This window comes from Rhizobium sp. WYCCWR 11128, assembly GCF_013416305.1.
GTDB classification, from domain to species: Bacteria; Pseudomonadota; Alphaproteobacteria; order Rhizobiales; family Rhizobiaceae; genus Rhizobium; species Rhizobium indicum.
Genome location: NZ_JACCEZ010000010.1, coordinates 1 through 57,671 on the forward strand (window position 1 = coordinate 1; position 57,671 = coordinate 57,671).

The 57,671-nt window shown below is 61.8% G+C and carries 48 protein-coding genes, 1 tRNA gene and 2 pseudogenes; 20 read left to right on the forward strand and 31 right to left on the reverse strand.

Annotation, left to right across the window (positions count from 1 at the left end; translation table 11 throughout):
* The 5 genes from HX898_RS25325 to HX898_RS25345 all read right to left on the reverse strand — a co-directional run.
* Positions 1–1,514: circularly permuted type 2 ATP-grasp protein (locus HX898_RS25325; protein WP_180196133.1), on the reverse strand; the 1,514-nt coding region annotated here is incomplete at its 3' end.
* A gap of 40 nt (positions 1,515–1,554) precedes the next feature.
* Positions 1,555–4,881, reverse strand: coding sequence for a transglutaminase family protein (locus HX898_RS25330; protein WP_180196134.1), 3,327 nt, complete (start codon positions 4,879–4,881; stop codon positions 1,555–1,557).
* Between the two features lie 103 nt (positions 4,882–4,984).
* Positions 4,985–6,367, reverse strand: coding sequence for a sensor histidine kinase (locus HX898_RS25335; RefSeq protein WP_138333343.1), 1,383 nt, complete (start codon positions 6,365–6,367; stop codon positions 4,985–4,987).
* The gene (locus tag HX898_RS25340) at positions 6,364–7,041 is read right to left on the reverse strand and encodes a response regulator transcription factor (protein ID WP_003542898.1); all 678 of its coding nucleotides are present in this window, start codon (positions 7,039–7,041) and stop codon (positions 6,364–6,366) included. Before HX898_RS25340 ends, HX898_RS25335 begins: the two co-directional genes overlap by 4 nt.
* A 197-nt stretch (positions 7,042–7,238) precedes the next feature.
* A complete protein-coding gene (locus HX898_RS25345) occupies positions 7,239–9,107 on the reverse strand; it encodes an adenylate/guanylate cyclase domain-containing protein (RefSeq protein WP_138333345.1) in 1,869 nt (622 codons plus the stop codon).
* 433 nt (positions 9,108–9,540) lie between these two features.
* Between HX898_RS25345 and HX898_RS25350 the strand changes: the two genes are divergently transcribed.
* Entirely contained in the window at positions 9,541–10,407 is an 867-nt protein-coding gene (locus HX898_RS25350) for an ornithine carbamoyltransferase (RefSeq protein ID WP_180196135.1), read from the forward strand.
* A 123-nt stretch (positions 10,408–10,530) separates the two neighbouring features.
* Here HX898_RS25350 and HX898_RS25355 read toward each other — a convergent pair.
* Positions 10,531–10,909: pseudogene (locus tag HX898_RS25355) on the reverse strand (transposase); the annotation flags it as partial.
* A gap of 171 nt (positions 10,910–11,080) precedes the next feature.
* Here HX898_RS25355 and HX898_RS25360 point away from each other — a divergent pair.
* From HX898_RS25360 to HX898_RS25385, 7 genes and pseudogenes are all read left to right on the forward strand, one after another.
* Positions 11,081–11,566 carry a hypothetical protein gene (locus HX898_RS25360; RefSeq protein ID WP_020487030.1) on the forward strand — a complete coding sequence of 162 codons (486 nt, stop codon included), beginning with the start codon at positions 11,081–11,083 and terminating at the stop codon, positions 11,564–11,566.
* Positions 11,567–11,787: 221 nt separating this feature from the next.
* Positions 11,788–11,955 (forward strand): annotated as a pseudogene (locus HX898_RS33350) (ornithine carbamoyltransferase); the annotation flags it as partial.
* Positions 11,956–12,018: 63 nt separating this feature from the next.
* The gene (locus HX898_RS25365) at positions 12,019–13,065 is read left to right on the forward strand and encodes an ABC transporter substrate-binding protein (RefSeq protein WP_029871889.1); all 1,047 of its coding nucleotides are present in this window, start codon (positions 12,019–12,021) and stop codon (positions 13,063–13,065) included.
* A 382-nt stretch (positions 13,066–13,447) separates the two neighbouring features.
* Complete coding sequence (locus HX898_RS25370; protein ID WP_011653512.1) at positions 13,448–14,392, forward strand: tripartite tricarboxylate transporter substrate binding protein; 945 nt, start codon at positions 13,448–13,450, stop codon at positions 14,390–14,392.
* Positions 14,389–14,880 (forward strand): tripartite tricarboxylate transporter TctB family protein, encoded by a 492-nt coding sequence (locus HX898_RS25375; protein WP_138333351.1) that lies wholly within the window; start codon positions 14,389–14,391, stop codon positions 14,878–14,880. Before HX898_RS25370 ends, HX898_RS25375 begins: the two co-directional genes overlap by 4 nt.
* Positions 14,881–14,968: 88 nt before the next feature.
* Complete coding sequence (locus HX898_RS25380) at positions 14,969–16,486, forward strand: tripartite tricarboxylate transporter permease (RefSeq protein WP_011653510.1); 1,518 nt, start codon at positions 14,969–14,971, stop codon at positions 16,484–16,486.
* A gap of 157 nt (positions 16,487–16,643) precedes the next feature.
* Entirely contained in the window at positions 16,644–16,814 is a 171-nt protein-coding gene (locus HX898_RS25385) for a hypothetical protein (protein ID WP_003542890.1), read from the forward strand.
* A gap of 99 nt (positions 16,815–16,913) precedes the next feature.
* On the opposite strand, the gene HX898_RS25390 is transcribed toward HX898_RS25385, so the two are convergent.
* Entirely contained in the window at positions 16,914–18,005 is a 1,092-nt protein-coding gene (locus HX898_RS25390; protein WP_180196137.1) for a DUF475 domain-containing protein, read from the reverse strand.
* 354 nt (positions 18,006–18,359) lie between these two features.
* Here HX898_RS25390 and HX898_RS25395 point away from each other — a divergent pair, with 354 nt between their 5' ends.
* Entirely contained in the window at positions 18,360–18,590 is a 231-nt protein-coding gene (locus HX898_RS25395) for a hypothetical protein (RefSeq protein WP_011653508.1), read from the forward strand.
* Between the two features lie 57 nt (positions 18,591–18,647).
* Positions 18,648–18,824: a hypothetical protein gene (locus HX898_RS25400; RefSeq protein ID WP_171600653.1), complete on the forward strand. Its 177-nt coding sequence runs from the start codon at positions 18,648–18,650 to the stop codon at positions 18,822–18,824.
* Positions 18,825–18,884: 60 nt separating this feature from the next.
* Here the strand turns inward: HX898_RS25400 and HX898_RS25405 are convergent, their stop codons facing one another.
* Positions 18,885–19,397, reverse strand: coding sequence for an MgtC/SapB family protein (locus HX898_RS25405; RefSeq protein ID WP_180196138.1), 513 nt, complete (start codon positions 19,395–19,397; stop codon positions 18,885–18,887).
* Between the two features lie 231 nt (positions 19,398–19,628).
* On the opposite strand from HX898_RS25405, the gene HX898_RS25410 reads away from it, so the two are divergent.
* A complete protein-coding gene (locus HX898_RS25410; protein WP_138333353.1) occupies positions 19,629–20,342 on the forward strand; it encodes a hypothetical protein in 714 nt (237 codons plus the stop codon).
* A gap of 6 nt (positions 20,343–20,348) precedes the next feature.
* Here HX898_RS25410 and HX898_RS25415 read toward each other — a convergent pair whose 3' ends face one another.
* The 5 genes from HX898_RS25415 to cpdR1 all read right to left on the reverse strand — a co-directional run bounded on the left by HX898_RS25415 (position 20,349) and on the right by cpdR1 (position 23,813).
* The gene (locus tag HX898_RS25415; RefSeq protein WP_171600721.1) at positions 20,349–20,861 is read right to left on the reverse strand and encodes a hypothetical protein; all 513 of its coding nucleotides are present in this window, start codon (positions 20,859–20,861) and stop codon (positions 20,349–20,351) included.
* Positions 20,862–21,296: 435 nt separating this feature from the next.
* The gene (locus HX898_RS25420; protein WP_180196139.1) at positions 21,297–22,340 is read right to left on the reverse strand and encodes a porin; all 1,044 of its coding nucleotides are present in this window, start codon (positions 22,338–22,340) and stop codon (positions 21,297–21,299) included.
* 571 nt (positions 22,341–22,911) lie between these two features.
* Positions 22,912–23,106, reverse strand: a complete 195-nt coding sequence (locus HX898_RS33565) for a hypothetical protein (RefSeq protein WP_138333355.1) — start codon at positions 23,104–23,106, stop codon at positions 22,912–22,914.
* 185 nt (positions 23,107–23,291) lie between these two features.
* Positions 23,292–23,366: transfer RNA gene (locus HX898_RS25425), tRNA-Val, on the reverse strand.
* 84 nt (positions 23,367–23,450) lie between these two features.
* Entirely contained in the window at positions 23,451–23,813 is a 363-nt protein-coding gene (gene cpdR1, locus HX898_RS25430) for a response regulator CpdR1 (protein ID WP_003542883.1), read from the reverse strand.
* A 187-nt stretch (positions 23,814–24,000) separates the two neighbouring features.
* On the opposite strand from cpdR1, the gene HX898_RS25435 reads away from it, so the two are divergent.
* A complete protein-coding gene (locus HX898_RS25435) occupies positions 24,001–24,882 on the forward strand; it encodes an N-formylglutamate amidohydrolase (RefSeq protein ID WP_131713414.1) in 882 nt (293 codons plus the stop codon).
* Positions 24,883–25,157: 275 nt separating this feature from the next.
* Complete coding sequence (gene hisN, locus HX898_RS25440) at positions 25,158–25,931, forward strand: histidinol-phosphatase (RefSeq protein ID WP_138333357.1); 774 nt, start codon at positions 25,158–25,160, stop codon at positions 25,929–25,931.
* A 65-nt stretch (positions 25,932–25,996) separates the two neighbouring features.
* Here hisN and HX898_RS25445 read toward each other — a convergent pair whose 3' ends face one another.
* The gene (locus tag HX898_RS25445; protein ID WP_138390559.1) at positions 25,997–26,971 is read right to left on the reverse strand and encodes an alpha/beta hydrolase; all 975 of its coding nucleotides are present in this window, start codon (positions 26,969–26,971) and stop codon (positions 25,997–25,999) included.
* A gap of 404 nt (positions 26,972–27,375) precedes the next feature.
* Between HX898_RS25445 and HX898_RS25450 the strand changes: the two genes are divergently transcribed.
* The gene (locus tag HX898_RS25450) at positions 27,376–27,846 is read left to right on the forward strand and encodes an Hsp20 family protein (protein ID WP_018072811.1); all 471 of its coding nucleotides are present in this window, start codon (positions 27,376–27,378) and stop codon (positions 27,844–27,846) included.
* Positions 27,847–27,905: 59 nt separating this feature from the next.
* Here the strand turns inward: HX898_RS25450 and HX898_RS25455 are convergent, their stop codons facing one another.
* Complete coding sequence (locus HX898_RS25455; RefSeq protein ID WP_180196140.1) at positions 27,906–28,955, reverse strand: bile acid:sodium symporter family protein; 1,050 nt, start codon at positions 28,953–28,955, stop codon at positions 27,906–27,908.
* Between the two features lie 45 nt (positions 28,956–29,000).
* On the opposite strand from HX898_RS25455, the gene HX898_RS25460 reads away from it, so the two are divergent.
* Entirely contained in the window at positions 29,001–29,855 is an 855-nt protein-coding gene (locus tag HX898_RS25460; RefSeq protein WP_138390557.1) for a LysR family transcriptional regulator, read from the forward strand.
* A 55-nt stretch (positions 29,856–29,910) separates the two neighbouring features.
* Here HX898_RS25460 and HX898_RS25465 read toward each other — a convergent pair whose 3' ends face one another.
* A complete protein-coding gene (locus tag HX898_RS25465; RefSeq protein WP_138390556.1) occupies positions 29,911–30,963 on the reverse strand; it encodes a low specificity L-threonine aldolase in 1,053 nt (350 codons plus the stop codon).
* A gap of 538 nt (positions 30,964–31,501) precedes the next feature.
* Between HX898_RS25465 and gltB the strand changes: the two genes are divergently transcribed.
* The 3 genes from gltB to HX898_RS25480 all read left to right on the forward strand — a co-directional run bounded on the left by gltB (position 31,502) and on the right by HX898_RS25480 (position 38,806).
* A complete protein-coding gene (gene gltB / locus HX898_RS25470) occupies positions 31,502–36,226 on the forward strand; it encodes a glutamate synthase large subunit (RefSeq protein WP_180196141.1) in 4,725 nt (1,574 codons plus the stop codon).
* 226 nt (positions 36,227–36,452) lie between these two features.
* Complete coding sequence (locus HX898_RS25475) at positions 36,453–37,907, forward strand: glutamate synthase subunit beta (RefSeq protein ID WP_180196142.1); 1,455 nt, start codon at positions 36,453–36,455, stop codon at positions 37,905–37,907.
* A gap of 266 nt (positions 37,908–38,173) precedes the next feature.
* Positions 38,174–38,806 (forward strand): hypothetical protein, encoded by a 633-nt coding sequence (locus HX898_RS25480; protein WP_180196143.1) that lies wholly within the window; start codon positions 38,174–38,176, stop codon positions 38,804–38,806.
* Between the two features lie 34 nt (positions 38,807–38,840).
* Here the strand turns inward: HX898_RS25480 and HX898_RS25485 are convergent, their stop codons facing one another.
* Together HX898_RS25485 and HX898_RS25490 are read right to left on the reverse strand one after the other, a co-directional pair.
* Positions 38,841–40,082, reverse strand: a complete 1,242-nt coding sequence (locus HX898_RS25485; protein WP_180196144.1) for a DUF459 domain-containing protein — start codon at positions 40,080–40,082, stop codon at positions 38,841–38,843.
* A 159-nt stretch (positions 40,083–40,241) separates the two neighbouring features.
* Positions 40,242–41,465, reverse strand: a complete 1,224-nt coding sequence (locus HX898_RS25490) for a lytic murein transglycosylase (RefSeq protein WP_138333364.1) — start codon at positions 41,463–41,465, stop codon at positions 40,242–40,244.
* 204 nt (positions 41,466–41,669) lie between these two features.
* Between HX898_RS25490 and galU the strand changes: the two genes are divergently transcribed.
* Complete coding sequence (gene galU / locus HX898_RS25495) at positions 41,670–42,557, forward strand: UTP--glucose-1-phosphate uridylyltransferase GalU (protein ID WP_063475331.1); 888 nt, start codon at positions 41,670–41,672, stop codon at positions 42,555–42,557.
* 175 nt (positions 42,558–42,732) lie between these two features.
* On the opposite strand, the gene HX898_RS25500 is transcribed toward galU, so the two are convergent.
* On the reverse strand, positions 42,733–44,274 hold the full coding sequence (locus HX898_RS25500; RefSeq protein ID WP_180196145.1) for an outer membrane beta-barrel protein: 1,542 nt from the start codon (positions 44,272–44,274) through the stop codon (positions 42,733–42,735).
* Between the two features lie 143 nt (positions 44,275–44,417).
* Here HX898_RS25500 and HX898_RS25505 point away from each other — a divergent pair, with 143 nt between their 5' ends.
* The gene (locus tag HX898_RS25505; protein WP_180196146.1) at positions 44,418–45,413 is read left to right on the forward strand and encodes a KpsF/GutQ family sugar-phosphate isomerase; all 996 of its coding nucleotides are present in this window, start codon (positions 44,418–44,420) and stop codon (positions 45,411–45,413) included.
* A gap of 28 nt (positions 45,414–45,441) precedes the next feature.
* Here the strand turns inward: HX898_RS25505 and HX898_RS25510 are convergent, their stop codons facing one another.
* The 12 genes from HX898_RS25510 to HX898_RS25565 all read right to left on the reverse strand — a co-directional run bounded on the left by HX898_RS25510 (position 45,442) and on the right by HX898_RS25565 (position 57,648).
* Positions 45,442–45,897, reverse strand: a complete 456-nt coding sequence (locus HX898_RS25510; protein WP_003542867.1) for an NfeD family protein — start codon at positions 45,895–45,897, stop codon at positions 45,442–45,444.
* Positions 45,898–45,900: 3 nt separating this feature from the next.
* Positions 45,901–46,941, reverse strand: a complete 1,041-nt coding sequence (locus HX898_RS25515) for an SPFH domain-containing protein (RefSeq protein WP_011653489.1) — start codon at positions 46,939–46,941, stop codon at positions 45,901–45,903.
* Positions 46,942–47,119: 178 nt separating this feature from the next.
* Complete coding sequence (hemH, locus tag HX898_RS25520) at positions 47,120–48,154, reverse strand: ferrochelatase (protein WP_180196147.1); 1,035 nt, start codon at positions 48,152–48,154, stop codon at positions 47,120–47,122.
* Positions 48,155–48,279: 125 nt separating this feature from the next.
* Positions 48,280–50,274, reverse strand: coding sequence for a bifunctional UDP-sugar hydrolase/5'-nucleotidase (locus HX898_RS25525; protein WP_180196148.1), 1,995 nt, complete (start codon positions 50,272–50,274; stop codon positions 48,280–48,282).
* Positions 50,275–50,448: 174 nt separating this feature from the next.
* Positions 50,449–50,769 carry a hypothetical protein gene (locus tag HX898_RS25530; protein ID WP_180196149.1) on the reverse strand — a complete coding sequence of 107 codons (321 nt, stop codon included), beginning with the start codon at positions 50,767–50,769 and terminating at the stop codon, positions 50,449–50,451.
* Positions 50,770–50,796: 27 nt separating this feature from the next.
* Positions 50,797–51,165 carry an outer membrane lipoprotein Omp10 gene (omp10, locus tag HX898_RS25535; RefSeq protein ID WP_012758937.1) on the reverse strand — a complete coding sequence of 123 codons (369 nt, stop codon included), beginning with the start codon at positions 51,163–51,165 and terminating at the stop codon, positions 50,797–50,799.
* Positions 51,166–51,336: 171 nt separating this feature from the next.
* On the reverse strand, positions 51,337–52,788 hold the full coding sequence (locus tag HX898_RS25540; protein WP_180196150.1) for a homospermidine synthase: 1,452 nt from the start codon (positions 52,786–52,788) through the stop codon (positions 51,337–51,339).
* A 197-nt stretch (positions 52,789–52,985) separates the two neighbouring features.
* Entirely contained in the window at positions 52,986–53,351 is a 366-nt protein-coding gene (locus tag HX898_RS25545; protein ID WP_180196151.1) for a DUF4440 domain-containing protein, read from the reverse strand.
* 17 nt (positions 53,352–53,368) lie between these two features.
* Complete coding sequence (locus HX898_RS25550; protein WP_171600646.1) at positions 53,369–53,653, reverse strand: YciI family protein; 285 nt, start codon at positions 53,651–53,653, stop codon at positions 53,369–53,371.
* Positions 53,654–53,655: 2 nt separating this feature from the next.
* Complete coding sequence (locus HX898_RS25555; RefSeq protein WP_180196152.1) at positions 53,656–54,285, reverse strand: aminotransferase class IV family protein; 630 nt, start codon at positions 54,283–54,285, stop codon at positions 53,656–53,658.
* The gene (locus tag HX898_RS25560) at positions 54,282–55,436 is read right to left on the reverse strand and encodes an aminodeoxychorismate synthase component I (RefSeq protein WP_180196153.1); all 1,155 of its coding nucleotides are present in this window, start codon (positions 55,434–55,436) and stop codon (positions 54,282–54,284) included. The genes HX898_RS25555 and HX898_RS25560 overlap by 4 nt, the downstream gene beginning before the upstream one ends.
* A 358-nt stretch (positions 55,437–55,794) precedes the next feature.
* Positions 55,795–57,648 (reverse strand): M3 family oligoendopeptidase, encoded by a 1,854-nt coding sequence (locus HX898_RS25565; RefSeq protein WP_180196154.1) that lies wholly within the window; start codon positions 57,646–57,648, stop codon positions 55,795–55,797.
* Between the last annotated feature and the right edge of the window lie 23 nt (positions 57,649–57,671).

A 57,671-nucleotide genomic window follows, 5' to 3' on the forward strand; every position in this document is an offset into this window, starting at 1 on the left:
CTGACCGGCTTGTCGCTGACGATCCAGACGTCGGCGGCCGCTCCGCCCGACTGCATGGCGATCGCCGCGACATCGGCGCCGGAGCCGATGCGGGCAAAACCTCCGGGCATGATCTGCCAGCCGTCTGCCGTGCGGGCAGCGAAAACGCGCAGTGACATCGGCCGCGGCACGAGCTTGCCGTCCACCCAGGCGGGCGTCGTCGACAGCGTGACGACCTCCTGGCCGACCAGTTTCGGGCCGTCCGAACTCAGCCAGTCGGTGATGGAATCCTTGGCGGCCGCACGCAGCGACGAGCCGAGTACGGACTCGCCGTTGTCGTCGAAGAAGGGTGCCCGGGAATAGGCCGGGCCGATCACCATCTTCTCGATGTTCTTTGCGACGTGCTCGCGCTCTTCCTTCTGACCGCACCACCAGGTGGCGATCGACGGCAGTTGCAGATCCTCCCCCAGCAGACGGTGGCAGATGGTCGGCATGAAGGCCAGAAGCGCCCGGGTTTCGAGAACGCCGGTGCCGAGCGCATTGACGATGGTGACGCTTTCGGCGCGCAGCGCTTCCACCAGGCCGGGCGTGCCGATATGCGAATTCTGGTTCAGCTCCAGCGGGTCGGCAAAGGCCGAATCGAGACGGCGCCAGAGCACGCCGATCGGCTTCAGGCCGGCGACGGTGCGCACCATGACGCGGCCCTTGACGACGGTCAGGTCCTCGCCCTCGAGCAGCATGAGACCGAGATAGCGGGCGATATAGGCGTGCTCGTAGTAGGTCTCGTTGGCGGGGCCTGGTGTCAGCACGGCGATGCGGTCGTCGCCCGAATGTTTCATGCCCTGAAGTGCGTCACGGAAAGCGCCAAAGAAGGAGGCGAGGCGGTGGACCGGGGTTTCGGCGTAGATATCCGAGAAGGCCCGGGTCGTCGCGACGCGGCTTTCCAGCGCGAAACCGGCGCCTGACGGTGCCTGCGTCCTGTCGGCCAGCACCCACCAGTTGCCGTCAGGTCCGCGGCCGATCTCGAAGGCGCAGAAATGCAGATAATGGCCGGAGCCCGGCCGGATGCCGGCGAGCGGGCGCTGGAATTCGGGATTGGCGGCCATCAGCGCCGGCGGCAGGACCCCTTCCTCCACCAGCCGGTTGTCGCCGTAGATATCGGCAACGATCGCCTCCAGCAGGTCGGCGCGCTGGACGAGGCCTGCCGACAGCGTCTTCCATTCGCGCTCGTCGATCAGCACCGGGATATGCGAAATCGGCCAGGCGCGTTCGCCGGTGCCCTTGCTGCCATAGGCGCGGTAGAAGACGCCGGCATCGCGCAGGTAGCGGTCGGCGCGGGCAAAACGCTCAGTGAGATCCTTTTCCGGCATTGCGCTCAGATGCGAGAGAAAACGCTGCCAGACCGGGCGGACCGCGCCTTTGTTGTCGACCATCTCGTCAGCGGTGCCAGGAAGCGGTGCATAGTCGAAGGCCGCGCCCTTGCCGATGCGGTCCTCTGCCTCTCCCCTGCGCTCCGCTGCCGGCCTCTTACCCATCAAAACTGAAACCCTAACCCCCCGGCCCTAACCTTTGGCCTTAAATTCCGGCGGGCCGCCGCAGATCCAGCGTCAGCGGGAATTCCGGCGAACCCGTCTCGACGCGCGGAATGTATCCGCCCGCCGTATGCCCCCACGGCTCGAAGCGGGTGAGTCGTCTTGCTTCCGCCTCGTTACCGTTGACCGGGAAAGTGTCATAGGTCCGGCCACCCGGATGGGCAACATGATAGATGCAGCCGCCGATCGAACGCTTCGACCATGTATCATAAATGTCGAAAGTCAAAGGCGTGTTGATCGGCAGGACGGGATGCAGACCGGAGGACGGTTGCCACGCCTTGTAACGGACGCCGGCGACCGACACGCCAGCGGTGCCGGTCGGCGTCAGCGGCAGGGTGCGGCCATTGCAGGTGACGGTGTAACGCGCGGTATTGCTGGTTTCGAGCCGCACCTGAAGGCGCTCGACGGAGCTGTCGACGTAGCGGGCGGTGCCGCCCGGCGCGCCTTCCTCGCCCATCACATGCCATGGCTCCAGCGCCTGGCGCAGTTCCAGCTTCGAGCCCTCATATTCGACTTCGCCGCAGAAGGGGAAGCGGAATTCGAGCTGGGCCTTGAACCATTCCGGGCTGACGTCGAAGCCGTTTTGGCGAAGGTCGGCGAGCACGTCGAGGAAGTCGGCCCAGACGAAATGCGGCAGCATGAAGCGGTCGTGCAGGGTCGTGCCCCAGCGGACGAATTTGCCGTCGACGGGGTTGACCCAGAAGCGGGCGATCAGCGCGCGCACCAGCAATTGCTGGGCAAGCGACATGCGCGCGTTCGGCGGCATCTCGAAGCCGCGGAACTCGATGAGGCCGAGCCGTCCGGTCGGACCGTCCGGCGAGAACAGCTTGTCGATGCAGATCTCGGCGCGGTGGGTGTTGCCGGTGACATCGGTCAAAAGGTTGCGGAACAGGCGATCGACAAGCCAAGGCAGCGGCTGCTGGCCGCGGCCGGGGGCTCCGATCTGCGCCATGGCGATCTCCAGCTCATAGAGGCTGTCGTGGCGAGCCTCGTCGATGCGTGGCGCTTGGCTGGTCGGGCCGATGAACATGCCGGAGAAGAGGTAGGAGAGCGAGGGATGGCGCTGCCAGTGGAGGATAACGCTCTTCAAGAGGTCGGGACGGCGCAGGAAGGGGCTGTTGTTCGGATTGGCCGCGCCTACGACGACATGGTTGCCGCCGCCGGTGCCGGTATGGCGACCGTCGATCATGAACTTGTCGGCGCCAAGCCGGGTGGCGCGCGCCTCCTCGTAGATCGCCGTTGTGATGTCGACGCAGTCCTTCCAGTTCGAGGCCGGATGAATGTTGACCTCGATGACACCGGGATCCGGGGCGACGCGGATGACGTTGATGCGCTCGTCCTGCGGCGGCGGGTAACCTTCGATATGGACGGGAAGCTTGAGCTCGGCAGCGGCGTTTTCGGCTGCGGCGATCAGCTCGAGATAATCCTCGATGCGCTCGACCGGCGGCATGAAGACGCAGAGCCTGCCGTCGCGCGGCTCGACCGACATCGCGGTGCGCACGGCGCCGCGAAGTTCGCCGAGCGTCTGTTCGATCCGGCCGCGATTGCTCTCGTCGGCATGGAAAGAGGCTTCCGGCATGGCCCGCCCGGCCGGTACGAAGACATCAGGCAGCGGTTCGCGCGGGATCGTCGGATCGGCCGGGTGGATATAGGGATAACGCGCCGGGGGAACATAGGGCAGCGTGCCGAGCGGCAGGCGGTAACCGATCGGACTGTCGCCCGGGACGAGGAAGATCTTGCCGCGGCGGGTGCGCCATTTCTCGCTGACCCAGACTCGGCTTTCCGCTGCCTTGGCGTTCCATGCCTGGACCGGAAGGATGTAACCGGTCGCGACGGTCAGGCCGCGGGCGAAGACGCGGGCGATGCGGTTGCGTTCCTCAGGATCCTTCAGCTTCGAATTCGCCGGATCGACATTTTCGGGAAGGTTGCCTTCCTTGATGATCCAATCGGCCGGATCCTCATAGGCCGGCTGCACCATGTCGGGCTTGATCGCCAGTTCCTTAGCGATCGCCGTCAAGAGCTTCTCGGCATCCTCGGCGGTGACGCCGGTATCCTTGCCTTCGGCGGCGACCAGATCGAGGTTCTGCCAGACCGGCTTGCCGTCGCGGCGCCAGTAGAGCGAGAAGGTCCAGCGCGGCAGGCTTTCGCCCGGATACCATTTGCCCTGGCCGTAATGCAGGAAACCGCCGGGGGCGAAGCGTTCTTGCAGCTTGCGGATCAGGATGTCGGCCTTTTCGCGCTTGGTCGGGCCGACGGCGGCGGTGTTCCACTCCTCGGACTGGAAATCGTCGATCGAAACGAAGGTCGGTTCGCCACCCATCGTCAGATGTACGTCCTCGGCTTCGAGGATACGATCGACCTTCTCGCCGAGTTCGTTGAGCTCCTCCCAGCTTTCATCGGAAAAGGGTTTGGTGATGCGCGGGTGCTCGGCGACGCGCGAGACCTTCATGTCGAAGGCGAATTCGGTTTCGGCCTCGCCGAAATAACCGCCGGAAATCGGAGCGGCGTTGCGATAATGCGGCGTGGCGGCAAGCGGGATGTGGCTTTCGCCGGTCAGCAGGCCAGAAGTCGGATCCAGGCCGACCCAGCCGGCGCCGGGCAGATAGACCTCAGCCCAGGCATGCAGGTCGGTGAAATCGACTTCGGTGCCGGAGGGACCGTCGAGCGCCTTCAGGTCCGGCGTCAGCTGGATGAGGTAGCCGGAGACGAAACGGGCGGCGAGGCCGAGATGGCGAAGGATCTGAACGAGCAGCCAGCTGGTGTCGCGGCAGGAACCCTTGGCGCTTTCCAGCGTCTCCTCCGGCGTCTGCACACCGGTTTCCATGCGGATGACATAGCCGATCTGCCGCTGCAGGCGGGCATTCAGGCCGACGACCATGTCGACTGTCGGCTGGTTGGGCGACCAGTCGAGCGTCGGCAGCAGCGCCTTGAGGCGCGGACCGGCCGGCTCCGGCGTCATGTAGATCGACAGATCTTCCTGGATCGTTTCAGGGTATCCGAAGGGCCACTTGGTTGCCTCTTCCTCGACGAAGAAGTCGAAGGGATTGTAGACCGTCATGTCGGCGACGAGATCGACCTCGATCTTGAATTCGGTCACCGGGTCCGGAAAGACGTAGCGGGCAAGGTAATTGCCGTACGGATCCTGCTGCAGGTTGACGAAATGGTTGGAGGGCGTGACCTTCAGCGAGTGGCTGAGCACCCGTGTCTTCGAATGCGAGGCAGGTTTCAGCCGGATGATCTGTGGGCCGAGGCGGACCGGCTTGTCATAGGTATAATGCGTCAGATGATAGATGCTGGCTTTGATCGACATATTTCTCTTTTTATCCGGCTCGCATCGTCGTGCGGCTTGCTGTTCCCGAAAATCAGTGTGTGCAATGCAGCGAAAGAAAGCAAGGCGGAAAGGTCGACGGTTCTTACGCTGCCTTGGCAAAGGTGACTGCCGCCTTCAGGCCCTTGCCACCGGTGCCCGGCCCCAGCGTCAGGTCGGCGTTGAAAAGATTGGCGATTTCTTCGACGATCGGCAGGCCGAGGCCGGCGCCGGGCGCACCGGACTCATTGCCGCGCGAAAAGCGCCGGCGCACCGCCTCCAGCTTCTCGGGCGGGATGCCGGGACCGTTGTCCTCGACTTCGAGGCGGATCGTCTCTGGCGCGGCGATGATACGGACGGTGACCTCAGCTCCCTTGCCGGCATAGGCGATGGCATTGCCGGCAAGGTTGCGCAGCATTTCGCCGATCAGCAGCGGCTCGGCGCGAACCATCGCCGGGCTCTCGCCCTCGAAGCCGAGATCGATGCCGGCGACGGCGGCCGTCGGGATCTGCTCGCCGGTGATTTCCTGGGCGATGGCGGCGAGATCGATGGCGGAAGCGGTCAGCGCCTCCTTGGCAGTGGCAGCGTCGATCTTGGCCATCAGGAGAAGCTGGGCAAGGATGCGCTCGGCGTGCGCTACCGCCTGGTCGCCCTTCAGTGCTGCCGCCTGCGCCTCATCAAGCGAGCCGGCACGGGCGGAAAGGGCGAGCTGGGTGCGGATGATCGCCAGCGGGGTGCGCAGCTGATGGCTGGCATTGCCGGTGAAATGGCGGAGCGCATCGAGCGCCGACTGCAGGCGGACCATGAAGGAATTCACCGTATCGACCAGCGGCTCGACCTCGCTCGGCACGGTCTGCTTGATCGGATGCAGGTCATCGGGGCTGCGTTCACCGATGGCGTCGCCAAGCTTGTAGAGCGGGCGCAGAGCCACCGTGACCGAGATCCAGACGATAACGGCCGCGCCCGCGATCATGAAGGCGAGACGGAGTGCGGATCGGACGAGGATCGCCTGCGCCAACTGCCGGCGGGCGATGGTGGTTTCGGCGACCGTCACCACGAAGGGCACGGAGCGGATGCCCGTCGAGGCCGAGCGCTCGAGTGTGGCGATGCGGATCGGCTCGCCGCGGAAGCTATCATCGGCGAAGGCGGCGGCATCGCCCGGCGTCTTCTTGAGGACCGGCAGGGACTGGTAGCCGGTGATGAATTGGCCCGGCGGTCCGTCGACGCGGTAGAAGACGCGATCCTGCGCGGCCGAGGTCAGCATCTCAAGTGCGACATAGGGGATATCGACCTGTAGCGTGCCGTCCTCGGCGACGACGACGCGCTCGGCGATCGCCAGCGCGGAACCGGCGAGCACGCGGTCGGAGACGATATTGGAGGTCTGGACCGCCTCGCGATAGGTATCGGCGAGTGCCAGCGTGCCGATGACGGCGGTGGAGACGAGCAACCAGAAGAGCAGCCGGCGCCTGAGGGAATAGGCGGCTTTCATGAGGCCTCGGGCAGCTTGTCGAGATAATAGCCGATGCCGCGGGCGGTCTTGACGGTCAGGCCGTGCGGCGACAAGCGCTTACGCAGGCGGCTGACATATTGCTCGATGGCGTTTGCGGAAATGTCGTCGTCGAAGGCCGTCAGCGATTGAATGATCGCCTCCTTTGCGACGACCTTGCCGGCCCGCATGAAGAGGATTTCGAGCAGGCCGAGCTCGCGGGCGGGAATATCGAGCGGCGTGGCGCCTGATGAAAAGGTGCGGGAATTGAGATCGAAGGAGATGCCGCCGAAGCCGACGGTCGCCGAGCGCAGCCCGGCCTGGCGGCGCAGCAGCACGCGCACGCGGGCCTCGAATTCGGCGATATCGAAGGGCTTGATCAGATAATCGTCAGCGCCGAGATCGAGCCCTTTCACCCGCTCTTCCGGCGTGCCGCGCGCCGTCAGGATGAGGACGGCCGCCTGGTTCTGCCGGGCGCGCATGGCGCGCAGCACGTCGAGCCCGTCCATCTCGGGCAGGTTGAGGTCGAGGATCACCAGATCGAAATTTTCCGCTGCGATGACCGCATTGGCAGACGCCCCATCATGGACGACATCGACGGCATGGCCCGTGCCGCGCAAGATCGCCGACAGGCCGTCGGCCAGCGCGATATTGTCTTCGGTGAGCAGGATGCGCACGGATGTTTCCCCTGTTTTTCAAGGGAGATTACAGAGATGAAGCCGGGATGTCACAGCGATTTTCAAGCTTACAGCGCCGCGCGTCCTTCAGACGCGCAAGGACGCTGTAACACTTTGAATCTACGCATCGTGCTTTCCGAAAATCGATTCCGATTTTCGGGCCGATGCGTCAGTGAACGGCCGGGAAAGGTCCGACCTCAACTCCCGGTCCTTTCGATCCGTTCGCGCTGCATCATTGCGGCGGTGAGCAGCTTCCGGAAGCGGGGATCGTCGCGGATGTTGTCGAGATCGGAATCATTGTCGAACCATTTGATATGGTAGACGGAGCTGTTCGGCAGCAGCTTCTCCAGCAGATCGATCGCCTCGTCGACGTCGCCGAGAACGGAATAGACGCAGGCGAGATTATACTGCGCGACGATGTCGTCGGGATCGATGGCGATCGCACGGGCCGCCCAGTCGCGTGCCCTTGCCGCATCGCCCATATGGGCGAGCGCCAGCGCGCCGCGATGGGCAGGGCCGGAATTTTCCGGGTTGAGGTTGAGGGCGCGTTCGGCGCGCAGCAGGCCGAGGCGCGCCCAGTTTTCTGTATCCAGCACCCGGCCGAGCGAGCGATAGGCGGACATCAGATGAATCGGCGAGACGTAGTCATCAGAGCGGATTGCGGCGGCGCGGGTGAAATATTGCACGGATTCGGCGAAGTTGCCGTGCATGAAGAAGAACCGGGCATAGTGGAAATTCGCCTCGAAGAGGTTCGGGTCGAGCGCCAGGGCACGTTCGAAGGCTGCCGCCGCCCTGTCGTCATAGCCACTCTGATGCAGGGCGAGACCATGGGAGGCGTGTGCTTCGGGAAGGTCAGGATCCAGCGCCAGGGCGCGGGCGCTCATCTCGAGGATGCGCCTCAGCGGCACGTCGTCAGGCGCCCAATCGCGGATCGCCGCGTCGCAATCGGCGATGCCGGCATAGGCGCGGGCATAATCCGGATCGAGCTCGACCGCCTTGCAGAACATGCGCCTCGCGAGCTGCAGATAGGATTTGGTCCAGGTGTGGGAGAGCTGGCGGCCCCTGAGATAATAGGTATAGGCCTCGACATTGGCGGTCGGCTCGTTGGCGATCGCCTTCTTCTCTTCCGGCAGCAGACGCACCTTCAACTGGCCGACGATCGCATGGGTAATCTCGTCCTGGATGGCGAAGATATCGGTCATGTCGCGGTCGTAACGTTCGGCCCAGAGATGGTCGCCATTGGCGGTGTCGATCAGCTGACCGGAAATGCGCACGCGATTGCCGACGATGCGCACGCTTCCCTCGAGCACGTAGCGCACGCCAAGCTCCTGAGCGAGCCGCTTCACCTTTACCGATATGCCCTTGTAGGTGAAAATGGTGTTGCGCGGCACGACGTGCAGGCTGGAGATCTTGGAGAGATCGGTGATGATGTCTTCGGTAATGCCATCGGAGAAGTAATCCTGGTCGGCATCGCCGCTCATATTGGTAAAGGGCAGCACCGCGATGAAGCAGGTGTTGCGGTTCTGCGCGACCAATCTGGCGGAGGAAGGCGGCGCCAAGCTGACGGTATAGACCTGAACGGGCTGCCTGATGTTCTTCAGCATATGTTCGCCGATGAATTCGAAGCCGAGATTGAGGCGCGAACCGACCTGGTCGCGCACCGAGGCCGACACGGCGATGCCGCCCGGCGCTGCGATGCGCTCGAGCCTGGCGGCGAGATTGACCCCGTCTCCGAATATGTCGCCGTTCTCGACCACGACGTCGCCGAGATTGATGCCGATACGGAATTCGACGCGCTCGTCCTGGGGCACGTTCTCGTTACGGGCCGCCATGCTGCGCTGGATTTCGGCGGCGCAGGCGACCGCATTCACCACGCTCTGGAATTCGGCAAGGATGCCGTCGCCGGTGAGTTTGACGATACGGCCCTTGTAGTCTGAAATCCGAATGTCGACCAGCTCGCAGCGATGGCGGTTCAGAGCCTGCAACGTGCCGGATTCATCGATGCCCATCAGTCGGCTATAGCCAACGACATCCGCAGCGAGAATAGCGCTCAGTCGTCGTTCCATGACCCCTCCGATGGATCTTCCCAGTTTAGTCTAGCTTTTTATAGAGTTTTTGTCGCGTAAAGTCGTCCCCCGAATAATAAATTCGGGCGGTCTCGACGTTTTTAACACGGCAGCGCGACCATATAACGTCGTCGATCTTCATCAATACTCTAAACGGGTGAAGGAAGGAGCCAATCCCTAATCCTTTGTGATGAAAAGACAATTCACATCGGAGAAACGGAGTGTTCTGCTGTGGCCGACACTTCCCGGGTCGGCATCATAAAAGCGATCGCCGATCGATTTAAGGCTTGAGCCGGACCCAGGGCATGGCTTGGAAGACGAATCGCGAAGCTATGCAACGCGGTATGCAACGTGATTCGCGGTTGCTTGGGCGATTGCTGTGAGGCCAGCGAAGGGTATTGTGGCGACGTTTCATACCTGACGGAGATTTTGGATGACAGGTTCGGCCCGGAATTTTCTGGAGTTTCATGACATTCCGGAGGCCGGGCTTCGATCGATTGTCGCTCGCGCCGGTGACCTTGCCAAAGCCTGGGATGAGCGTGCGATGCCGCAGAGCCTTGCGGGAAAACGCGTCGCGCTGATTGTCGACGACGGCGGCTGGCGCAATACCACCGCCTTCGATCTCGGCATCCAGGCGATGGGCGGCATCTGCGCGCATGTGCCCGGCTTCAATGCCAGGGAGGAAATCGGCGATCTCTCGGGTTATCTCGGCAACTGGTTCGATATGCTGGTGATCCGCACGAAGGAATTTGCGACATTGAAGGCGGTGGTGGCAGCCTCGCCGGTGCCTGTCATCAATGCGCGCACACGCTCCAATCATCCCTGCGAGACGCTCGGCGATCTTGCCTATATCAACAGCCGGCGCAGCTCGATCGACGGGTTGAAGGTCGTTGGCGTGGCGGCGGACGCAAATATCCTCCGCTCCTGGGCCGAAGCGTCGATCGCATTGCCGATTAAGGTGGTGCAGGTCTATCCCGAACGCTGGCACATCGGCGACGCCGCGCTGATCAATAAGCGCTTCCGCGTGAGCACCGATATGGGCGAGCTAACGGATGCCGACGTTATCATCACCGATTCATGGCCGAGTGACGCCACTTGGGAGGCGCTCGCCGGCTACCGGATCGGGACCGATGTGCTCGATCGTTTGCGGGAGGATGCGATCTTCCTGCCGTGCCCGCCGGTTACGCGCGGCCAGGAGGTGACGGCGGAGGCGATGGCGCATCCGCTCTGCCAAAGTCGCGCCGCCAAGGCCTTTCTGTTGCACGCGCAGAATGCGTTGATGGAGTGGGTCGCGACCTAGAGCGATTCAGCTTTTAACGGAAGCGCAGAACCGCTCTATCCTTTTGTCTTTACGCAATTCCCGGCAAAAGCGCTTCGCGCTTTGCCTGGGAAAACCGCTACACACTTTTCCTGCCTCGTTGAGCGATGGCGTTGGATATGATTTTGCCATCTTGGCTCTTGCGTGCTGTGTTGAGAACATCCATCGGATGCGATGACCCTTTCGGTGCGGCGTCGCAGCCAGGTCCGGACCTCGGTTTCAAGGCTGTCGCGACTGGCGATGCGGCGGTCAAGACATTGGCGGCACAGGACGCCGATCTCGATCTCGACCATATTGAGCCAATTGGCGTGCTTGGGCGTGTAGTGGAACTCCAGACGTCGCAAAATCCGGCGCTCCTCGGCGGCTGGGAAGGTCTGATAGACGGCGGAGGTCGTGTGGGTTGATAGGTTATCCATCACGACACGAACCTTGTCGGCGCCGGGATAGTCGACGTCGACAAGGCGCGCATGCAGATGGCCAAGTCCTCATTGGCGCGGCGGCACCGCCGTCTTCTGGAGCCCATCGGCAACATTCCACCAGCCGAAGCTGAAGAACGATACTACGTCATGCTGGACGCGCCAGCCATGGCCGCATAGCTTAAACCAAACGGTCTCCGGCAAACCCGGGCGGTTCCCCTTGAACGAGAGAACACACAATGCTTGGTTTCCTACGACGCAAAGCAGAGCCGGACCCATCACCCAAAATCCTGCGGGTTCCGTCGAAAAAGTTCAACGCCGCTGTGGGTGCTGCTATGGCGGCCATTCATGAGTTAGAGGAGATCACGACACGCGCAAAGTCTCGGATGAGCGATCAAAAGAGACCAATCGGGCAAGGAGACCTTGAGGAAGTCCTACGAATGCTGTCCGATGCAAAGCGGCGAATTGATAGTGAAATGGAAGATGAAATAGCAAAATCTGACGATCAAGGTGACACTGAATGGAACAAGGACGGATATGATCTACTTGTGGCTCCAACTTTTCGAATGGCCAACTCACCCCAGGAAATAATTGATCTTACGTTGAGAGCTTCAGACGGTGGCGCTAAGAGTGCCCGATTGGTGTATCAACTGGTAATTGCAGAGATGGATGTTGCTGTTGCGCGTTATTATGTGACGCTAAACACAGGCATCAAAACTGAATAGGAGCAAACCAGCTCAAATGTGGTTTGGATGCATAGGGGACACCTAGGTCGCGAAGTTGGGTCGCCTAGTAGGTAAAGTGCTCCCCGACCCCAAATGCCACTCAGCCCGCCCGCGTTCGCCCAGAGAATGGCTTCCTCCGTCGGCCCAATCCCGCTCCTTGAGCTCCCGGATGGCGATGGACGCCTTGTCGGCCAATGCAGTGAGTTTGTCGATCAGGGTATCTGCTCGATCGTTTGTCGGAGGGTGCGATCTCCCTGCCGTGCCCGCCGGTTCGGCGCGGCGAGGAGGTAACGGCGGGGGCGATGGAACATCCGCTCTGCCGAAGCCGTATCGCCAAGGCTTTTCTGCTGCATGCGCAGAATGCGCTGATGGAGTGGGTCGCTGCCTAGTCCGGCGCCCTTGCTCCTCTGGGCGCGCTCAGGCATTGTTGCGGCATGAGGAGAGTTTTCATCTTGCTGCTGGCGTTCTGGCCGGGCTTCGCGCTAGCCGATCAGGCCTTCTATCCGGCGAAGTCGGGCAATGCCGATGCGCCGGTGCTGACGGTTTATTCCTCGCTCGACGAGCCCCTGGCGCAGCCGATGATCCGGGGTTTCCTGGACGCCAATCCCGATATCGCAGTCAAATATGAGGACATGCTGACCGGCGACATCTACGACCGGATCGTCCGGGAGACGGATGACGGCAAGAAGACGGCGGATTTCGCCTTCTCCTCGGCGATGGACCTGCAGGTGAAGCTTTCCAACGACGGATATGCACAGGTCAGCAACCTGCCGATGAGTGCTGCATGGCCGAAATGGGCGAACTGGCGCAACACCGCCTATGCGCTCACCTTCGAGCCGGCGGTGTTCGTCTATCACAAGCCGAGCTTTGCGCATGAGCCGGTGCCGAGTTCGCGGGCTGAATTCGTCGACTATCTGAAGCGCAAGGGCAACGAGGTCTATGGGCGGATCGGCACCTACGACATCGAGCGTTCCGGCGTCGGCTTTCTTTTCATGGCGCGCGACCAGGAGCAGTTCGGCGATATCTGGTCGGTGATCGGGGCGATGGGGGCTGCCGGCGTCAAGCTTTATTCGACGAGTTCGGCGATCCTCGAACGCGTTGCCGACGGGCGCTTCGTGCTCGGCTACAATATTCTCGGCTCCTATGCGGCCGATTGGGCCTCGCGCTATCCCGATGTCGGCATCGTGCTGCCGAAGGATTATACCGTGGTGATGTCGCGGATCGGGCTGGTGCCGCAGGCCGCCGCCGAGCCGGAGCTTGGTCGGCGTTACCTCACCTTCTTCATGTCGAGGGAAGGGCAGACGATCATGGCGCGCGAGCTGCAGATCCCGGCCGTCAGCCCCGAGGTGGCAGGAGAGAATACCGCCAATACGCTGCAGGAACTGCTCGGCGCCCAACTGCGACCGGTGCCGGTCAGCCCCGGGCTGATGGTCTATCTCGACCAGGTGAAACGGGCGCGGCTGATTGCGCACTGGAATGAGGTTCTGCGGACGCAGTGAAGGCGTCAGCTTTCAGCCGGTTCACCCTCCTTGCAGAGCTTTGGATCGCTCCGCCTGTAGCTCTCGCCAGATGAGGCTCGCGGCCATACTTCGTGGCCGCTGGAAGTACTGGTCATCCGGCAGCGAAGAACCGGGATTTAGATCCGCGCCTGCCAATTACGGCAAAAAAGTGTCGTCTCCTTCTGGATATCTCGCCGATGTCAGCTAAATGACAGGTTGTTGTGGTCGCTTTGGCTACTTCTTCTCCGTGGAGGCGGAGAGTTGAAGCCTTGGGAGGTATTCCGCTCGTCATTCAGGACGCTTGCGTCCGCTGGCCGGCCATTCCTCCCGATTCCCTTGAGAATAACAGGCGGTTTGCTCAGCCGCCGACGGAGGACACATCGTGAAGCATACGTTCATCGCAACCCTTCTTGCAGCGACCATCGCGCTGCCGGCCTATGCGGCCGATTACACCATCATCGCGCCCGCCGCTCCCGGCGGCGGCTGGGACCAGACGGCCCGTTCGCTGCAGACCGCGCTGCAGCAGGAGAAGATCTCCGGCAACGTGCAGGTCCAGAACGTCCCGGGCGCCGGCGGCACCATCGGCCTTGCGCAGTTCAGCAGCCAGGCTGCCGGCAACCCGAATTCGCTGATCGTCGGCGGCTATGTCATGGTCGGCGCGATCCTCACCAACAAGTCGCCGGTGACGCTCAAGGATGTCACGCCGATCGCCCGCCTGACCGGCGAGTATGAGGCTGTCGTCGTTCCTGCCGCGTCCGAGATCAAGACCATGGCCGATCTGGTCGCGGCTCTGAAGAAGGATCCGGGTGCGGTTTCCTGGGGCGGCGGCTCTGCCGGCGGCACCGACCACATCGCCGTCGGCCTGATCGCCAAGGCTTCCGGCGTCGATCCGACGAAGATCAACTATGTCGCCTTCTCCGGCGGCGGTGAAGCGCTCGCCGCTATTCTCGGCGGCCAGGTCACGGCCGGCGTCTCGAGCTATAGCGAGTTCGAATCGCAGGTGAAGTCAGGCACGCTCCGTCTTCTCGCCGTATCCAGCGAAAAGCGTATCGACGGTGTCGATGCCCCGACACTGAAGGAAGCCGGCACCGACGTCATCATCCAGAACTGGCGCATGGTTGCTGCTGCCCCCGGCCTGTCGGCAGAGCAGGTGGCAGCCGTCACCGCCGATTTCGAGAAGCTGCACAGCTCCGCCACCTGGCAGGAAACGCTGAAGACCAAGGGCTGGGCCGACACCTATCTGTCCGGCGATGCCTTCAAGGCGCAGCTCGAAAAGGATGTCTCGGCCACTGAAGGCATTCTCAAAGACATCGGACTTGTTCAATGAGCGAGGATAACGCCTCCTCGGCAACCGAACGCCGCCCTGATTGGGCGGCGTTCATCATTGCCGTTTTCCTCTTCGCCATCGCCGGCGTGATGGCCTGGGATGCGTCGCATCTGAAAACGATTGCGCAGTACGACCGCATCGGTCCGGCGACAGTGCCTCAAGTGGTGGCGTTCGGCCTCTTCTGTCTCGGGATCTGGACCGCCTTCGAAGCCTGGCGCGGCGATTTTCCCGAACGTGACCGGCAGGAAGTCGCACCCGTCATCTGGATCGTCGCCGGTCTTGCCGGCCAGATGCTGCTTTTGCGCGTCGCCGGCTTCTCGATTGCGACAGGCGTGCTGTTTGCGCTGACGGCACGCGGCTTCGGCAAACGCAAGCTCTGGATCTCGCTGCCACTTGGCATCGTCTTCAGCTTCGTCGTCTGGGCGATCTTCTCGCAGCTGCTGCAGCTGACACTGCCGGCCGGCCCGCTCGAACATCTGTTCTTCTGACCGCGCGGGACGCGCTGTCAGCTCTTTTGATTTTGCGCGGCGCCCGGTTGCGAAACGCACGGCCGGAAATGCCGCTTGGGACACCAAGATGAGCACATTCGAATTCCTATGGCAGGGTATCCTGGTTGCGATGCAGCCGATGAACCTGATTTATGCGATGGTCGGCGTGACGCTCGGCACCGCCGTCGGCGTGCTTCCCGGCATCGGCCCGGCTCTCACCGTGGCGCTGCTGCTGCCCGTCACCTACAAGCTCGATCCGGGCGGCTCGCTGATCATGTTCGCCGGCATCTATTACGGCGGTATGTATGGCGGTTCGACGACCTCGATCCTGCTCAACACGCCAGGCGAAAGCGCCTCGATCGTCACCGCACTCGAGGGTAACAAGATGGCGCGCGCCGGACGCGGCGGACCGGCGCTGGCGACAGCGGCGATCGGCTCCTTCGTCGCCGGCCTGATCGCCACGCTCGGGCTTGCCTTCATCGCGCCTTACATCGTCAAGCTGGCGCTGGTCTTCGGGCCGCGCGAGTATTTCGCGCTGATGGTGCTTGCCTTCGTCACCGTTTCATCGGCCTTCGGCGATTCGGCATTAAGGGGTCTGACCTCGCTGTTCATCGGCTTTGCGCTCGCCATGGTCGGCATCGATCAGCAGACCGGGCAGGCCAGGCTTTCCTTCGGCATTCCCGACCTGCTCGACGGTATCGAGGTGACGACGCTGGCCGTGGCGATGTTTGCGATCGGCGAGACGCTTTATATCGCGGCGCAGGGCAACCGGATCGCCGAGAAGGTCGAGGCGGTCAAGGGTTCGCTCTGGATGAACGCGGAGGACTGGTCACGCTCGTGGAAGCCGTGGCTGCGCGGCACGCTGATCGGTTTCCCGATCGGCGCGATGCCGGCGGGCGGCGCCGAAATCGGCACGTTCCTCTCCTATGCGACCGAAAAGCGGCTGGCGAAAAACCCGGAAGAGTTCGGCCATGGCGCGATTGAAGGCGTAGCCGGTCCCGAGGCGGCGAACAACGCATCTGCCGCCGGCACGCTGGTGCCGCTTCTGACGCTCGGCCTGCCGACGACGGCAACGGCGGCGATCATGCTTGCCGGCTTCCAGCAATACGGGCTGCAGCCGGGGCCGCTGCTGTTTGCCACCAATCCGCAGCTCGTCTGGGGGCTGATCGCCAGCCTGCTCATCGCGAATGCGATGCTCTTGGTGCTGAACCTGCCGATGATCGGGCTCTGGGTGCGGCTGCTGACCGTTCCGAAGCCGTGGCTCTATGCCGGCATTCTGCTGTTTGCGACGCTCGGGACGATCGGCGCCAATCCGTCGGTGTTCGAGCTCGGCATGCTGCTCGCCTTCGGTCTGCTCGGCTATGTGATGCGGCTCTTCGGCTATCCGATCGCGCCTGCCGTGGTCGGCCTGATCCTCGGGCCGCTTGCCGAACAGCAGCTGCGCCGGGCGCTGGCGATCAGCCAGGGCGACGTCACGACGCTGGTGATGTCGCCAATCGCGGCAGGCCTGCTTATCGTTGCAGCGGCCGCCTTCCTCATCCCGCTGATCCTGCGGTTGCGCGGCAGGGGACAGGTGCTCTCGCAGCTGGCGGCAAACGAAGACTAAAAGAAAAAGACGACCCACCCCCTCCCTCGAGGTCGGCCATGGAGACATGCGCCGGCCTCCTGTTTTTGCATGGCTGAGGTGATTTTCTGAGCATTGTGGAGGTCTATGCGCGATGCCATCTATGAATAGTCAATCATAGAGCAAGAGGAAAAGGACAATGTCCGCACTTCGCAATTCAGTCCGTACTGGCTTCTTTGGCCGCGCATTCGCCGTCCTTGGTGCAGCAAACGCCGTCAGCGCTGCTGTCGAAGCCGGCCGCCGCCCGCGTGCCAATGACCTCACCACACTCGGTATCGACCCAGCCTCCTTCGGTCAGGTCTCCCGCTAAGACCTTCAAGCCATGCATGAATGAATTAGCCCGCAACCGGATGGTCGCGGGCTTTATTTTTAGCTGCATGGGCGTCGCGCACTGCGGCTTCTTACATCGTCAGGCGCGAAGCTCCTCCTGCCGGGCGCCGTGATCCTCCACCCTTTCGCGTCTGTTGTGGCGGATGGACGACCAGAGGGACAGGCCGATCAAGGCCGCGCCGCCGAGCCCGGTGATAACCTCGGGGATATGCACCAGGGTCTGCGCATACATGATCACCGAGAGGATCAGGATGGCGTAGAAGGCGCCATGCTCGAGATAGCGGTATTCGGCAAGCGTTCCCTTATCCACCAGCATAATCGTCATCGAGCGCACGTACATGGCGCCGATGCCGAGGCCGATCGCGATGACGAAGAGGTTCTGCGTCAGCGCGAAGGCGCCGATGACGCCGTCGAAGGAAAAGCTCGCATCCAGTACCTCCAGATAGATGAAGGCGCCAAGACCGCCCTTGGCGGCAGCACTCATCGTCTTTTGCGATGCATCGAGCAGTCCTCCGACCACCTCGACCGCGAGGAAGGTGAGCAGGCCGTAGAGGGCGCAATTGACGAAGACGGTCGCTTCCTCCCCGCCGATCAGCCAGGAGAAAACCAGCATCAGCGCCAACACGACGGCGATTTCGATACCCTTGATGGCGGCCGAACGCGCCATCACCCTTTCCAGGCCGGGAAGCCAGTGGATTTCCTTCTTGTAGTCAAAGAAGTAGTTGAGGCCGACCATCATCAGGAAGGTGCCGCCGAAGGCTGCGATCGGCAGATGTGCGTCGTTCATGATGCGGGCATATTCGGCCGGCTCGCGTGCGGCAAGCACCAGAGCATCCCAGGGGCCGATCTGTGCCGCGATCGCGACGATTGCCAGCGGGAAGACGATGCGCATGCCGAAGACGGCGATGATGATGCCCCAGGTGAGGAAGCGCTGCTGCCAGACCGGCGTCATCTCCTTCAGCTTGTTGGCGTTGACGATGGCATTATCGAAGGAGAGCGAGATCTCCAGCACCGCCAGCACCGTGCAGATGAAGAAGACGGTCGCCATGCCGCCGATCGTGCCGGTCGTCTGCCAGCCGAGTACCGCGCCGAGAACGAGGCCGAGGGCAGTGACGATGAAAGCCCAGCGGAAATAGCTGAGCGAGGATTTATGGGTCACGGGTTGATTCATGGCCGCACCTCGCGGCCGCAAATCGTGTTGAAGAGGGTCGATATAGTGGAAAAACGCGGCACGCCACAACGGGCACGCGGGTCAGGCATGGTGAGCTTGTTCATCGATGAAAAATCCGCCGGCTAAGCTGCAGGCGGTACCGACATCACGAGAGCGCCGTAAAAACTCTCGCCAGAGGGGCCCGGCACCAAAGTTCCCCGTCAGCCGATGTCTGGAAGGCTGCGGGATAGGCACTAGGTAATGAACTTCGCGGGCCAGTCAAGGCCGGTCGTCACACCGCGATTGGGTGATTTTTTTTGGAACCATCCTGATGCCCGCCCGTTAGGCTCTGGTTGAGCTTAAAAAAGGAGGCCGATGATGCACACTTCGACCCATCTTCCCGACAAACGCACGGAGGCGTCCGACCGCATGAAGCGGGCGAAGCCGAACCGCATGCAGAAGGCGCAGGTGCTGCCGCCGCATCATGTCGACCTGACGCTGACACCCGGTGTCTACCACGACATTCACGTGCCGGCCCATGTTACCGGCGCCGATCTTTCCAAGGGTGGCCCTGACATCAAGGGCAATGCAGAGACCAAGAAATAACGGGTATTCCGGAAGCCTCCGGCGCTGACGGTAGATTTGAAACAGGGTGAGAAACATATGACGATCAACTTTGTGCCCCGCGAGATCTTCATCCGGCACGAAAATGAATGGCAGGCCATACGCGAGGCGGCGGACGAGCGCGTCGATATCGGCAAACGCCAGAAGCCGCTCTTCGCCATCGGCGGCACGGCTTCGGTTGGGAAAAGCGATCCTTCGGCAACACGCGCTGAATGACCGACAGACAATGACGCCGACAACACTAGCGCCCGGCATGATACCGGGCGCTTTGTTTTTCTATTTGTGTTCATCGCGATCGACACGCTGTCCGGAATTAAAGCCGAATCGTTGTTCGAGTTTACCGAAGGCGAAGAGTACGCAGATGGCGACGATCGTCGTGAAGAAAGCGATCGGCCAATAGCCGAAGCCCATGGCGAGGCCGATGGCGCCGGAGAGCCACATGCCGGCGCCCGTCGTCAGCCCTTGCACCCGACCTCTTGCAAAGACGATCATGCCGGCGGCAAGAAAGGCGACGCCGGCGGTCACGGCCTCGATGACACGTAGCGGATCGATGCGCACCTGCTCGCCATCGGTAAAACCCGGCATGTGCACTGCCTCGATCGAGATGATGGCGAAGAGGGCAGCGGCAAGACTGATCAGAATATGGGTGCGGAAGCCTGCCGGGCGGTCGCGGGCCTCACGCTCGAAGCCGATCAGCCCGCCGAAGACGATGGCGCCGAAGAGGCGGGCGAAAATGACGGGATAGTGGATACGCGACTCCGGTATTATGTCGGCGATAATAAGATCCATGGATTTTTCCCCCAGAAAGATGGAATTTTTCGCTGGCTAACGTCTGAGCGCGGAATTTGTTCAGCTTTTTCCCCGCTGCGTTTCGGTAGTGCCGTTAGCCTTTCCGGTGCGCGCCGGCGTGTTCATGTCATTTTAGGGAAAGTTTGGCGAACCAGGCATCATCCTGTCGCCGCGCCAACCTTTCGGAAAGGATTGGGCAGCGATAATCCCGGCCTCACGGGAATCGGACAGATGGCCAAGACAGCGACACGCGGCCGCCGCAAGGCGCCGGCGAGAGGAAAGAGCAAAGCGCGCAGCAGCGGTGGCGGATTGCTGCCCTGGGCGGTGATCGGCATTGCCGCGATCGGCGGCATCGTCGCCCACGACCATTGGAAGAGCATCCAGCCGATGCTTGCAAGACCATCGACGCCGATCACACGGGACACGGCGGAGCCGAGGCCTGTCGTCAGGAAGGACGCGCCGCCGAAGCAGGTAGCGCTTGCCGCACCCACGCCGAAAGTCGCAGTACCGCAGCCGCTGCCGCCGGCCGCGATCCCGACGCCGATGATCCAGCCGATAAAGGCAGTGCAGCCGCCGGCTTCCGATGCCGTTTCGCAAACCGGGACAGTCGCCTTCGGCTATTGCGGGCAGGGCGCCCATATCAATTGTGTCGGCGACGGTGGCGTCTTCTGGTACAAGGGCGAGAAGATCGTGATTGCCGACATGGCAAGCCCGGTGGTCGACCAGGCGCGCTGTGACGGCGAGCGCCGGGTGGCCTTTGCCGCCAAGTCGCGGCTGCTGGCGCTTCTGAACGCCGGACCCTTCACCATGAATGCGGCGGGTAAGGCCGAGCCCTCTGGCGCGCCGCGCGTCGTCTCGCGCGACGGGCGCTCTTTCGGCGCGCAACTGATCAATGAGGGCCTGGCACGCAAGCCAGGGGCCGCCGGCAGTGCCTGGTGCGCTTGAGGGCGGCTACTTACCCTTCTTCACCAGCTTGCCGCCAGTGCGGAAGCTGCCGGTGAAGGAGGAGTCCTTGCTTTCGGCGGTGCATTCGACCGCGATCGGCTTGCCGGCATAGGGATTGCCGAAAGTGCAGAAGCCGGCGACCTTGACCTCTCCGGTCATCTTGTTGCCGACACCCGTGGTGACGAGGCTGAGCGGCAGGCGGGCATTGCCATTGGAGGCAGGCTTGATGCCGCTGCCGTCGCCCTGGAAGCCCAGCGCCTTGCCATCCGAGGTGAAGATGAAGGTCACCACGCCATTGGCCAGCGTGACGCTGGCAAGCTCGTTCTTGCAGCCCTTGGTGGCGTCGAATTTGGCGACGACCAGCTTGGCGCATTTGCCGGAAAGCGTAATGACGCCGGGCGCACCAGGAAAGGTCTCTAAGGGCGCGGCCGGCGCGGCAGAGGCCGGCAAGGCCAGGACGGCGGAAAAAAGGGCGGCAGCGGCAAGCGCGTATAACTTCATTTCGATCTCAAACCCCATGTCGTGGCCCCATGTCGTAGCGAGGCGAATCACTACCTCACCCTCGGTTCGCCATGGCATGGCTCTGTGTCCGAATTTGGCGCCGTTATTGCTGAGGCGCAAAAATTTTGTCGGCCACCGGGCTCGCTCGGCGATCGGCGGCAGATGAATGAAAAGTTGGTTAAGCTTGCTGGTTACAAGGTCCGGCAATGACACAGGCTGCCGGACATCGGCAACGAACCGATGTGAAACGACAGTGGCAAGGCACTCATCGAGTGTGCCGTCTTGGACGCACGTCCGGTCAAGGGGAATGGGCCCAGGCAGGGAAGTCCAGGCCCATTCTTTCCCGATCGGAGGTCAGTCAGATCAGGAATTTGTAGCTGCCGGTCCAGAGCATAATGCCGAAAAGTGTGAACGGTTTTCGGATGACATCCTGTTCTAGCCGGCAGCCTTTTATCAGAACGCGCGCTGCAGGCGGAAGAAGCCCGAGGTAACGTCGCTAGCATTGTCCGGATCGAGGTACTGAACCGAAATCTTGGTGGAGAGGTTGTCGACGATCTGGTAATCAACCGTCAGACCGACCTTCCAGGCATCATTGTCGTCGTTGAACTCGCCAGCAGTGATGCCGTAGTTGTTGTAGTACTGAACAGCCGGGGTGATCTTCAGCTTGTCAGTCGCCTTGATGGCGTATTCAGCAGCAACAGCCCATTCAGCCTTGTTGTAGTAGGCGTTGGGGTTGCTTGCGTAGACAACTGCGAGGCCGAGCGTGCCCGGACCGACAGCAACCGTACCCATGGCGCGGACGGCGCCTTCTTCGTTGTCGGTGTCGTAACCGGCAGTGATCTGGTAGCTGAATGCACCAGCCTTGCCGCCGAGACCGACTGCAACGCCAACGTTGTTGGCGGTTTCGCCGTCATAGAACGGGCTGTCTTCCAGCTCATCAACGCTGATGCCAGCGTAGAAAGCGTCGGTTTCGTACTGATAACGGATGGAGTTATGCAGCGTTACCGGAGAACCGATATCGTCCGTTTCGCCGGAGAGACCATCGTCCCACCAGCTGTAGAACAGACCAGCGCGGAAGCCGGCGATGTCGATGTAGGCGGAGTCGAGAATGGCCTTCTGAGCCGAAGCGTTGTCAGCATTGAACTGCATGACGATAACGCCGGTCAGCGGACCATATTCGGTGTCGCTCTTGGCTGTGAACTGAACCTGACCACGCGTACGGGCGTCCCAGTCCGAGTCGTTAGCGACAGAACCACCGCCGCCGGCGCCGATCGAGCTGGCGTTCGGAGCAACGTCAACCTGGAAACGGATGTAACCGTTGATCTTGAGGCAGGTTTCGGTGCCCGGGATGTAGAAGTAGCCGGTGCCGTAGGCGTCGCAGACGCGAACGTATTCAACCGGTTCCGGCTCGGCAGCAACGATAGCGTCAGCAGCCTGAGCGCCGGATACTGCTGCAAGTGCTGCAGCGGAGCCGAGAAGAAGGCTCTTAATGTTCATGGAATAACCTCCAGTTCAGATGCAGAAGGATGAAGACCGTTGCCATCGGCAGTCCCTACGTATCTTCAACCCGTGTGAGCGAAGCGGCGCCTTTTGACCCGGTGCCTGCCTCGCCGCGGTAGTTACACAGCGGCATGTTGCGTCGCAATAACGATGTCGATCATGACAGCAGGGCGGGGCTGCTATGTTGCTGAAATAACACGCGTTTTGTCACAAACTCGTCATCCGGCCGTCACAAAACCGGCGGCTCTGGATGCTTGACCAACGAGGGGCTGAAACTTGAATACGCTAATGCAAGTGACGAGCGCGTGAGCATGTTCTCATATGCGATCGCGCCGTCGCTGCAATCAGTACGAATCGGACAAAGCCCAACGACCACTATCGTTTGCCAAGACATGCCGATGTCGGGCCACAGGTTCGAACTGGCAGTGATCGGTGACTGACGATACGTCGCCTCGACGAGAAGCGAAGAAGGTCTGGCACGCACTTTTGCTGGAATTGCTCTATTTGCCCTTTTCGCCAGCTTGCCGGCCGTCGCTCGGGCGTCAAAACGGGGAGAGCTGTCGTCTCGCTAGGGATTTTTGAAATCGTCCCAGAGGATCGCTGCCCCAGCCGCGAGGATCGTGATCGGGATCAGCCAAAGCTTGATGCTGATGGGTTCGACGACATGAAACTGCATATAACAGAAACCGAGGAGGCCAGCCCCAACCAGGGCGAGGCCGAGGATTATGGATATCGCTTTACGTGTCCGCGTTCTTTGCGTCATACGTCCCCCTATTTCCCACGTATGGGGCTATCCCACAGCCATTGAAATCCGGCCTGGATCATGGTCGCGGATCAATCACGTGCAAGCCTTCGCTCCGCAAAGTGCTGGATCTGGAGCTCGCGCCAGGCTCAGGAAAGAGAAAATCCCCAAGGCGGGGATTTGTCAACGATGTCAGGGAGATCGGATGGTGGGCGTGACAGGGATTGAACCTGTGACCCCTACGATGTCAACGTAGTGCTCTCCCGCTGAGCTACACGCCCATCCGATGGCGGCGCATAGATCACAAAACCTTTGGAGCCGTCAATAGGCTTTTTTCAGTTTTGTGACGCGCCGCCCGGCAAGCCTTACGCGGCAAGCATCTTGTTGACCTCGTCGACGAGATCGCGCAGGTGGAAAGGCTTGGAAAGGACCTTGGCATCCTTCGGCGCCTTCGAATCAGGGTTCAGCGCCACGGCGGCAAAACCGGTGATGAACATCACCTTCAGATCGGGGTCGAGCTCGGTGGCGCGGCGCGCCAACTCGATGCCGTCCATCTCGGGCATGACGATATCGGTCAGCAGCAGGGAAAACGGCTCCTCGCGCAGCCGGTCATAGGCGCTGGCGCCATTGTCATAGGAAAGGACCTTGTAGCCGGCCTTTTCGAGCGCTTTCACGAGGAAGCGGCGCATGTCGTTGTCGTCTTCGGCGAGAAGTATCTTCTGAGTCATCAATCCAGACCGCGATCCATAGGTTTTTGGTGGGCTGCCAGCCGTTTACACTAGTCTTTATCCGGTAAACAACCGGTGAATTGCCTGTGCGTGACCGCCATCCCTCCTACATAGTATGGACTTGCGGCCGGGCAACTGGCAACATGGGCAAAGCAGTCAGTTCATGACATGGTAAAGAGGGCCGAAAGTGCCGGAAATACGCGAATACGAGCTTTTTGAGGTTCATGAGCCCGTGTCGCAGACCATTCCCTTCGTCTACAACTCCCCCCATAGCGGCCGCATTTATCCACCGGAATTTATTGCTCAGTCAAGGCTGGAAGGCATCGCCATCCGCCGTTCCGAGGATCACTATGTCGACGAGCTCTTCGGCTCGGCCGTCGCACTCGGCGCGCCGCTGCTGGCGGCCAACTTCCCGCGCGCCTATCTCGACGTCAATCGCGAGCCTTACGAGCTCGATCCGCGGATGTTCGACGGGTTGCTGCCGCCCTATGCCAATGTCAATTCGCTCAGGGTCGCCGGCGGGCTCGGCACCATTCCGCGCATCGTCGCCGAGAACATGGAGATCTACGCGCGGCGCCTGCCGGTGCAGGAGGGGCTCGATCGCGTCGAAGCGGTCTACAAGCCCTATCATGCGGCGCTTCGCCGGCTGATCGCGCGAACGCATGTGCAGTTCGGCTTCGGCGTGCTGATCGACTGCCATTCCATGCCCGGCAACGTGCGCGTTGCCGGCAGCACTGCGCGACCTGATTTCATCATTGGTGATCGCTACGGCACCAGCGCTTCGGCCGAACTTTCGCGCGCGGCCATCGCCATCCTCGAGGAAATGGGTTTTGCGGCGATCCGCAACAAGCCCTATGCCGGCGGCTTCATCACCGAACATTACGGCCGGCCTTCGCGCGGCCTGCATGCGCTGCAGATCGAGGTGAACCGAGCGATCTATGTCGATGAAGTGACGCTGGAGAAACGAGAGGATTTCGCCGCAGTGGCCGACGCCGTCACGGACTTCATGCAGCAGATGGCGGAATATGTCGAGAAATTTGCCGGCGACCGGGCGCTGGCCGCCGAATAGATCTCTTTTTCGATGTTGCTGACGTCTGGCCTTCGTTTTCCGGCCAAAAAAAACCGCGCTTGTGAGCGCGGCTAAGTCTAGGGAGGAAACACCCAAGGAGGGTATTTACAGTCAGAAGACTGTATGAAGACGCTACTATTGCATTGCACAAATGTCAAGCAATATATTGCGCTGCGATATCTTTGGGCAGTTGGAGCCAAATTGCCTGCTGCATTTGCATTCCCGTTGCTTTTCGCTATGAAAAGCGCCATTCCCGCCAGCCAAACGGATCCAACATGTTTCCTGACCGTTCGTTCTTCAATCGCCTGGCGGAGGCTGCTCGAGCCGAAACGCTGCCGCGCTTCCGCTCCGGCCTCGATGTCACGAACAAGCTTTCCTCCGGTTTCGATCCGGTGACGGAGGGCGACCGGGCGGCCGAACTCGCCATCCGGGCGCTGATCGAGGAGAGTTTCCCCGGCCACGGCATTCTCGGCGAGGAACACGGCAATGTCGGGCTCGACCGCGAATATGTCTGGGTGATCGATCCGATCGACGGCACGCGCGCCTTCATATCGGGTGTGCCGGTATGGGGAACGCTGATCGGCCTGCAGAAGGATGGCAGGGCGATCATGGGCATGATCGAACAACCCTTTACCGGCGAGCGTTATTTCGCCGACCAGAACGGCTCGATCTATACCGGGCCGGAGGGCGAGCGGCGTCTGGCGACGCGCCAGTGCGATGCGCTTTCGAACGCCATCCTGTTCACCACCTCGCCGCATCTCTTTGCCGGCGAGGAGATGGAGAAATACCGCGAGATCGAGAGCCAGGTGCGGCTCTTCCGCTACGGCTGCGACTGCTATGCCTATGCGCTGCTTGCCGCCGGTCATGTCGATCTCGTCGTCGAAAACAGCCTGAAGCCTTATGATGTCGGCGGCATCATTCCCGTCATCGAGGGGGCGGGCGGCATCATCACCACCTGGGACGGCGGACGGCCGGAAAACGGCGGCTCGATCATCGCTGCCGGCAGCCGCGCAGTCTACGAACAGGCAATCGCCATCCTGCAGCGCTAAGCCCCGACCGGCCGCGCTGATCCCGGTCAGCAACGCTGATCCCCCGTCAATAACGCTGATGCGTCTCACGTGCCGAGGGCTGCGACGTCCTGGTTTTCTTCGGCATCGCTGCCGGGAATGAAGGCGTGGAAGGCCGCAAGGGCGGCGGCGCGGTAGATATCGCGCTCCTGAAAGATCTCGTGACGGGCGCCGTTGATCGGCACCAGCTGGCCGGCACGGAAATAACGCGAAAGCCGCTCCTGCGCCGTATAGGGCACGACACCGTCGCGCGTCGGGGCGATGACGATGGTCGGGATGGTGATCGAGAAGAGATGGTAGGGTGAGGTGACCCGGTCCATCGTGCGAAAAGCCTCGATCAGCCAGCGGGCCGTCGGCGGCCCGAGCGTCAATTCCGGATAGGCCTTCATCATTGCGACATTGCGCTCGAAGCGGTGTTCGTCCGAGGTCAGCGGGTTATCGCTGAAGTTCGGCTCCTTCAGTTTCGAGGTCAGCGGCAGGAAGCCGAGGCCGACGGCAGTCAGCGTGCCGGCGAGAGCGCGGATGACGCGGGGCGAGGCCGACTGGCCGGTCAGGCCGATGAAGGGCGCCGACAGCACCATGCGATCGATACGGGTGGTGAGATAGGGCGCGGCGGACAGTGCGATCAGGCCGCCGGTGGAATGCGCGAGCAGATAGAAGGGCAGGCGGGTATCCGGCAGCACCACCTTTTCCAGGAAGGTATCGAGATCACGCTCGTAATCGGCAAAGCGGCGGATGTGGCCATGGTTGCGGCGCTTCATGAGCCGTGACGAACCGCCCTGGCCGCGCAGGTCGAAGGTCGCGACCCAGAGACCCTTGGCCGTGAGGTCGCGGATCGTTTCGAAATATTTCTCGATATATTCGTTTCGGCCGTGAAGGATGACGACGGTGCCCTTGGCAATCTGGCCACCCGAGCGGAAGACGGCGTAACGCAACTGGTGGCCGTCATGGGTTTCGAAGAACCCTTCCGTGCGGTTTTCCGGGGCGGGATTATCGGGCGTCGAATAGAGAACCTGATCCATGACTTTGCCAATGCGCCGCTGCTGACTGCTTCGCATCAGGGATAGCGCATGGCATCCGGCTTGGAAAGCGGTGGGGAAAAGGGCCGGCAGGAGCATGAGGGTGCTCGCGGCCGGCCGAGGTTGAGACTGAAGAAGAAGGGACGATGCACTTCAGTCATCGGGACCAGATTCACCCGACGCCGAAATTCCTAGGCGAATGCGCCTGAACGCGCTCCGAACCGGTCGTTCATGCGGGGTTCACGGGCCGATCAAGGCGATTCCGGAAAGGTCTTGAACTCCTCGAATCCCATCACCATCTCCTTTCTGCGGGTGCCGAACAGGGCCTGCACAACCGTCCCAAGGCCGCCAAGGATGGGGTCTCAGGGGCAATTCATCGCAACACGTCGCTTCCACAGGAGGACATCATGCGTCACGTAGACTTCTCTCCCCTTTATCGTTCAACCGTCGGTTTCGACCGGCTCTTCACCATGCTCGACAGCCTTGCCCAGCCGGAGCAGGCGCAGACCTATCCGCCCTATAATATCGAGCGCACCGGTGAAAACACCTATCGCATCACCATGGCCGTTGCCGGTTTCGACGAGACCGAACTTTCGATCGAAGCCCATGCCCATGTGCTGTCCGTGAAGGGTGAAAAGAACGAGGAACCTGCCGAAAGCGGCGAATTCCTCTACCGAGGCATTGCCAAGCGCGCCTTCGAGCGCCGCTTCCAGCTTGCCGATCATGTCGAGGTGACCGCCGCTTCGCTGAAGAACGGCCTGCTGCACATCGACCTTCTGCGCAATATTCCCGAGGCCATGAAGCCCCGCAAGATTACAATTGCCGCAGAACCGGTCGAGGCTCCGAAGGCCATCGAAGCGCAGATCATCAACGGCTAATCAGATCCTTATCGGATAAAACGAACGGCGCTCCATCGGGGCGCCGTTTTTGTTGTTGCTTAGGCCGGGCTGCCGGCCTCATTCATCTCTTTTTCCGTTGCGCGGCGGGCCGCGGCGGCGGCGTATTTCTGGGCAATGACGGCGCAGACCATCAGCTGGATCTGGTGGAACAGCATCAGCGGCAGCACGATCGCGCCGATCGACTGGCCGGCGAAGATGACGTTCGCCATCGGTACGCCGCTTGCGAGGCTCTTCTTCGAGCCGCAGAAGGTGATGGTGATCTGGTCGGCCTTGTTGAAGCCCAGCCACCGGCTGCCGAACATCGTCAGCACCAGGACAATTGCCAGCAGAACCATGTCGGCGGCGATGACGACGGCGATATTGGCGATCGAGAAGGTGTGCCACAGGCCCTCGACCACCGCCGTGCTGAAGGCAAGATAGACGACCATCAGGATCGAGCCGCGGTCGACAGGCATCAGGATTTTCTTCTTGGCGCGAATCCAGTCGCCGATCCAGGGCTGCAGGACCTGGCCGATGATGAAGGGGGCAAGCAGCTGCAGCAGGATCTGCTCTAATGCGTCGAAGGAGAAGCCGCCATGGCCGCCGACGGAAAACAGCAGGCCGACGAGCAGCGGCGTCAGGAACATGCCGAAGATGTTGGATGCAGAGGCCGAGCAGATGGCGGCGGGCACATTGCCGCCCGCCATCGAGGTGAAGGCGATCGACGACTGCACCGTGGACGGCAGGACGCAGAGGAAGAGGATGCCGAGATAAAGCGGCTGCGGCAGGATCGTGTCGGGGATCAGCCCGAGCGCCATGCCGAGCAGCGGGAAGATGCCGAAGGTCGTCAGCAGGATGACGATATGCAGGCGCCAGTGCAGCAGGCCTGATATGACCACGTCGCGCGACAGGCGGGCGCCATGCAGGAAAAACAGCAGCGCGATAGCAAGATCGGTGGCGATGCCGAAATAATCCGCGAACGTGCCGCGCGCCGGCAGCAACGAGGCAAGGATGACGGTGCAGACGAGCAGGATGGTGAATGTATCGGGCAGAAAGCGGCGCATGGCGGTCTCGCGGCTTGATAAAACAGTCATTGTTCTGTCGTCCATTATGATCCAGGATGCAAGAAATAACAGTTATCGAGAATCTGGATCATGCTGGACCTTTCGCAATTGCGCAGTTTCGTCGCCGTCGAACAGATGGGCAGTTTCACGCTCGCCGCCGAAAGGCTGGGCCTCGGGCAGTCGACGGTCAGTCAGCACATCCAGCGGCTGGAGGCAGCGCTCGGGCGCAGGCTGCTGGCACGCGATACGCATAAGGTGATGCTGACCGGCGATGGCGAGGCGCTGTTGTCGCATGCGCGCGCCATGCTTTCGATCGAGGGGCAGGTACAGTCGCTGTTTAAGAACAACAGCCTGCGCGGCAGCCTGCGGCTCGGCGTGTCGGAGGACTTCGTCACCAGCCAGCTGCCGGCGGTGCTGGAGGATTTCGTTCGTTCGCACCCTTCGGTCGACCTCGAACTGACAGTGGCGCTTTCCGGCGTTCTTTACGAGATGCAGGACAATGGCGAGATTGATCTGGTGCTCGCCAAGCGCCGGCTCGGCGATGCGCGCGGAAAGCTCGTCTATCGCGAGCCGCTCGTCTGGCTGGCGCGCGATCCCGAGCGTGTGCTTGCCTCCGGCCCTTTGCCGCTGATCGCCTTTCCGCCGCCGAGCGTGACACGAGTGATCGCGCTCGAAGCGCTCGGGCGAAACGGGGTGCCGTGGCGGATCGTCTGCACCTGCGGCAGCCTGAGCGGGCTGACGGCGGCGGCGCGGGCCGGAATGGGCGTGCTGGTGCAGCCACGCAGCATGGCGCCCTCAGGACTGAAGGAGATTGCGGTCGGAAAACTTCCGGCGCTGGAGGATGTGGAATTTGTGCTGGTGCCGCGCAAGGGAGCCGATCAGGCGCTGGTTTCAGCACTGTCGGAGGATATTCTGCAAAAGGTGAGGGGACTGAGGTCGGCGTGAGTCCTTGCCCGTCACCGAAAGGCCTGCCGGGCCGGCAAGCCTTTCGGGCAGGCGATCAGGCGGCCAGGCACTTCAAGAAGCCATCGACATCCGCTTCGGTGGTCGCGAAGCTGGTGACGAGGCGGATCAGGGTTTCGCTTTCGGAAACGAGTTCGGGCATTGCCGCCGGGACCGGCCATGCGTAAAATTTCGCGCCCCTTTCCTCCGCAGTTTTTGCGGCACTTTTGCTGACGACGGCAAAGACTTCGTTGGACGCGGTCGGCCAGGCGAGGCGGGCGGAGTTGCTCGTGCCGATACCGGCGCGCAGCCGGTCGGCCATGCCGTTCGAATGGCGGGCGAGATCGAGCCAGAGATCGTTTTTGAAATAGGCATCGAACTGGGCGGCGATGAAACGCGACTTGGAGAAGAGCTGGGCGGCGCGCTTGCGGATGAAAGGCATTTCCCGAGCCTGATCCGGATTGAAGAAGACGATCGCTTCAGCACACCAGCAGCCGTTCTTGGTGCCGCCGAAGGACAGCATGTCGACGCCGCGCTTCCAGGTCATTTCGGCCGGTGTGGCGCCGAGTGCGACCAGGGCGTTGGCGAAGCGGGCGCCGTCCATGTGGAGCGGCAGATTGCGCTTCCTTGATATGGCGGCGATCTCGCCGATCTCCGGCAAGGAGTAGACGGTGCCGATCTCGGTCGCCTGGGTGATGGTCACCGCGCTGGCGCGGCCGTGATGGACGGCATCCTCGGGAAAGCTTGCGATCTTCGCCGAAAGCTTTGCCGGATCGATCTTGCCGGCTTCGCCGTCAATGGCAACGAGGCGGGCGGCGCCGGAGAAAAATTCCGGCGCGCCGCATTCATCCTCGATCACATGGGCCTCCGAATGGCAGAAGGTGATGCCGCCGGGCCGCTGGACGCTTGCCAGCGATAGGGAGTTGGCGGCCGTGCCGGTGGCGACGAAGAAAACCGAAACCTCACGCTCGAAGATCTCGGAAAAACGGGCCTCGACCTTCCTGTCGAGATCGCCGGCGCCATAGGCCGCGGCAAAGCCGGTCGATTCCGTCAGCAGACGTTCGGCAATGGATTTGTGGGCGCCGGCCCAGTTATCGGAAGCAAAGAACATGTGGGGAAACCGTGAGAAAGGAAGGGGTTGGCAAGTCCGCAGCGGACATTACGCCAAAGCTTCACAGGATCAAGGTTGTCGCCCGCGACACATCACAGAAATTGAACTACGCAATCAATAAACAAAATAGTACCGTTTGACGTAATTTTATTTCGTCAGCACCACTGGCCAGGTAATCTTCCGTCGCAAATTGACGTTTTTTGACGGAGCGCTCTTGCGGAGCTGAATGCTTTCTGGCATAGAACTGATGAATTAGGACAGTGTTGCTGTCCTATTTTGGCCTTTATGACCGAAGAGGCGCCGAAAGCCCTGGAACAGACCGGCTTTCACGCTATAGTTCTTCCGAGCGCCAAGCCTCAAGGGCGGCGCGCGGAGGCGAATGGCAGGCGCGGAACGCGACGGTTTGCTTTCCTTTAAAGCAGATGTCTGCGGCCGATCTTCACAATGCAACAGCGCTGTCATGCGCCGAACCTATCTTCGGGTTGCGGCGCGGGACGAAAAGCCGCCCGCGGCCCCGCGGGCTTCGACAGGAGGAAAGATGATGACGAAGACGCCATCCATGGAAGTTGACCGGTTTGCTGCTGCAGAGCTGCGCGCGACGGCCAATATCTCCAAATCCGCCTCCGGCCTGCCGAAGAAACAGGGCCTCTACGATCCGCGTAACGAACATGATGCCTGCGGCGTCGGCTTCGTCGCGCATATGAAGGGCCAGAAGTCGCACCAGATCGTCAAGGATGGCCTGTTCATTCTCGAGAACCTGACGCATCGCGGCGCCGTCGGCGCCGATCCGCTTATGGGTGACGGCGCCGGCATCCTGGTGCAGATCCCCGACCGTTTCTTCCGCGAGGAGATGGCCGAGCAGGGCATCACCCTGCCGCCGGCCGGCGAGTATGGCGTCGGCCATATCTTCATGCCGCGCGATGAAAAGCAGATCGAGCACTTCAAGAAGGTGATCAAGGACGTCATCACCGAGGAAGGTCAGGTCTTCATCGGCTTCCGCGATGTGCCGGTCGACAATTCCTCGCTCTCCAAGGCGCCGGCCATTGCCGCAACCGAGCCGCATCATGTGCAGGTCTTCATCGGCGCCGGCGAGGATGCCGAAAACAACGACGAGTTCGAGCGCCGGCTGTTCACGCTGCGCAAGGTGATCTCCAACCGCATCTATGACGAGTTCGACGGCGAGGAGAGCAATTTCTATCCGGTGTCGCTGTCGTCGGCGACGGTGGTCTACAAGGGCATGTTCCTGGCTTATCAGGTCGGCGTCTATTACAAGGACCTGTCGGATCCGCGTTTTGAAAGCGCGGTCGCCCTGGTGCACCAGCGCTTCTCGACCAACACCTTCCCGTCATGGAAGCTCGCGCATCCCTACCGCATGGTCGCCCATAACGGCGAGATCAACACGCTGCGCGGCAACGTCAACTGGATGGCGGCGCGCCAGGCGTCGGTCTCCTCACCGCTGTTCGGCGAGGACATTTCCAAGCTCTGGCCGATCTCCTACGAGGGGCAGTCGGACACGGCCTGCTTCGACAACGCGCTCGAATTCCTGGTGCGCGGCGGTTATTCGATGGCGCATGCCGTGATGATGCTGATCCCGGAAGCCTGGGCCGGCAACCAGTCGATGGCGGCCGAACGCAAGGCCTTCTACGAATATCATGCGGCGCTGATGGAGCCCTGGGACGGGCCGGCTGCCGTCGCCTTCACCGACGGCAAGCAGATCGGCGCGACGCTCGACCGCAACGGCCTGCGGCCGGCGCGCTACCTCGTCACCGATGACGACCGCGTCATCATGGCGTCCGAAGCCGGCGTGCTGCCGGTTCCGGAGGAGAAGATCATCCAGAAGTGGCGCCTGCAGCCGGGCAAGATGCTGCTGATCGACATGGAAGAAGGCCGCATCATCTCCGACGACGAGGTGAAGTCGCAACTGGCGACGGCGCATCCCTATCGCAGCTGGCTCAACCGCACCCAGCTCATCCTCGAAGACCTGAAGCCGGTGGAACCGCGGGCGCTGCGCCGCGACGTCTCGCTGCTCGACCGCCAGCAGGCCTTCGGCTACACGCTCGAGGACACACGCATCCTGATGTCGCCGATGGCGACGACCGGCCAGGAGGCGATCGGCTCGATGGGCACGGATACGCCGATCTCGGCGATGTCGGAAAAGCCGAAGCTGCTCTACACCTATTTCAAGCAGAACTTCGCGCAGGTGACCAACCCGCCGATCGACCCGATCCGCGAGGAACTGGTCATGAGCCTGGTTTCCTTCATCGGGCCGCGGCCGAACATTCTCGACCATGAGGGGGCAGCTAACGCCAAGCGGCTCGAGGTTCGTCAGCCGATCCTGACCAATGGCGATCTCGAAAAGATCCGCTCGATCGGTCATACGGAAGACCGTTTCGACACCAAGACGCTCGATTTCACCTATGATATCGAGCGTGGTGCCGAAGGCATGCCCGAGATGCTTGACCGGCTCTGCGAGCGCGCGGAAGCGGCCGTCAAGGGCGGCTACAACATCATCGTGCTCTCCGACCGCCAGATCGGGCCGGACCGGATCGCGATTCCTGCTTTGCTCGCCACAGCTGCCGTGCATCACCATCTGATCCGCAAGGGGCTGCGCACCTCGGTCGGTCTCGTCGTCGAGACCGGAGAGCCGCGCGAAGTCCATCATTTCTGCCTGCTTGCCGGCTACGGCGCCGAGGCGATCAACCCCTATCTCGCCTTCGACACGCTGCTCGACATGCATGCCAAGGGCGAATTCCCGAAGGAAGTGGATGCTTCCGAAATCGTCTACCGCTACATCAAGGCGGTCGGCAAAGGCATCCTCAAGGTCATGTCGAAGATGGGCATCTCGACCTACCAGTCCTATTGTGGCGCGCAGATCTTCGATGCGATCGGCCTGCAGTCGGAACTGATCGACAAGTATTTCTTCGGAACCGCGACGATGATCGAAGGCGTCGGCCTCGAGGCGATCGCCGCAGAGACCGTCGCCCGCCATAATGCGGCCTTCGGCACGGATCCGCTTCTTGCCACGACGCTCGATATCGGCGGCGAATATGCCTACCGCATGCGCGGCGAAAGCCATGCCTGGACGCCGGATGCTGTCGCAGCCCTCCAGCATGCCGTGCGCGGCAATGCCGAGGACCGCTACCGCGAATTCGCCGATATGGTGAACAATTCGGCGCTGCGCATGAACACGATCCGCGGGCTCTTCAAGATGAAGAGCGCCGAGGCGCTCGGCCGTACGCCGGTATCGATCGACGAGGTCGAGCAGGCGGCCGATATCGTCAAGCGTTTCTCGACGGGGGCGATGTCCTTCGGATCGATTTCCAGGGAGGCGCATACGACACTGGCGATCGCCATGAACCGGATCGGCGGCAAGTCGAACACCGGCGAGGGCGGCGAAGAATCCGACCGCTATATACCGCTGGCCAATGGTTCGATGAACCCGGAGCGTTCGGCGATCAAGCAGATCGCCTCGGGCCGCTTCGGGGTGACCACCGAATATCTCGTCAATGCCGACGTGCTGCAGATCAAGGTGGCGCAGGGCGCCAAGCCTGGCGAAGGTGGCCAGCTGCCGGGTCACAAGGTTGACGCGACGGTTGCCAAGACCCGCCACTCGACACCGGGCGTCGGCTTGATTTCGCCGCCGCCGCACCACGACATCTATTCGATCGAAGATCTGGCGCAGCTGATCTACGATCTCAAGAACGTCAACCCGGCTGCCGATGTTTCGGTCAAGCTGGTCTCGGAAGTCGGCGTCGGCACGGTCGCTGCCGGCGTCGCCAAGGCGCGTGCCGACCATATCACGGTCGCCGGCTTCGACGGCGGCACCGGTGCCTCACCGCTGACCTCGCTCAAACATGCCGGCAGCCCCTGGGAAATCGGCCTTGCCGAAACCCAGCAGACGCTGGTGCTGAACGGTTTGCGTTCGCGCGTCGCCCTGCAGGTGGACGGCGGCCTTAAGACCGGCCGCGACGTCATTATCGGGGCGCTGCTCGGAGCCGACGAGTTCGGCTTTGCCACCGCCCCGCTGATTGCCGCCGGCTGCATCATGATGCGCAAGTGCCATCTCAACACCTGTCCGGTGGGTGTGGCGACCCAGGATCCGGTGCTGCGCAAGCGCTTCAAGGGCGCGCCGGAGCACGTCATCAACTATTTCTTCTTCGTTGCCAACGAAGTGCGCGAAATTCTCGCCTCGCTGGGCTTCACCCGGCTCGACCAGATCATCGGCGCCTCGGAGCTGCTGGAGAAGGACGAGATGCTGTCGCATTGGAAGGCGAAGGGCCTCGACTTCAGCCGCATCTTCCACAAGGTCGACGCTCCCAAGGAAGAGACCTTCTGGACGAGCCGGCAGAAGCACCCGATCGACGACATTCTCGACCGCGTGCTGATCGAACAGGCGCAGCCGGCACTGACGGCCAAGACGCCCGTTGCCTTCGAGGTCGGCATCAAGAACGTCGACCGGTCGGTGGGCGCGATGCTTTCCGGCGAGGTCGCCAAGCGTTATCGCCATCGCGGTCTGAAGGAAGACACGATCAACGTGACGCTTCGCGGCACGGCGGGGCAGAGCTTCGGCGCCTTCCTGGCGCGCGGCGTCACCTTCAACCTGATCGGTGACGGCAACGACTATGTCGGCAAGGGCCTTTCGGGCGGCAAGATCATCATCAGGCCGCCGGAGAATTCGAGGATCGTCGCCGAGGACTCGATCATCGTCGGCAACACCGTGCTTTATGGTGCGACCGAGGGCGAATGCTACTTCCGCGGTGTGGCGGGCGAACGTTTCGCCGTGCGCAATTCGGGCGCGATCGCCATCGTCGAGGGTGTCGGCGACCATGGCTGCGAATACATGACCGGCGGCGTCGTCGTTGTGCTCGGCGCCACGGGCCGCAACTTCGCAGCCGGCATGTCCGGCGGTGTCGCCTACGTGCTCGATGAAACCGGTGATTTCGCCAGCCGCTGCAACATGGCAATGGTCGAGCTCGAGCCGGTGCCCGAGGAGGACGACATGCTGGAGAAGCTGCATCATCACGGCGGTGATCTCATGCACAAGGGACGCGTCGACGTCTCTGGCGACATGACGCGCCATGACGAGGAGCGCCTTTACCAGCTGATCTCCAACCATCTGCATTATACGGGCTCGGCCCGCGCCACTGAGATCCTCGACAACTGGGCCGATTACCGGCCGAAATTCCGCAAGGTCATGCCGGTCGAATACCGGCGTGCGCTCGAGGAAATGGAGCGCAGCCGGATGGGCATCGCCGCGGAATGAATTGCACCGGACATCCGTCACCTGACGACTGCAGGTGACGGGTGACGAAAATATCTCGATGACCCGTGACGATCACACCGACGGCGAAGGCTGTCCAGATCGCCCGGATGTCTTTCAGGGGATATGGTCCAATGACGGTCAAGACAAGCAACTTGCCCCGGGTACCGGGACTGACGATAGACAGATTGGCTGCGGTGAGGCGGTCATGAGGGTAAGGGACGAAGATATGGGTAAGGTAACAGGGTTTCTGGAAATCGACCGGCAGGTGGCAAAGTACCAGCCGGCGTCGGATCGTATCCGTCATTTCCGCGAGTTCACGATCCCGATGTCGGACCCGGAAGTGCAGAAACAGGCCGCGCGCTGCATGGACTGTGGCATCCCTTATTGCCACGGCCCGACCGGCTGCCCGGTTCACAACCAGATTCCCGATTGGAACGACCTCGTCTACAACAACAACTGGGAAGCGGCGATCCAGAACCTGCATTCGACCAACAACTTCCCTGAGTTCACCGGTCGCGTCTGCCCGGCGCCTTGCGAGGAAGCTTGCACGTTGAACCTCGAGGATGCGCCGGTCGCCATCAAGACGGTCGAGCAGGCGATCGCCGACAAGGCCTATGAGCTCGGCTTCATCCGCCCGCAGCCGGCCACGGTCCATACCGGCAAGAAGGTCGCCGTCATCGGCTCCGGCCCCGCCGGCATGGCGGCCGCCCAGCAGCTCGGCCGCGCCGGCCATGAGGTGCATCTCTATGAACGCGAGACCAAGCCGGGTGGATTGCTGCGTTACGGCATTCCCGACTTCAAGATGGAGAAGAACTTCATCGACCGCCGGGTCGAGCAGATGAAGGGCGAGGGCGTCACCTTCCATTGTGGTGTCAATGTCGGCGTCGACGTCAAGGTCGAGCAGCTACTCATTGATCACGACGCCGTGCTTTACTGCGGCGGCTCCGAGACGCCGCGCGAGGCGGGCATTCCGGGCACCGACCTTGCGGGCGTGCATGATGCGATGCCCTATCTCGTGCAGCAGAACCGCCGCGTCGGGCGCGAAAACATTGACAGCATCGGCTGGCCGTCGGACCCGATCCTTGCCGGCGCCAAACATATCGTTGTCGTCGGCGGCGGCGATACAGCTTCGGACTGCGTCGGCACGGCGTTCCGCCAGGGAGCCGTCAAGGTCACCCAGCTCGACATCCGGCCGCAGCCGCCGGAGAAGGAAGACAAGCTTGCCGTCTGGCCCTTCTGGGCGACGAAGATGCGTACCTCTTCCTCGCAGGCCGAGGGTGCCGTGCGTGAATTCCAGGTGGCTACACTTGAATTCGTCGGTGAAGACGGTGTGCTGACCGGCGTCAAGTGCTGTGAGGTCGACGAGCGCCGGCGGCCGGTTCCAGGCACGGAATTCGTCATCCGGGCCGATCTCGCCTTCATCGCCATCGGTTTTCGCGGACCGTTCACCGGCAGCGTGCTGAAGGAACTCGACGGCAAGCTGACGCTCAACACGGATAAGCGCGGCTCGACCAACGTCGTCGCCAACGACCGCGACTACAAGACTTCGATCGACAAGTTCTGGACGGCGGGCGACGTGCGCCGCGGGCAATCGCTGGTGGTCTGGGCGATCCGCGAAGGCCGGCAGGCGGCGCGCGCCATCGACGAGGAATTGATGGGCTCAACCGTCCTGCCGAACTGACCGTCGGCCGCACACAGGTTCTTGAAGACATGAACTCCGCCCCTCCGGCGGAGTTTTTTCGTGGTGCGACCGCTTGACGCGCCTGCGTGCGCCACAAGCCTCAAGCAATGCCGAAAAGCGAGATTTCCCCTCGAACGCGGGCTCAGGAAGAGCCGGCAGCGACCGGAGCGGGCGTGCCCTGCCGTTTTTCGGCCGCAGGGCACTTCAATACCGCTCGCGGCGCAAGGGACATCGATCGCTGCGAATGATCGACAAGGATTATTCAAATGGTTTCCGCACTTGACAATACCAGGATGGTTTCGGCCCAATATGCCCTGAAGAATCTTCGTAGCTCCGATGATAGTTCGGAGGATACGCAGAATTCGTCGGCTGCCAGCATCCTCAGCAGCTACGGCCTCGATCCGAGCTCTTCCTCGCTTCTTTCCAACCAGGCCCTCTCCGGCCTGCTGAATACGCTCTCGGCCCAGAGCGACACCTCCGACGAGGCCGTTACAACTGACGATGGCGCCGACGTGACCAGCGCCTCCTTCATGTCAATGTTGAAGCAGCAACTGCAGGATGCGGCTGCGGCCGAAGGCGAGAGCGGCAAGGCCCATGACATGCTGGCAGCCCTGGAGGCGGGCACGCTCACCATCACCGATCCGACACAGGGTGTGTCGGTCAACGCCTGGGATGTCGCCGATCCCGACGAGGCGGACACGGAGAGCAAGGACAGCCAGGATATCGATGTCAGCGGCTGGAGCGACTTCCTCGATGCGCATCTGGAGCGTGGCGCCAACGGCGCCTTCGTCAAGGAAAACGGCAGCTACGTCGACCAGACGAACGACAGCAATGCTTTTTTCGGCCTGATCGGCGCGAACTACTATTATCTGAGCTGGCCGCAGGCGACGGCGAAGTAAACGGGACGAAGTGGAGGGCGGCCTCGCGCAGCCTTTATTTGACCGAGACTTCGGCCGGCGCCTTTACGGCAGGCAGGCGGTAATCGTCAACGCGGCCGGGAGGTGCTGGCGTCATTTCGCCCTGCTCGACCAGCAGGTCGCGCGGCGACCGCGTCAAAGCCACAGGCGGCGGCCTGGCGCCGAGAAGCTCGCCGCCGCCGTCGAGATTGGGATCGGAGAGACTGATCGGCACGGTATGTTCGACCGGATTGGTGGGAAGGCCGAGACCGGGCAGATTGCTGGAGTCGAGGCGGACCAGATCGGGGCTTGCCTGCGTACCGAGCAGACGCCGGGCCGGTTTTTCCACATAGAAGGCAAGCTTGCGCCGGCCGGCCTGCGTAAGGTTGATGCCATCGGAGGTGCGCAGGCGCACCTGCTGGCCGTTCACATCCGAACCGGTGACGATGAAGTTGCCGTTTTCGTCGACGAAACCATCCCAGATATCGACGAATTCACCGCCGATGCTTTCGACCTGGTTGCGATAGAGCTGGTTCATCTGGACGGCATCGGCCGTCATCGAATCGGATTCGAAGGCGGGAAGACCGACCCAGAGCAGCGGGATCTTGCGGTCGGTGACCTCCTTGCCGAAGGAAAGCACGCGGCGGCGGTATTCGGTGAACCAGCCATCGGTGCGGAATTTTTCCTTGGCGGTGTCGGTCACCATCTGCTGGCGGTCGTTGGCGCCGATCATGACGACGACCATTGCCGGCTTCAGCTCGTCGATCATCTTCGGCAGCTGTTCCGGCCAGTCGTAATAATCGTCGCGGACAAGGCCTGAGGAGACGTTGCCGCGGGCTTCGACGACGACACCCGGCGAGGTCTCGAAGGCGGCGGTGAGGCCGTCGCCAAGGCCGCTGGCCAGGAAATCGCCGACGATCAGGATCTTTCGGGCGTCGCCGAGCTTCTGTACGGCCGGCTCCTCCTCCTGTACGGGAGCGCGGACCGGCGGTGCAGTGCGGGTATTGACTATGGCTTTCTGCGCCGGCGGGCGTTTGCGCTGCTGGCGTCTCGGCTGCTGCACGTCAGGGGCCTGCGGGCCGTCGTCGAGATAGCGTCGGCCAAGGAAGAAATCGAAGATCGACCGGCGCTGATACCGCTGCTCCTGGGCTTCGGCGACATGCACCGGCGCAAAAGCGCCAAGGCACAGCGAAGCCGCCGCCAAGGCGAGCACGAGCCAACGGATTTTACAGGTCCGATCAATTTTCTTCGTCATGGGCAGTTCCGCATCTGCCGGCATCTTGCACGCAGGGCAGGCCAGCGTCCACTCCCACTGATATCTAGGTCACGGTTCTGCCGCTTCCAATGCTGGTTCGCCAAAACCGTGCGGCAGGACGGGGCGACCTGCATGAGACAAAGACTTGAAGCGCCCTGCATGATTCCCGAACCGATGCAAACTCTAGCGGCGCAGTGCGTTCAGAAGCGGCAACGAGGGCTCGCCGTCCGGCTGCATGCCGATGCGCGACTGCACGGCTGATATCGCCGCCTTCGAACCCGAGCCGAAATTGCCGTCCACCTCGCCATTGTAATAGCCGAGCGTCTTCAAACGGGTCTGCAGCTCGAATTTCTCGGTAATGTCGAGTGCGCCGTTCGGGCGCGGCCAACGCTGCTGCATACCGCCGTAGCCGGCGATCTGGTCGGCCAGCAGGCCGACGGCAAGCGCGTAGCTGTCCGAGGCATTGTAGTTCTTGATGGTGAAGAAGTTGGCGGTCATCAGGAAGCCTGGGCCGCCAGCTCCGGCCGGCATCTTCAGCACGGCTTTGGTAGCGCTCTCGCGGAAGGCCTTGCCGTTCGGGCGTGTCAGGCCGAGTGCCGCCCATTGGGCCAATGTATGGGTCTTGCCGGCCTGCTTGGCGGCCGCTGCGGGAACGACGACCTCATAGCCCCAGGTCTTGCCGGTATCCCAGCCGTTCTTCATCAGGAGATTGGCCGAGGTCGCCAGCGCGTCGGGGATCGAGTTCCAGATATCGCGATGGCCGTTGCCGTCGGCATCGATGGCATAAAGCAGGTAGCTTGTCGGAATGAACTGAGTGTGGCCCATCGCGCCGGCCCAGGAGCCGGTCATCTCGCGTGCCGGCACATCGCCGTTCTGCAGGATCTTCAGCGCGGCGACCAGCTGTTTCTTGGCGAATTTGGCGCGGCTCGGATCGGCATAGGCAAGCGTTGCCAGGGCGCGTGGCACGTAGTGCAGCCGGTCGTCCTTGTCGAGGACTGCGCCGTAATTCGATTCCATCGACCAGATGGCCAGCAGAATGGTCTTGTCGACGCCGAAGCGCTGCTCGATCGCAGCGAGCGTCCTTGCGTGCTTGGCGGCCATCTCGCGGCCGATCTTGACCGTATAGGGGTTGACGCGGGAATCGACATAGTCCCAGATCTTCGAGGTGAATTCCGGCTGGTAGGCCGCCTTTTCGAGCACGGTCGGATCGGGCTCGCTCACTCCGGAAAAGGCCTTTTGATAGGTTGCCTTACTGATGCCACTCTGAGCGGCAGTCTGGTAAAAATCCGCGATCCATTTCTGGAAGCGGGAATCAGCTTGCGCGTTGTCGGGGACCAGTGCCACCTGGACGGCGACAACGAGGGCGAGAGCAAGACCACGAAGGGAGTTTTTGTGATTCTGGGTCATCGACAGTCGTATCCGTCATCTTTAGTTTCTGGTGCAGCGGGGCATCATTTCCGCCCAGACCCGAGACTACAGGAACGGAGTCAACAAATTCTTTACCATGGCGGCCCGCTGCGGTCACCATTTGCAAAACAGTAGCAATTCTATACTAGTTAAAGCTAAAAAGCTCTATTTCCAAAGCGATATGATCGAAGCAGGAGGCCGGGTGTGGCTCAACACAACAAAGTTCGTAAAGCAGTATTTCCGGTTGCCGGGTTGGGAACGCGATTCCTGCCGGCGACAAAGGCTGTTCCGAAGGAAATGTTGACCGTCGTCGACAAGCCAATCATTCAATATGTCGTCGATGAGGCGATCGAAGCCGGGATCGAACATCTGGTCTTCGTCACCGGACGCAACAAGCACGTCATCGAAGATTATTTCGACATTCATTTCGAGCTGGAACAGACGCTGCGCGAACGCGCCAAGAAGGCGGAGATTACCCTTCTCGCCCAGCAATTGCCGAAGGCAGGCACGGTGAGCTTCACTCGCCAGCAGGAGCCGCTCGGCCTCGGCCACGCCGTGTGGTGCGCGCGTGAGATCGTCGGCGACGAGCCCTTCGCGCTGCTGCTGCCCGATATGATCATGAAGGGTGACAAGGGCTGCATGAAGGGCATGATCGAGCTCTATGCCCAGAGCGGCGGCAATATCATTGCCGTCGAGGAATGCGCGCCGGATCAGGCGCATAAATACGGCATCGTCGGCGTCGGCGAGGCGATCGGCGATGGCTTCCGCATCACCGGCATGGTGGAAAAGCCTGCCAAGGGGACGGCGCCTTCCAACTTCTTCATCAACGGCCGCTATATCCTGCAGCCTGAGATCTTCAAGATCCTCGAAACCCAGGAGCGTGGCGCCGGCAACGAGATCCAGCTCACCGACGGCATGCTGAAGCTGCTGAAGGAACAGGATTTCGCCGGTTACCACTTCCGCGGCGCGACTTACGACTGCGGCGCCAAGGACGGCTTCATTCTGGCGAACGTCGCCTTCGCCCTCGAACGCGCCGATATCCGCCCCTCCGTCGAAGGCGGCTTCAGGGAACTGCTGGCCGGCCTGAAATAAGTTGCAGATTCAACGCGATAAAGCGCCGCGTGTCCTAACGGATGCGCGGCGCTTTATTTTGGTCGTCATGCATTAGAGCGCCGTGCGTCCTTACGGATGCACAAAGGACGCTCCAACACTTTGAATCTACGCATCGTGCTTTCCGAAAATCGATTCCGATTTTCGGGCCGATGCGCTAGCGTTTCAGCTTGAGACCGACGCCGGCTCGCCATTGCTGCGAATCGCTGCCTTCTTTGCGCGTCGTCAGCTCGTAGCCGAGCGTGCTGGTCAGATCGAGATAGCGGTTGATGTTCCAGGTCAAGCCGGTTGCGGCGGTATAGACGAGCTCATCGTTAATCGTGCTGTCCGTGGGATAATCGCGCCATATGACCCCGCCGATCATCGTCCCGACCAGATTGTCGCGCAGCTGGTGGGTGACCGTCGTCGTCAGCGCGTGCGAGACGTAGCCGCTTTCGCCTGCCGTGGTCGAGGGTTGGATGCTCGTCTGCAGGTCGAGATTGACATCGGTGCCGCGGATCGGCGACCAGAGCAGGCTCGCATCGAGCGTGGCTGTATCGATCGAGGACAGCCGGCTGTCTTCGAAATCCGCCATCTCGTAGCCGAGGCCGACTTCACCCTTCAGCTTTTCGCCGAGATCGACCTCGACGCCTGCCTTGGCGCCATAGCTATGGCCGGAGCGCTCGTAACCGGCAGAGTCGCGGGTTTCGTCATAGACCGAACGGCCGATCGTCGCCTCGATGAAGGGAATGAGCGCGGGAGACAGCTCGTAGCCGACGCGGCCGCGCAGCGTACCCGTCGTCTGGTTACGATCGCTGAGGGCGACGGTGGTGCCGTTCGCAAGCTTGGCATCCGAATAGATCGAGCGGGTCAGTGCCAGTGCCGTCGTGCCGCGCAGGATGCCGAAATCGCGTTGGACGGAGGCGCCGGCCGAAATTTCCTGCACGTCCGACTGCTGTGCGGCGTCGGCGATGGCGTCGGGATCATCCGTATCCTCACGGTAGAAATTATAGCCAGCGGTGAGGTGCGCGGTCGTATCGTCGGGAAGATCCAGCCTGAGATCGCCGTTGACTTTAAAGGAAGGCTGCTCCTCGCCCTCGCCGCTGATATTCCTCTGCCAGGCACCTTCCGAGGTGACGGTCAGCTGGTGCCGACCCCAGTCGGAAGTCAGTGTCGCTGCGGCATCCGTTTCAAGAAAGGCGCGCCGCTGCCTGGTATTGCCGTCCTTGGTGGTCTCGGTGTTGATGCTCTGGGTGACGCTCGGGCGGAGCACGAAAGTGCCAATCGGGATTCCCGGCGTTTCCTCTGTCGAGGCGCTATCGGCAGCCCTGCGGCGCGGCAGCGTCTCGTCGCTCGGCGCCTCGCGGGTGTTCAGCCGGCGTATGTCTTCGTCGAGGATGGAGCCGGTAATGTCGTCGCCGGCTTGCGCATCCGGTATGGCGGGCCGCTGCTGGGCATCGTCCGCGTTCGCGGTCGCGCCGTTTGCCGTAGGCGCAATGGTATCGCCGGTCTCGTCATCGAAACCGGCGGCGGATGCGGCATTGTTGGTGGCGCGGTTATCCTGGGAGGCGGCGGAGCGGCTGTTTGCCGGCTGTGTCGAGGCGGACTGCGCGAAGGCTGCCGTCTGGCTGAGAAGCAGACCACCGACCACTGCAAAAGAGACGGCACGGCTCATGGCGCGGAGCGGCGTCACACTGCTCGTCTGTTTTGGCTGGCCCATGCAATTCGCGCCTGACATGCTTTCGGTTCTTACCCAAAGGTAAAGCCTCGTGGTTAATCATTCGTTGCTGTCGGCGGGCGCTGTTCACAATTCAGAAAGAGTGCGGGGTGGACTTGGAAAGTGAAAAGGTCTAACGCAACTTCATGAACAGAAGAGCGATCAACCTCGTTGAAAACAGCGTGCTCGAGTCGGCAAAACGCACGATAGAGACCGAAAGACGCGGTCTTGAAGCGCTCGAACAGGCTTTTGACAATGGATTGGCCGGCCCTTTCACACGGGCCGTCGAAGTCATCGGCGACATCTCCGGACGTGTGATCGTCACCGGCGTCGGCAAGAGCGGGCATATCGGCGCCAAGCTCGCGGCGACATTCGCTTCGACGGGAACGCCTGCCTTTTTCGTACATGCTGCGGAGGCCAATCACGGTGATCTCGGCATGATCGCGCGCGACGACGTCGTGCTGGCGATTTCCAAAGGCGGCGAGAGTGCCGAGCTCAAGAGCATCATTTCCTTCACGCGACGCTTCTCCATTCCGCTGATCGCGATCACCTGCAGCGAAGCTTCCTCGCTTGCGGCCGCCGCCGATATCGTCCTTCTGATGCCGAACGAACAGGAGGCCTGCCCCAATGGGCTGGCGCCGACGACCTCGACGCTGATGCAGCTTGCCATCGGCGACGCGCTGGCGGTGGCGCTGTTGGAGGCGCGCGGCTTTACCGCCACGGATTTCCACGTCTTCCATCCGGGCGGCAAGCTGGGCGCGAGCCTGATGCATGTCGCCGATGTCATGCATACCGGCGAGCGGCTGCCGCTCGTTGCCAAGGGCACACCGATGCCGGAGGCGATCACGGTGCTGTCGCGCAAGCATTTCGGCTGCGTCGGCGTGCTTGATGAGGATGGGCGGCTCTGCGGTATCGTCACCGAAGGCGACATGGCGCGCAACCTGACGCGCAATCTTTCAGAGCTTGCCGTCGACGACATCATGACGCGGACGCCGAAGACGGTGAAGCAGACGGTGCTGGCGACCGCAGCCCTGGCGCTGCTCAACCAGCATCACATCGGCGCGCTGATCGTCATCGACGACGACCGCCGGCCGGTCGGGCTGGTGCATTTCCACGACCTGCTGCGGATCGGCGTCGCCTGATCAGGTCCGTTTGATCAGAATCATTTGATCAAACGGGCTCGACCGTCAGGTCGCGGCCGTTGCTCGATACCACCTTCACCTGCGTTCCGACGGGCAAGTCGGGTCCCATCACCTGCCATAGCGTATCGTCGAGGCGAATGCGGCCGCGACCTTCGCGGATCGGTTCGTGCAGCGTCGCCGTGCGGCCGACGAGGCTGGCGCCGCGCTGATTGAGAAAGGGCTCGTCGGTCGTCGCATTGCGCAGCGTCAGCCGACGGCCGGCGAAGGTGGTGGCAACGGCGAGAAGCGCAAAAAGGATCGCCTGCAACTCCCAGACCCAAAAGGCGCTGTCCCAGAAAAGCAGCGACAGCGCGCCGACGATCAAGGCGGCAAGGCCGATCCAGACCAGGAAGAAGCCGGGAACGATCATTTCCGCGGCGAGCAGCACGAGGCCCGCGACCCACCAGCTCCACGGACCGAGTTCGGCGACGATCTTCGCCAGCATGGCTTAGCGCTCCTGCTCGGGATTGAAAGGATTGGGGGTCGATGGATTGATCGGCGGCGTCGAGCGCGCCGGAGCGGGACGCGGACGCGGCGGTACCGGCAGCGGCGTTGATGGGCTGTTGCCGGCATCGCCGAAGACCTCGCGGGCAATGGCGCCGATACCACCGAGCGAGCTTAGGATGGAAGAGGCTTCCATCGGCATCATCACGATCTTGGAATTGGGCGCCGAACCGATCGAGGTGAGCGCCTCGGTATATTTCTGGGCGACGAAATAGTTGATCGCCTGAATGTCGCCGGCGGCGATCGCTTCCGAAACCATCTTCGTCGCCTTGGCTTCGGCCTCGGCCAGGCGTTCGCGGGCTTCGGCGTTGCGGAAGGCAGCCTCGCGCTGGCCTTCGGCCTGCAGGATGGCGGATTGCTTGGCGCCTTCGGCCCTGAGGATCTGCGCATTGCGCGAGCCTTCGGCTTCCAGCACCTGGGCGCGTTTCTCGCGCTCGGCCTTCATCTGGCGGGCCATCGCATCGACGAGGTCGCGCGGCGGCTGGATGTCCTTGATCTCGACGCGGGTAACCTTGATCCCCCAGGGATGCACGGCCTCGTCGACGACGCGCAGCAGCCGGTCGTTGATCGCATCGCGGTTGGAGAGCAGTTCGTCGAGATCCATCGAACCCATGACCGAGCGGATGTTGGTCATGGTGAGATTGAGGATGGCGTTTTCGAGGTTGGAGACCTGATAGGCAGCCTGGGCGGCGTTGAGCACCTGATAGAAGGAGACGGCATCGGCCGAAACCGAGGCATTGTCCTTGGTAATCACCTCCTGGGTCGGCACGTTCAGCACCTGCTCCATGACGTTCAACTTAGCGCCGACACGCTCGATGAAGGGGGTGATGAGGTTGAGGCCTGGCTCCAGCGTGCGGGTATAACGCCCGAAGCGCTCGATCGTATAGCGGTAGCCCTGCGGCACGGTCTTGATCCCGGCAAAGAGTACCAGGATGACGAAGATGACCAGCACGATCACGACGATGTCGAAGCCGCCGAACAGCATGAAAAATTCCTCCTATCGGCGCATTCGCGCCCACCTACACCACTGATGTGGTGAGTTAGCATGTTCTTTGCGAAGAGGAAATGACGCACGGCTGCCGCACCTTCCAAGCGAAAGGACGGTAAGGTCCGTCGGGTCGTCGCCGACTATCCGTGCGGTGTAAATTTCTGAAGATGGTTTCTTAGATCCAGCCCTGCAATTCGCGGCGGACGACCTTTTCCAGCACCTTCATGCCGTCCTCGCCATCGTTGAGGCAGGGGATATGCGCGAACTTCTCGCCGCCGTTTTCGTGGAAGGAGTGGGCGGCCTGTTCGGCGATCTCCTCCAGCGTTTCCAGACAGTCGGAGACGAATCCGGGATTGATGACGGCGATGCGTTTGACGCCGTCCTTGGCGAGCTTCTCAACGGTCTTGTCGGTATAGGGCTGCAGCCATTCCTCCGGCCCGAAGCGGGACTGGAAGGTCACCATGAAGTTTTCTTTGGTGAGCCCGAGCCGCTCGCGCAGCAGCCGGCCGGTCTTCTGGCATTGACAGTAATAGGGATCGCCTTGCTTGAAATAGGACATCGGTATGCCGTGGAAGGAGGCGAGCAGCATCTCGGGCTTCCAGTCGAGGGTCGAAAGATGCCTTTCGACGGATGTGGCGAGCGCTTCGATATAAGTCTCGTCGTCATGATAGGCGGGAACGGTGCGCAGCGCCGGCTGCCAGCGCATTGAGAGCAGCTTCTGGAAGGCCTTGTCGTTGACGGTGGCGGTCGTCGCCGCCGCATATTGCGGATAGAGCGGGAAGAGCACAATCCGGTCGCAGCCTTGTTCCTTCAGCGCGTCGATGCGCGAGGCGATCGACGGCGTGCCGTAGCGCATCGCCCAATCGACCTTGACGTTATCAAGATCCTTCAGGCGCTCGGCCATCAGTTCCGACTGGTTGCGGGTATAGGTGCGCAGATAACTTTCGTTCCTCTCCTTGTTCCAGATCAGCTCGTAGGCCTTACCGACCTTCTGCGGGCGGGTGTTGAGCACGATGCCGAACAGGATCGGATACCACTTCCAGGGCGACCATTCGATGACGCGGCGATCGGTCAGGAATTCCCTGAGATAGCGGCGCATCGACGTATAATCGGTGCCGTCAGGCGTGCCGAGATTGACCAGCAGCACACCGACCTTGCCAAATTTGACGGCCGGATGGTCGGCCGGGCGGAGTGAAATATCTGCTGTCATTCTGACCCCAAAGCTCTTTGTGTCTCTTCGGCTCATACGCAGCCTGGAGATCGTGGTTCACCCTATAGAAAGAAAAGCCGGCCCGGAAAACCCCGGACCGGCCATTGGCATCGGGACAAATCGTCTTACTTGGCGGGGACCTCGATCTCCTTGCCGACCGTCAGGTGACGCGGGTTCGGCTTGCCATTGGCATCCGAAAGCTTCCGCCACAGCGTGCCGTCGCCATAGAAAGTCACTGCGAGATCCCAGAAGGTGTCGCCCGCGGCGATGACGTGGGTGGAAGGCGTCGTCGCGGCAGGTGTGGAGGCTGCCGGTGCGGGTGCCGGTTCCGCAGCGGGTGCGGGTGTTGCTGGCGCCGGTGCCGCGGGTGCAGGAGCCGGTTCTGCAGGTGCCGCCGGCGCGGGGGCCGGTGCTGCCGGGGCCGGGGCTGCAGGTGCGGGAGCCGGCTCGGTGGATGGAGCGGGAGCAGCCGGTGCGGCAGGCGCCGGCTCGGAAGCGGAGGGAGCGGGCGTTGCCTGCGCCAGTTCCGTGACGCGGCCATCCGTGTAGGGCTTGTAGGGTGAATGCGCGGCGACATATTCGGCCGTCACGTCGGCAAGATCCGGGCCGAAATCATAGGCGTTCTGGCCTTCCTTGAAGATCGTATAGCCGTCGCCGCCGCCCCGCATGAAGTTGTTGGTGGCGACCTTGTAGGTCTTGGCCGGGTCGATCGGAGCGAAATTGTCGCCGTCCTTCACCTGAACATCGCTGACGCGGCTGCCGACGGGTTTCGACTGGTCGAACGAGAATTTCAGGCCGGCGACCTGCGGGAAGCGCCCGGCGCCCTGGTCGATCTGGCTGACACCATTTTCGAGCGCTTCGACGACATCTGCGCCGGTCGTCTCAAACGTAGCGAGCGTGTTCTGGAAAGGCAGGACAGTGATGACCTCGCCCTGGGTGACCTCGCCGCCGTCGATCGAAGCGCGCAGGCCGCCGCCGTTCTGAACGGCGATGGTGACGCCCTGGTTCTTGGTGCGATCGAGCATGGCGTCGGCCACCAGATTGCCCATCGAGCATTCCTTGACGCGGCAGACCTTGCGGTCGCCATCGATCGGGCTTTCGGAGGAGCCGATCACCTTCTTGCGCAGTTCCTCGATCGGCTTTGCCAGTTCGGCAATGCGGGTGATGACGGCCGGATCGGGCGTGAAGGTGGAATCGATCAGGATCGGATCGCCCTTGGCATCCTTGACCACGCCACTATCGTCGAAATTGACGACGAGATCGCCGAGATACTTGCTGTAGGAGGCGGCCTGGACGACCGGCACCTTGTAGCCGCCGGGATTGTCGACCATCGTCGGGTAGGGGCCTTCGGCCTTCGGATCGGTGTTGGAGAGCAGGCTATGGGAATGGCCGCCGACCACGATATCGACATCCGGGATCTTGGCGATCAGGGCGAGATCGCGGGGATAACCGACATGGGTCAGCGCGATGATCTTGTTGACGCCCTGGCCCTTCAGATCCTGAACGGCCGCGGTAATGGCCTCAACGTCATCAGCGATCGTGACGTTCGGGCCGGGGGAGGAAAGCTCTGCCGTATCATTGGTGACGGCGCCGACGATGCCGATCTTCTGGCCGCCGACATCGAGCACCAGCGACGGCTTGATGCGGTCGCCGAGCTTGGAGGCGGCTGTCGCCTTGACGTTCGCGGTCACGACAGGGAACTGCACCTTGTCGAGGAAGGTCGCGAGACCGTCCTCGCTGTCGTCGAATTCATGGTTGCCGACGGTCATGGCGTCGAACTTCATCAGGTTCAGGAATTCGGCTTCGGCTGCTCCCTTGTAGGTCGTGTAGAAGAGCGAGCCCTGGAAATTGTCGCCGGCATTGAGGAGGACGACGTTCTTGCCGGATAGCGCCTGACGGCGCTGGTCGATCGCGGTCTTCAGGCGGGCAGCACCACCGAAGCATTCCTTCTTGCCTTCCTCCTCGGCCGAGCAGGTGGAGTCGAATTTGTTGATCGATTCGATGCGCGAATGGAAATCGTTGATATGAAGAATATTGAGTTCGTAATCCGCAAAGGCGGCGCCCGCGCTGAGCGCCAGCATGGACGCGGTCAAAAGACCGAAGCTGAAAGACTTCGTCATCCCTGTTCTCCTGATTGAGGCGAAAGATCCCCCTGATCCCTCGCCGATCCCTTTCATTATGCGCCGGGGCGGTTTCCCGGCCTGCGGATGTTCCATCAGACGATGCACGACCGCAAGAGAAAGCTGGGCCAGGCGAGGCGCTTTCCAAGGGGGCAGGGCAAAAAAGCCGGGTTCCTATCCCCGGCATTCGCCATCGGCGGTGTTTCGATAGAGTTCGTGCACGGCCTCCGCAATATTCGGGACTATGGCGAGCGCGACGATCAAGCAGAGAAGGGAAACGAGGCGATGAAAGCGCCGGCCGGCCCGATAGGCAAGGAGCGCGCCTGCACCATAGATCAGGATTGCCGGCACGGCGAAGATCAGCACCTGCAGCGGCCCGTCGCAATCGGGAGCGGCGATGCCCTGGGCACGATATTCGTTGGCCGGTGAAACGACCGCAAGTGCCGCAAGCGGCAATGCGAGCAGCAGGATGAGATAAGAGGCGAAGGCCCGCATGGCGTGCTTAGCCTATCGCCTCATCTTTCAGCCGCGGCGGGAAAGCGTGAACTGTGCGCCGGAATCGGAGGTGCAATTGAGCTGGCTCGGGTTGACGAGGGCGCAATTGACCTTGGACTGGGTCTTGCGCACCAGCGAGGTCATGTTGATCTCCACCAGGGTCGGTGAGGTATTGATATAGGTGCCCGAGGCAAGAAGCTGGTTGCTGTCGGTCGTGCGGGTGGTGAAACTACCGCCCTGGAAGGTGGAGACGATGCCGTTCGGATCGCTCCAGTTGCCTTCGACGCCGGTGGCGGCGGGTGCGGTTGCAACCGGCAAGCGACGCGGCTCTGATGAAACGCAGGCGGCAAGAGCGGCCGCTGCACCGACAAGAACAAGACCAGTTCTGATTTTCATAAGGCTTCTCCCGGCGAATCGGCGCGGCGGACAGCCGCCAAGTTCGGGCAAAACATGGCGCGCGCCCGGCATGAAGGCAAGCCTTGGAAGGGCGGCGGGCGGCATTTAGACAGCCGGCGTTACAAAAATGCCCGCCTTGCGGCGGGCATTGTCGAAGTCGTGCAGGAGATCTCAGCGAACGAGAATGTTCCTGAACTGCCACGGATCCTTGGTGTCGATATCCTCGGGGAAGAGGCCCGGACGGCCGTCGAGCGGGGTCCAGTCGGTGTAGTGGCCTTCGACCGGGCCGAGATAGGGCATCTGCACTTCGAGGCAGCGCTTGTAATCGATCTCGTCGGCTTCGACGATGCCGGCATTCGGGTTTTCGAGCGCCCAGACCATGCCGGCGAGGACGGCGGAGGTCACCTGCAGGCCGGTGGCGTTCTGGTAGGGCGCGATGCGGCGCGTTTCTTCCAGCGACAGGCGCGAGCCATACCAGTAGGCATTCTTCTCATGGCCGTAGAGCAGGACGCCGAGTTCGTCGATGCCGTCCTCCAGCTCGTCCTCGTCGAGAACGTGATGGACCGGCTGCGGCGTTCCGCCATTGCCGAACATCTCATGCAGCGAGAGAACGGCGTCGTTGGCCGGATGGTAGGCATAGTGGCAGGTCGGGCGGAAGGTCACTTCGCCGTCCTTGTCGCGGACCGTGAAAAAGTCGGCGATCGAGATCGACTCGTTGTGGGTGACGAGGAAGCCATATTGCGGGCCGGGCGTCGGGCACCAGGTGCGCACGCGGGTGTTGGCGCCCGGCTGCTCCAGGTAGATCGCCGCCTTGTTGCCCTTCTTGTGCTTCTTGGCGTTTTTCGGCATCCACTCTTCATGCGTGCCCCAGCCGAGTTCAGCCGGCTGCAGGCCTTCAGAGATGAAGCCTTCGACGGACCAGGTGTTCCAGAAGACGTTGAGCGGCTTCGGATGCTTGGTGCGCTGGGTGTCGCGCTCGGCGATGTGAATGCCCTTGACGCCGACCTTCTTCATCAGCTTTGCCCAGCCTTCGCGATCGTGCTGGTCCGGCTCCTCGAACTTGAGGCCGATGTCATTGGCGAGGTTGACGAGCGCCTGCTTGACGAACCAGGAGACCATGCCCGGATTGGCGCCGCAGGTGGACACGGCGGTGGCGCCGCCCGGGTTCTTCGCCTTTTCCTTGCGCATGGTTTCGCGCAGCGCATAGTTGGTGCGGTCGGCATTGCTCATGCCCTTGTCGAAATAGAAGCCGAGCCAGGGCTCGACGACGGTGTCGATATAGGGAACGTCGAGTTTGCGGCAGAGCTTGATGATGTCGAGCGAGGAGGTGTCGACCGAGAGGTTGACGCAGAAGCCCTGACCTTCGCCCTCCGTCAGCAGCGGCTTCAGCAGTTCCTTGTAATTGTTCTTAGTGACATGTTCCTTGATATGGCGAACGCCGTGCTTCTTCAGGATCTCCATGTCGGAGGGCTCTTCACGAGGGTCGATGACGACCATCCGGCTCTTGTCGAATTTGAAATGGCGCTCGATCAGGGGCAGGGTGCCGCGGCCGATGGAGCCAAAGCCGATCATTACGATCGGACCGGTAATTTCGGCATATACCGGATAATTCTGTTCCGTCATTCTTTTCTCCTGTGGAAGGCGACGAAGGCGTTCAGCCCGAAGAATTGTTTTGAAATTGCCGCAGAGAGTGCGAGGTGACCGGCTCTAACCATAAAACGACGTCACAATAAAGAGCGTTGACAGGGAAAGACCAAATATCGAGTGGCGATAGGGGCCGGCGAAACCGTCTTGGGGATCGGCAGACCGCATGGATTGGCTTAACCGATGACGGTGCCCTGATGGAAGAGCATGCGCCAGTGCCCCTCCTCTTCCAGCCGCCAGATGGAACTGCGCAGCGTCCGCCTTTCGCTTCCGTCGGTGTCTGTGTAAATGGCGCGGTAGGTGACGAGCGCGATGTGCTCCGCAAGTCTTTGGGTTTCGAAATGCTCGCCGCGGGACGTTCCCGTTCGTTGCTCGGCCAAAAGACTGGGCACAATGACGTCGAAGGTATAGAGCCGTCCGGAACTGCCGATTTCACGGAAATCGCGCGAGAGCAGCGCGGTCAGCATCTCCCGCGAGGCGCGAACGGACGGGTCGAAGAGTTTTTCTTCGAGCTCCTTCAGATGGGCTGCGAGATCATCCATGATCGGCTCCTGCAAATTCAGCCCTTCAGGATTTCCAGTCCGTCGACCGCAGTCGTTACGGCAAACTCGGTGATGTCATATTCGGCAACGCCATGGATGGTGAAGGGATCGGCGGCGACATAGGCCTCGATTGCGGTGCGATCGCCGATTGCGAGGATGACGCCGCCGGTGCGCGGCACCTTGCGGCCTGAGGCGAGGAACCAGCCCTTTGCATAACCCTCCTTCACCCAGGCCATGTGCGGCTCCATGTGCCTGTCGGCTTCATCGTTGGGTTTCACATAGGTGAGCGAGAGAATGAACATGGTCAGCTCCTGACGAGGTTTGCGCGGATCAGGCCGCGCAGCGAATTGCCGATATAAAGCGTGCCGGCATCGAGATCGGCAAGCGAGATACGGCCGACGCGGGCCTGCCGCCGGCAGATGAGCTCGGTGCGCAGCACGCCGGCGAGCAGGCCGCAGGAGATCGGCGGGGTGCGCAGGATGCCGGTTCCGTCGTCCAGGAAGATCGAGGTGATGGTGCCCTCGCAGACTTCGCCGCACTCGTTCAAAAGCATGACCTCATCGGCCTCATCAGGCCGATATTCGGCCCGCGCGGCCTCGTAGACGGCACGGCGCGTGGTCTTGACGCGCAGCAGCCTGTCGGCGGAATCCAGGCGGGTCTCGGCGAGGCGGATGGTCCAGATGGCATCGGGCGCCAGGGGCACGAAAGCGGCGCTCGTCACTTCGATATGGCCCTGCGCGTCGAAGGTCAGGCGGATGCGCAGCGGACCGGCAGCACCCGCAACGGCTTCGTCGAGCCTTGCTGTCGCTTCGATCGGTTGCGGGAAGCCAAGGCGACGGGCGGAGCGGGAAAGCCGGGCGAGATGCAGCCGCAGCCGGATGAAGCCCTCGCCGGGCTGCCAGCGCAGCGTCTCGATCAACGAAAAATCGATCATCGCGCAATCCATTGGTCGCCGACAGCGAAGCGGGCCTTGAGCAGGCATTCCTCATATTCGGCCTCGGCGGTCGAATCGAAGACGATGCCGCCGCCGACATTGAAGACGGCCCTGCCGCCGTTAAAAAGCGTGATCGTGCGGATGGCGACGGAAAAACGCATGGCGCCGGTGGGCGAGATCATGCCGATCGCCCCGCAATAGGCGTCGCGCGGGGCATCCTCCAGCGCGTGGAGGATTTCCATTGCCCGCATCTTCGGCGCGCCGGTGATCGAACCGCAGGGGAAGAGCGCGGAGAAGATGTCGCGGATCGAAAGATCGGGGCGGAGCCTTGCCTGGACATGGCTCACCATCTGGTGGACGGTCGGATAGGTCTCGATGTCGAAGAGCTTAGGGACGTCGAGCGTGCCGACCTCGGTGATGCGGGAGATATCGTTGCGCAGGAGATCGACGATCATGCGGTTTTCCGCTTGCGTCTTGATATCGCGGCGCATGGCCTCGATGATTTCGGCATCCTCGGCGGCAGTCGTGCCGCGTTTTGCCGTGCCCTTCATCGGATGGGTCTCGATCCAGCCCTCTTCATCGGTGCGGAAGAAAAGTTCGGGCGAACGCGAAAGGATGATCGGGCCGCCGAGATCGGCCAGCGCGCCGTATTTTACAGGCTGGCGTTCGATCAGCCACCAGAAGGCGGCACGAGGATCGCCGTTCCAGCGAGCCTCGACCGGCATGGTGAGGTTTGCCTGATAGGCGTCGCCGAGCCGCAGGTGCTGGTGGAGGCGGTCGAAGCGCTCTTTATATATAGGGAAATCCCACGCGGCTTTCGGAGCGGTGAGGAATTCCTCGTTTTCGAGGCGCTGTCTTGGCTGGGCAAACGGATGCGTATCGGGCTGCGGGGCGTCGAAAACGCCGAAACAGATGAGCGGGGTTTCGCGATGTTCCCCGGCGAAGGGGGCAAGTTTTTCTTCGAAGAGGTATCCGGCCTCATAGGCCATGTAACCGGCAAGCCATTTGCCTGCGGCCTTGGCCTGCTCCATCCGAACAAGGCCTGCAAAGAACTCGGCGCGCGTCCTGGCAAGGATGATCTCTGCCGGCTCGGCGAAAAGCATCACCTGTCCTGATGTGTCGTCGCGGAAGAGAATGTAGGGGTCAGACATTGTTCACGGCATATTGCTTGGTTATCCGACGGTCGCGTCTGCGATGCGGGGCGATGCGAAACTCGTGGTTTTGCTGCGGTAGGCCGAGACCGCAGTAGCACCCACCTCCCTCATTCCTGTGTTTGTCACAGGAATCCAGCCACGGCGCGTCTGCGCCGTGAATGACTCATGTCCGACAGATAAAGAGTCTCCGGCGCCCAAGGACTTGGGCGCGCTGGATTCCTGTGACGAGCACAGGAATGAGGGAGAGTGGGCTGCCGTCATGGGTCCTCGTGGACATTGCAGAATGCGGTCAATGTATCAAGCGTAACAACGGTCCCATCATAGCGTTCGTTCTTTCAAGTCATGGTCGGGGCTCTCAGCCCTTATCCAACGCTTCCAACTCGTCGATCAGCCCTTCGATCATCGACAGGCCCTGGCTCCAGAACGACGGATCGGTGGCATCGAGGCCGAAAGGCTTCAACAGTTCCGAGTGATGCTTGGTGCCGCCGGCCCTCAGCAGTTCGAAGTACTTCTCCTGAAAGCCCTTCTCGGCCTTCTGGTAGACGGCATAGAGCGAATTCACCAGGCAATCGCCGAAGGCATAGGCGTAGACATAGAAGGGCGAGTGGATGAAGTGGGGGATATAGGCCCAATAAGTCTCGTAACCTTCAGAAATGTTGATCGCCGGCCCAAGGCTTTCCGACTGGACGGAGAGCCAGAGTTCGCCGATGTCGTCGGCTGTGAGTTCGCCAGCCTTGCGGGCGGTGTGCAGCTTGCGCTCGAATTCGTAGAAGGCGATCTGGCGCACGACCGTGTTGATCATGTCCTCGACCTTCTGGGCAAGCATCGCCTTGCGCTCGCGCGTATCGGTGGTCTTTTGCAGAAGGGCGCGGAAGGTCAGCATTTCGCCGAAGACGGAAGCGGTTTCGGCAAGTGTCAGCGGCGTCTGGCACATCAGTGCCCCCTGCGCACCGGCGAGAACCTGGTGCACGCCGTGCCCGAGTTCATGGGCGAGCGTCATCACATCGCGCGGCTTGCCCATGTAATTGACGAGCACGTAGGGGTGGGCCGAGGGAACCGTCGGATGGGCGAAGGCGCCGGGCGCCTTGCCGGCACGAACCGGCGCATCGATCCACTGTTCGTCGAAGAAGCGCCTGGCGATATCAGCCATCTCGGGGGAAAAATTGCCATAGGCCGAAAGCACCGTGTCCTTCGCCTCCGGCCAGGAGATGATGGCGCTGGAGGTTTCCGGAAGGGGCGCATTGCGGTCCCAGAAATTCATCTGCTCCATGCCGAGCCATTTCGCCTTCATCTTGTAATAGCGATGCGAAAGGCGGGGATAGGCTTCGCGGACGGCTGCTGCCAGCGCATCGACGACCTCGCGCTCGACGCGATTTGCCAGGTGGCGGCTGTCGGCGATGTCCTCGAAGCCGCGCCAGCGGTCGGCGATCTCCTTGTCCTTGGCAAGCGTGTTGGTGATCAGCGTGAAGGTGCGGATATTCGCCTTGAAGGTTTCGGCAAGCGCCATGGCTGCCTTGCGGCGCACTTCCGGATCCTTTTCCTGCAGCTTGTTCAGCGCCACTTCGAGCGGCACTTTCTCGCCATCGATGTCGTAGCGAAGTTCCGCCATGGTTTCGTCGAAGAGGCGGTTGAAGGCTGCGGCCGATGTCATCGACTTCTCGAGGAAGAGCTGTTCCAGCCTGTCGTCGAGCTGGTAGGGCTTGTCCTTCCTGAGGTCGAGCAGCCATGGGCGATAATGTCCGGCGGCAGGATCATTCGCCATGCAGGCGTCGATCACCGCGTCGTCGATGCGGTTCAGTTCCAGCGCGAAGAACAGGAGATGGCCGGAAAATTCGGTGATCTTGGCCTGTACGTCGCCGTAGAGCTTGCCGTTTGCCGGGTTAGTGGTGTCGGAGAAATAGGTGAGGCCGGCAAAGGAGCCGAGACGGCCGATGATGTCATCCAGCGCCTCATATTCCTTCAGCGCCGCGCCGATGCCCTCAGCGCCGGTCTTCGCCGCCGCCTCAGTGAGTGTGCCCTTCCACTTTTCTTCGAAGGCGATCGCTGCCTTGCCGGCCTTTTCCATGTCGGCGACGAAGGCGGTGGATGTGGCGGAGGGATAAAGATCCTGCAGCTTCCAGACCGGCAGATCGCCGAGCGCCGCATCGGCGGCCCCAGCTGGCGCTGCCGCCGATAGAAGAAGGCCGGCGTGCGGGAGCTTGTTTTTCATGAGCGCAATTCCTCTCCACTTTT

What these genes read in the sequence shown, in the direction of transcription:
- HX898_RS25330 (WP_180196134.1), bottom strand. Translation starts at nt 4,881, where the DNA reads ATGTCGATCAAAGCCAGCATCTATCATCTGACGCATTATACCTATGAC.
- HX898_RS25335 (WP_138333343.1), bottom strand. Translation starts at nt 6,367, where the DNA reads ATGAAAGCCGCCTATTCCCTCAGGCGCCGGCTGCTCTTCTGGTTGCTC.
- HX898_RS25345 (WP_138333345.1), bottom strand. Translation starts at nt 9,107, where the DNA reads ATGGAACGACGACTGAGCGCTATTCTCGCTGCGGATGTCGTTGGCTAT.
- HX898_RS25350 (WP_180196135.1), top strand. Translation starts at nt 9,541, where the DNA reads ATGACAGGTTCGGCCCGGAATTTTCTGGAGTTTCATGACATTCCGGAG.
- HX898_RS25360 (WP_020487030.1), top strand. Translation starts at nt 11,081, where the DNA reads ATGCTTGGTTTCCTACGACGCAAAGCAGAGCCGGACCCATCACCCAAA.
- HX898_RS25375 (WP_138333351.1), top strand. Translation starts at nt 14,389, where the DNA reads ATGAGCGAGGATAACGCCTCCTCGGCAACCGAACGCCGCCCTGATTGG.
- HX898_RS25380 (WP_011653510.1), top strand. Translation starts at nt 14,969, where the DNA reads ATGAGCACATTCGAATTCCTATGGCAGGGTATCCTGGTTGCGATGCAG.
- HX898_RS25385 (WP_003542890.1), top strand. Translation starts at nt 16,644, where the DNA reads ATGTCCGCACTTCGCAATTCAGTCCGTACTGGCTTCTTTGGCCGCGCA.
- HX898_RS25390 (WP_180196137.1), bottom strand. Translation starts at nt 18,005, where the DNA reads ATGAATCAACCCGTGACCCATAAATCCTCGCTCAGCTATTTCCGCTGG.
- HX898_RS25395 (WP_011653508.1), top strand. Translation starts at nt 18,360, where the DNA reads ATGATGCACACTTCGACCCATCTTCCCGACAAACGCACGGAGGCGTCC.
- HX898_RS25400 (WP_171600653.1), top strand. Translation starts at nt 18,648, where the DNA reads ATGACGATCAACTTTGTGCCCCGCGAGATCTTCATCCGGCACGAAAAT.
- HX898_RS25405 (WP_180196138.1), bottom strand. Translation starts at nt 19,397, where the DNA reads ATGGATCTTATTATCGCCGACATAATACCGGAGTCGCGTATCCACTAT.
- HX898_RS25410 (WP_138333353.1), top strand. Translation starts at nt 19,629, where the DNA reads ATGGCCAAGACAGCGACACGCGGCCGCCGCAAGGCGCCGGCGAGAGGA.
- HX898_RS25415 (WP_171600721.1), bottom strand. Translation starts at nt 20,861, where the DNA reads ATGGGGTTTGAGATCGAAATGAAGTTATACGCGCTTGCCGCTGCCGCC.
- HX898_RS25420 (WP_180196139.1), bottom strand. Translation starts at nt 22,340, where the DNA reads ATGAACATTAAGAGCCTTCTTCTCGGCTCCGCTGCAGCACTTGCAGCA.
- HX898_RS33565 (WP_138333355.1), bottom strand. Translation starts at nt 23,106, where the DNA reads ATGACGCAAAGAACGCGGACACGTAAAGCGATATCCATAATCCTCGGC.
- cpdR1 (WP_003542883.1), bottom strand. Translation starts at nt 23,813, where the DNA reads ATGACTCAGAAGATACTTCTCGCCGAAGACGACAACGACATGCGCCGC.
- hisN (WP_138333357.1), top strand. Translation starts at nt 25,158, where the DNA reads ATGTTTCCTGACCGTTCGTTCTTCAATCGCCTGGCGGAGGCTGCTCGA.
- HX898_RS25445 (WP_138390559.1), bottom strand. Translation starts at nt 26,971, where the DNA reads ATGGATCAGGTTCTCTATTCGACGCCCGATAATCCCGCCCCGGAAAAC.
- HX898_RS25450 (WP_018072811.1), top strand. Translation starts at nt 27,376, where the DNA reads ATGCGTCACGTAGACTTCTCTCCCCTTTATCGTTCAACCGTCGGTTTC.
- HX898_RS25455 (WP_180196140.1), bottom strand. Translation starts at nt 28,955, where the DNA reads ATGGACGACAGAACAATGACTGTTTTATCAAGCCGCGAGACCGCCATG.
- HX898_RS25460 (WP_138390557.1), top strand. Translation starts at nt 29,001, where the DNA reads ATGCTGGACCTTTCGCAATTGCGCAGTTTCGTCGCCGTCGAACAGATG.
- HX898_RS25465 (WP_138390556.1), bottom strand. Translation starts at nt 30,963, where the DNA reads ATGTTCTTTGCTTCCGATAACTGGGCCGGCGCCCACAAATCCATTGCC.
- gltB (WP_180196141.1), top strand. Translation starts at nt 31,502, where the DNA reads ATGATGACGAAGACGCCATCCATGGAAGTTGACCGGTTTGCTGCTGCA.
- HX898_RS25475 (WP_180196142.1), top strand. Translation starts at nt 36,453, where the DNA reads ATGGGTAAGGTAACAGGGTTTCTGGAAATCGACCGGCAGGTGGCAAAG.
- HX898_RS25480 (WP_180196143.1), top strand. Translation starts at nt 38,174, where the DNA reads ATGGTTTCCGCACTTGACAATACCAGGATGGTTTCGGCCCAATATGCC.
- HX898_RS25485 (WP_180196144.1), bottom strand. Translation starts at nt 40,082, where the DNA reads ATGCCGGCAGATGCGGAACTGCCCATGACGAAGAAAATTGATCGGACC.
- HX898_RS25490 (WP_138333364.1), bottom strand. Translation starts at nt 41,465, where the DNA reads ATGACCCAGAATCACAAAAACTCCCTTCGTGGTCTTGCTCTCGCCCTC.
- HX898_RS25500 (WP_180196145.1), bottom strand. Translation starts at nt 44,274, where the DNA reads ATGGGCCAGCCAAAACAGACGAGCAGTGTGACGCCGCTCCGCGCCATG.
- HX898_RS25505 (WP_180196146.1), top strand. Translation starts at nt 44,418, where the DNA reads ATGAACAGAAGAGCGATCAACCTCGTTGAAAACAGCGTGCTCGAGTCG.
- HX898_RS25510 (WP_003542867.1), bottom strand. Translation starts at nt 45,897, where the DNA reads ATGCTGGCGAAGATCGTCGCCGAACTCGGTCCGTGGAGCTGGTGGGTC.
- HX898_RS25515 (WP_011653489.1), bottom strand. Translation starts at nt 46,941, where the DNA reads ATGCTGTTCGGCGGCTTCGACATCGTCGTGATCGTGCTGGTCATCTTC.
- hemH (WP_180196147.1), bottom strand. Translation starts at nt 48,154, where the DNA reads ATGACAGCAGATATTTCACTCCGCCCGGCCGACCATCCGGCCGTCAAA.
- HX898_RS25525 (WP_180196148.1), bottom strand. Translation starts at nt 50,274, where the DNA reads ATGACGAAGTCTTTCAGCTTCGGTCTTTTGACCGCGTCCATGCTGGCG.
- HX898_RS25530 (WP_180196149.1), bottom strand. Translation starts at nt 50,769, where the DNA reads ATGCGGGCCTTCGCCTCTTATCTCATCCTGCTGCTCGCATTGCCGCTT.
- omp10 (WP_012758937.1), bottom strand. Translation starts at nt 51,165, where the DNA reads ATGAAAATCAGAACTGGTCTTGTTCTTGTCGGTGCAGCGGCCGCTCTT.
- HX898_RS25540 (WP_180196150.1), bottom strand. Translation starts at nt 52,788, where the DNA reads ATGACGGAACAGAATTATCCGGTATATGCCGAAATTACCGGTCCGATC.
- HX898_RS25545 (WP_180196151.1), bottom strand. Translation starts at nt 53,351, where the DNA reads ATGGATGATCTCGCAGCCCATCTGAAGGAGCTCGAAGAAAAACTCTTC.
- HX898_RS25550 (WP_171600646.1), bottom strand. Translation starts at nt 53,653, where the DNA reads ATGTTCATTCTCTCGCTCACCTATGTGAAACCCAACGATGAAGCCGAC.
- HX898_RS25555 (WP_180196152.1), bottom strand. Translation starts at nt 54,285, where the DNA reads ATGATCGATTTTTCGTTGATCGAGACGCTGCGCTGGCAGCCCGGCGAG.
- HX898_RS25560 (WP_180196153.1), bottom strand. Translation starts at nt 55,436, where the DNA reads ATGTCTGACCCCTACATTCTCTTCCGCGACGACACATCAGGACAGGTG.
- HX898_RS25565 (WP_180196154.1), bottom strand. Translation starts at nt 57,648, where the DNA reads ATGAAAAACAAGCTCCCGCACGCCGGCCTTCTTCTATCGGCGGCAGCG.